The sequence below is a fragment of the Nonomuraea sp. NPDC003707 genome (assembly GCF_053587055.1).
This window is the reverse complement of sequence record NZ_JBSFNK010000052.1, coordinates 1-57,671: the sequence shown is the minus strand read 5'-3', so window position 1 is coordinate 57,671 and position 57,671 is coordinate 1. Positions and strand designations below refer to the sequence as shown.

The following is a 57,671-nucleotide window of genomic DNA, read 5'->3' as shown; positions in this document are numbered from 1 at the left end:
GCCGCGCTGCCGCGGTCTCAGCATGCCTGAACAATGAGGATTCGGCATGCCCTGAATCTGCCACGCCATCCTCTCCCGCCGCTCGGAGCTTCCTGCCCGAAGGGCATATCGTCGCTCCCGAATCCAACTTGTGGTACGAGGCCGTGTGCTACATCGTCAGCGACAGCGGCCGCCGTACAGACTGGCAACGCGGCGCGCTGCGCTTCGCCTGGCAATTACTCACCCGCTCAAGCCGGGACATGGTGACCAGCCCCAAGCGAGGCGCCACGTGGGCGATTCTGGCAGCGGCACTGGACGTGTCCCGGCGCACCATCGCCAACCTGATCGCCTGGTTCATCGCCCGCGGGCTCCTCCACCGGGTTCTACCCGGTACGACCAGACGGTGGCGGAAGGGAACGCTAGCCGGGCTGATCGATGACGGCCGCGGCAACGAGGCCGCGCAATACCAGATGATCGTCCCGGTGCGGACCCTCGACAGCGACGGACTTGACGACGACGTCGAAGCTGCCGATGAGGTGCCCTGGCCGTGTGAGACGGTCCTTGCTGCTCCAACTCGACGATTTCCGTCCTCGCGTGCCGCAGGTCAGCCACCTGTGGATCAATCTTGCACCCCCAGCCCCTCACACGCTCCTGTAGGTGAGTACCCTCCCCACCTCGGGCGCGCGCGGGAACGGCCTGATGCCGCGTCACTCATCCAGTTGTGGCCAGCCACCGTCACGCCGGCCACCAGAGCCGAGCAACTGCGAGCATGTGAGCGGCTACGCCACGAGATACCTGTGCTGGCGCGGATATCGGCCGGGCACCTGCGCTCGCTGCTGCGGCTGGTATTTGCGCTGGGTGCCACGATCAGCGACGTCCGGCATGCGCTGGACGTCAAACCCGATGACACTCCCTGGTCTCATACCGACACGCCCCGGTGGATGCCAGGCTGGATCCGGCACCGCCTGTCAGCATGGATCACGCGCGATGGACGGCTCGTCGCGCCCTGGCCTTCACAGCAGCGGGCGGAAGTTGCCCGGAAGGCGCGAGCTGAACGTGCCGCACTGCCTGCAACGGCCCGCGTGGAAGCCTGCGCACCGCGACGCGAGGCCGCCCGGCACGCGGCCACGTCCGGGGCGAGGTTAGCCCGGCAGCTGTTGGCCACCCGCTTGTCCTCGAACACTCCAGGTGAGGGTAAGCCAACCGCGTTTGGGTACAGCCAACGCCCTGGCCTTGCCACCGGGCCGGGAGTTGGATGCTTACCATGATCTCCTTCTGTAGCCAGAGGGCGACGATGCCAGTGCGGCATCGGCTCGCCCGGCTTTGGCGCCTGGCGCGAGCTGGCCGCGCACACGATGACCACCGAGTGGGTGCTGACCGGCCGGTTCCCCGGCTTCCCGCTGCTGTATCACTGGCGGGTGCTGCCCAACGCCGAGCCCGCCCCGCTGTACGGAGAGCTGGCCGACATCGATCGGGCGGTCACTTTCTGGGAGGGCGCGCCCGGCGTGCGTCGCCGCCTCGAGGCGCTGGCAGGGGCCCCGGCGAGCCTGACGCTCTTCCTGGAGTACTTCCCATACAACCTGCACCAGTGGCTGGACGAGCGGGTGCGTGCGGGCGACGCCGACCGCTCCTGCGCCCTGGTGGACCACGGGCTGCGTGAGGCCGTGTCCTTCATGAACGCGGGCGGCCTCCTGCACTTCGACGCGCATTTCGACAACATCCTCACCGACGGGTACCACTTCTACCTGACCGACTTCGGGCTGGCCGTGTCGACCCGGTTCGACCTGTCAGAGGAGGAACAGGCCTTCTATCGCCGGCACCTCACCTTCGACCGCACCTACACGCTGACGTACCTGGTGAACTGGCTGGCCGGCGCCTTCCACGGCGCCAACTGGCCGGAGCGCCGCGAACTGGTGCGGCAATGGGCGGCGGGACAGCGACCAGCCGGCGTGCCCGGCGGGGTCGCGACCCTGCTGTCGCGGCACAGCCCGCTGGCCACCGTGCTGAACGACTTCTACCACGAGCTGCAGAGTGAGAGCAGGAAGACGCCGTACCCGCTGGAGGAGATCCGCCAGGTTGCCAGACGGCACGCCCTGCCGCTCGAGTAAAGGTCACCCACCGCTTTAGCGAGGCACACACCGATCTGGGAGAAGCTCTGCTCTGGTGAGGCTCACTGGCCCCGAGCCCGCGCGGCCACTGCTTTCTCGGGTTACGGCGGCGTCACCCTCGCTCTAAGACCGTCAGTAGAGCGTCCCGGCTACCTCCCGAGTTCCGGGTCTACTCTGCGGCGGACGGGTCGCCTTAGTGCGCCGGGCTGAGGCGGCTTGGCGTGGATGGCCGGAGGCGGGGGCCTCCGGCCATGATCATGGAATGGGCCTGTCGCTGAGCCTGCAGCTACGAGGCCGATCCGGTCTGTCGTTGGTCCAGCCCGCCTCGGAGGCCCATGCCGTGTAGTATAGGTATGTGCCCTTGGCGAGCCCTTCGGTGCTCTCGGCCGCGATCGCCGCATTTGACGCCAGGACGGTGCCGGTCCTGGGGTCGAGGATGGTGGTGTACCGCTCGGCCACCTCGTCGTCCGCGCCGAACTCGGTGGTAAATCCCTCGCTCTTGATGAAGGTGACCGCAAGGCCTGAACGCCCGAGCGGGTCGGTAATCGTTCCGCCTACCTTGGTGGTCGGCAGGCCAGCCAGGAGACGGAGGGTAGCCGCCCGTACCGCAGGGCTGACCGGCATCTCCAGCAGCGCCGACGAACGAGACAGGAATTCTTCGAAGCTCTGGCTATCCGAATCCGCCTGCCAGTAGCCGCGCAGCTTCTCTCGCAGCCCGTCAACGTCGGCGGGCAGAGCCGCGAGGTCGGCCAACGTAAGGTCGCCCAACCGCCGGTCGCCGAACACGCCGCGCGGTTCGACGGCACGCGTATACACGCACTTGGTGGGCTCGCTGCTCACCCGCTCCTTCCTGCAGTCCGTGGTAGGTCTGCCCGGGCTGCACACTTGCTGGACCACCGGCGGGGAGCCGGCCGCCTTCCAGCTGCGCTCGTCGGCGGAGGTGGCGGGACGCACGTATTCCTCTCGCATCCGCGCCTGGACAGGATTGCGTGGATCACGGGGCTGCCAGAGGTCGACACGAGAGACGGACAGCACGTTGAACGTCTCCTTTCCGGCCTTCACCCGAATCAGCGCGCCGTTGAGCAGCGGTCTGCGCCAGTACGCGCCGCTCTGGGCAGGAAGCCTGGCGACATCGTCCGCGAGCCCGAGCAGGGCGTCGTTGCCGCGGGCAGGCACGATCACCGGTGCGAGAGCCGGCGTCAGGACCGACACCAAGGCGATGACGGCGGTGATGACGGCGACGGTCGCCACAGCGGTCCATCCCCACGAGACGTGGCGGCGCCGGACGCGCCGCACGGGCTCGTGCATGATCGCCAGCAGCCGGGTGTGTGCCCTGTCGACCACCTCCGGCGACGGCGGCGACGTCTTGGGGAGGGACCTGGCCAGCAGGTCGAACTCATCCATGGTTGTCCTCCAGAGGGTTGACGTCGCCGAGCGCCTTGCGAAGTTGTTTACGGGCACGGTTGAGGCGGGACGCGACCGTGCCGGCCGGGATGTTCAGGGCGGTGGCGACCTCGGCGTGGCTGAGGCCGCCCAGCGCATGGAGCAGGACGACGTCGCGGTCCCTGCGGTTGAGCCCGGCCAGTGCGCCTGCCAGCCTGCCGGTCGACTCACTGGCCGCCACCCGCGTCAAGGTGGCGTCCTCATGGCTGTGCTCCGGCCGCTCCGCCGTCCGGCTGAGTGCCTTCCACTTGCGCATCTCACTCCGGTGGTGCCGCGCGATGAGATGGGTGGCGATCCCGTACAGCCAGGGCCGCACCGCGCCGCGCGAGGCGTCGTAGCCTCCCCGGTACGCCGCCAGGAACACCTCTGCGGCCAGATCGTCGGCAATGTCTTCGGTCAGCCGCCCGGCGATGTAGCGATGGATTCCCGCGAAGTGCGTGGTAAAGATTTCCTCCCACCCGGCCCGGAGATCAGGCGGGTCGGTGAGGTCGGGTGGTGTAGCCATGCAGGCAACTCCGCTGAGGTCGGGTGATGCTGTAGGTGCTGAACACCTCTTGTTGCCCGAAGCCTTGCAGTGCTTTCACGCGGCGGCCTTGACCAGGGAACGTCAGTCGTTCTCGCGCGGGCGCTCATCCCGGGTTCCGCAGCTCGTAGTCACACGTGGCGAATGGACAGCGAGAATCTGCAGATAGATGGCCTGTAGTAAGCTTCGAGGTGCCGCGAAGGGCCGAGAGTGTAGTAACACGACTTTGAAAATTTCTGGTACGCGAGCTCATGCTTCGTAATTTTGTGTAGGCATGTACTTGCGGTTCACGCAGCGAGCCAACGCCGACGGCAGCGTCGTCCGATACGTCGCGCTGGCGCACAACCGTCGTGTGGACGGCAAGATCAAGCCCGACGTGCTGATGAACTTGGGCCGTGTGGACCGCCTGGACGTGGGCGGCCTGCTCGGGTTGGCGGCCTCCATCCGTAAGCACTTCGGCGGCGGCCTGGACGACTCCGGCCAGGCCGATGACGCGGCTGATGATGCCGTCGAGGTCGGTCGGCATGCCGGCAGTGCGCCGATCGAGGTGGTCGATTCCCGTCCTATCGGCGCCGTCTGGCTGCTGGAGGGCCTATGGCGGCAACTGGCCGTCGCCTCGGCGATCAAGACGGCGGCCGACGGCCGGCGCTTCACCACCAACATGGAACGGGTGCTGTTCGCGCTGGTCGCCAACCGCGCGATCGCGCCGATGAGCAAGCCGTCGGCCGCCGAATGGGCCAGCCAGGACGTGATCATCCCCAACCTGGCGGCGATGGATGATGATCAGGCCTATCGAGCGATGGACCTGCTGGTGGAGGCCGACACCCAGGGCGAAGTACAGGAGGCGGTGTTCTTCGCCGTCGCCCACCTGCTCAACCTCGAAGTCGACCTGCTGTTCTTCGACACCACCTCCACCTACTTCGAACGCGACGAGGAAGAGACCGGCCAGAGCGCGTTTCGCACCTATGGCAAGTCCAAGGACCATCGCGACGACCTACCGCAGATCGTCATCGGGCTGGCGGTCACCCGCGAGGGCATCCCGGTCCGCGTGTGGTGCTGGCCCGGTCATACCAACGACCAAAGCGTGCTGGCCGAGGTCAAGGACGACATGCGCGCCTGGAAGCTGGGCCGCGTGATCACCGTGGTCGACCGCGGCTTCTCCTCCGCCGACAACCTGGCCTACCTGCGCCGCGCGGGCGGTCACTACATCGCCGGGATGCGCATGCGTGACGGCGGCGCCCTGGTCGAGCAGGCCTTGTCCCGTCAGGGCCGCTACCAACAGGTGCGCGACAACCTGCGGGTCAAGGAAGTCCGCCTCGACGGCGCCGGCGACGTGCGGTTCATCATCTGCCACAACCCCGATCAAGAACAGCGCGACCAGCAGCACCGCGAGCAGGCGATCGTGCGGATCGAGGCCGAGTTGGAGCGGATCAAGGCCCAGCGCGCGCGGGAAGTCGGGCGGGAGATGAGCGCCAAGGCCCGCGAGAAGGCCGAGGCCGGCCACGTCCGGGCCGAGTGCGCGCTGCGCGACCATCCCACGCTCAAGCGGTGGATCCGTCAGCAGAAGAACGGACGCCTGGTCATCGACCGGGCCAGGGTCAAGGCCGAAGAACGGCTGGACGGCAAGTACCTGCTGGCCACCAGCGATCCCGGTATCAGCGCCGAAGACGCCGCACTTGGCTACAAAAACCTCCTCGAAGCCGAGCGAGGCTTCCGGGACATGAAGTCTGAACTGCTCCTGCGCCCGGTCTTCCACCGGCTCGAACATCGCATCCGCGCGCACGTGCTGATCTGCTGGCTCGCCCTGCTGCAGACCCGGGTCGCCGAACGCGGATGCGGGCAAAGATGGCCACGGATCAACCGCGAATTGTCCCGTCTGTCGCAAGTCACCCTCGCCGGGCCGGCTGGAACCGTCGTCCACACGACCCCGCTGCGACCCGCACAACGAGCCGTCTACCAGGCACTTTCCATCACGCCGCCATCCCGAGTTTCCGTCTTCGAACCGGCCTGACCCGACCAGCACCTGGCTGCGGAGGGCGTAGGCACACGACCCTCTACGGCCCTGCACGCGTTCCTCGAGGTCAACCCTCAATTTCAGGCTCACGTGTGACTACCAACTGCGGAACCCGGGAGCAGGTCGATCTCGGTGATGGTCACGGTGCTCTCGTCACCGATCTGAACCCCGTCGCCTGACGCCTCGACAGTCGGACCGGCGAGTTTGCTGAGACGGACCAAGCCTTCGACGCCGTGGGCCACGCGGACGAAGATGCCGAAGGGCACCACTTGGGTGACCGGGCTGTGCAGGATCTGCCCCACGTGAGCATGTCGCGCGAACTGCTGGAACGGGTCGGGCCGGGTGGAGCGCAGCGACAGGCGGGCTTCGACGTTGTGGGTGTCGAAGCTGAGGAATTCGCAGCTGATGTGCTCTCCCACGGAGACGACCTGGGTTGGGTCCTCTCCGTGGCGCCAGGACAGCTCGGGTATGGCGATGAAGCCGACGCCGGGAAAGGCAGGATGGTCGGGTGCGTCGTCCAGATCGACAAAGACACCGAAGAGATCGATGGCCGCAACGGTGCCGGACAGCCGCTGTCTCGGACGCAGCACCTCAAGATAGGCCCATAGCTGGGGGTTCTCAGTCCTTACGAATCCTGCGAGGGATTGATCGTCTTCCGCTGCCCCCATGGCTCCAAGGCTCCCACGAACGCCTGGAGATCCGCGCGCCCCCACTCAGCCACCAAGCACGACTGGGAGCCGCCATCTACAACTGGGGGTCGCAAAGATGCGTTCGACGGGCGCAGAGGCCACGCTCATGCGGCGTCTGCGGTCATCCTTTTGAATGACCGTCGAGGAGAGCGCGAGGGCGGAGCGAAGTCCTCTGGCCAGCCGTGTTCCGCCGGCGACCGACCTGAGTTGGCGGGCAAGGATCGGGTTCACTGCGAGGCGGGAGCTGCTGACCGCCGGGGACAGGGTGCTTGGTCGACGTCCGGCCGGGAATGCTGTCACGCGCGACGGTCCAGCCCGGCTAGCGCTGGCAGCGCCCGTAGTCGACCACGAACGTCCCACCGCCTGCCGCGCCCGCGCCGGCCGGGTTCGCCGCTCCCGCCGCCGCGCCGATGCCCACGTCGCTCAGCGTCGGGCTGAGGACGATCTGGCGGTGGCCGTACGTGCTGACGTACACCCACCAGTGGACGGCGGCCCGCGGTGTGCCCGATCCGCCCCAGCCGGTGTAGGTGGTCTCGGCGTAGGCCCAGGACAGGGGGTTCGGGCAGTAGCCCGCGCCCGTTATCCGGCTGAACGGCGTCGAACCGGTCTGCGGGTTGGTGTGCGAGTCGGCGCCCGGCCGCCACCACTTCAGGGTCGCGGCGGCGCTGGCGTGCGCGGCCGCCGCGGCGTCGAGTTGGCTGTTGCGCGTGAGCGGGGTCAGCCCGGCCTTGGCGCGCTCGGCGTCGATGAGGCAGTGCATCGCCTGTCGCACCATTGTGAGGTTGCCGCTGGTGGGAGCCTGGTCGTAATACGGTGATGCGGCTGCGCAGTTCGGCGCGGCAGTGGCCGGGGCGCTCGCCATGGCGCTTAGTGCCGTGAGGCCGAGGGTGGCGGCACCGAGCAGGCGGACGGCGGGGCGCTGGGGCCGCCGCCAGATGGAGGGCGACAGATCGCTCATGAGAGGACTCCCTTCGTTGGGCCTCCAGTGAAACGGCAGCTCCCGGGCGGGCGCCTGAGTAGGCCCTACTCAGATGTCTGCAGGCCGAAGCCCGCCGGAGCGCGTTGTTGCCGCCGAGGGTGGCCAGATGAGCCCGAAGGACGTGGTACCCGCGCTTTGAGAGGCACGGATTCAGTGGATGCGGCCCGGTGCGCTGGACAGGGGCGCAGACGTAGCCAACGAACGCCGCAGCCGGGCGGGATCAGCGGCCCCACCCGAAGCCGGTGCTATCGCAGATCCTCGGCGGCCAGGGCGGCTGAGTGCTGTCCTCGCCCGATCTTGCAGGCGACCACGACACTCCTTACGGAAAGTCATCGTCATGTGACGACAGGTGACTTGACTGGGCCTGCGGGCCCGCTGGTACTGTTTACAGCGATTCCCCTACCCGCTTCGGTGGGTAGGTGCAGGCCCCGCCTCCGGGCGGGGCCTTTGCGCTGTCACCACTTGACAGGTCGGCGAATCTCTCCCGACCCGTCCTGCAGGACGTCGGGAAACTGCGAGTTTTTGAGCGCGTTCGGCTTGATCTGCTTGAAGAAGCGCGGAGACAACGCCAGCAGGTCACGACTGCGAAACCTGGGGTTATGCGGATTCACCAACCCTACCGGGACGTCGAGCTCTTCGATCAACATCCGGATCGGCTCTCTCAGATCGGAATCGTTACTGACGACAACGGCCATCTCGCAATCTTCCCGGAAGGCATCCAGCAACAGATGGCTCGCGAGATTGACATCGGAGCCCTTCTCCTCGGTCTTGATCACCTTCACCGTACGAGGACCCAAGGGATCAGGCGCCGCGAGCGGCATGCGTGGCTTAGTCTCCTGGAAATTCCCATAATGAACTGAAACGTGCGGAATGGTTCCCAAAGCGCGCAGGTACATGTCCTGACGAGTCGGGCTGTCAGGGTCCCCCGGCCGCGCCGTGATGCGAGCGGTGAAATACTTGATCCGGTTGATGTCATCCCGGGGCAGAAGCTTGATGCACAGCGCAGAAAGGTCCAGCCACTTGTGCGACGTGCCCTTGAGGCAGCCGTAGTAAAGATTGAAGCCGTCTACGTAAACATTCACGCGCATCGCTCCTCCCCTCCAGAGCAACTCGGGCCCGGGGATGGGGCCATGGGAGTTAAACCATGATACGGCGTGGTCATGACACTCTCACGCCGAGTAACATTTCCTGCCAAAAGGAGCAAAGCGCATGAATATTGCATTCCCCTGCATCTCCGCTGATGGCTTGATGGAATTTATCCGGACATGTACTACCCGGGATGTCCGCTTGGCCCTGATTCAACGGGGTCGCCGAGCAGCGCGGCACCGACGGCGGTCAATGTTCGCGCCGCATGACCAACCTGGCGCCACAGCCACCCTTGAGGAAGGCTTCGCGGACCCGTCCGAATCCGCTGTCATGTCCAGGTACGGAATGAGCGAGGTGATTGTCTTCTGCACACCTACCCGCATGCTGGCCAAGGTCAAGATCAAGGACACCATGCACGGCGGATGGGCGCGCCGCCGCCCAGGCATCCGGTGACAGGGTGTCGGTGGTCGGCGGTATGCCCGCCGTCCTCCAGGAATCGCTATTCAGGCGACCGTGGAGGCACCCAAGAGAAATCGGTCACGTAATGATCAGACGGTGACCTGCGGGCGCGTGGCCGGATCGGTGATCGTCTACCGCGGGCGATCATCTGCACGCTCTTACCCGTCGCGCAGCTCAACCCAGGGCACAATCGTCTCGAGCCCATGCAGTTGGTAGATGCTGGGCAGGCGGTGGCGCGCCTGTTCCGGGTGATCTTGTCCCAGGCTTCGGCGCAGGAGCAGCCGGGCGGCCAAAGACCGGATGTCAAAGGGGGGCAAACGCGGGGGCCATCGCCAGCGACCACCCAGCGCTGTGAACGGGCCGCGAGGTCTGTGGGTGTACCGTGACCCGGAACCAGTAAGATCCGCCAGTGTTTCGAGAAAGGCCCGGGCGGGCTGACATATCGGTAGATCACTCGAACGACAGCACACCGGGTGAGGCCCGGTCAGATGTCGTGCTGCGCGGCAGCCCGTCGCGCTGGACCACCCAGTTCGCGGAAGCGCCGCATCCCGCGCACGGCGAGCGGTTTGCAGCGCACACCGTGCGAAGGCTTCGCATACCGCCCTGGAAGGGCCTCCGCCACGAGGCGAGCGCCAGTGTGACCGCCCACCTCACTCCGCCACCTGCCACGCACGCACGACCACGGCAGCTCCGCCGCGCTGGACGGAACTGCCCGCGTGGCTGAGCACAGCAGAGGAAGGCCTGGATGGTTGCATGTCGGGCCTCTGGAACCGCGCGTGATCCGCGCCTGGGATCCGGACACGTTCCCGCCCGCGGAATGCATCCTCACGATCATGACGCTGGCAGCCGTGCCGCGCGGCTTAGCCACCCGCCTGTCCGCTTTCCTCGTCGGTGGCATCACCGTGGGAGCGGGGGCTGTTCCGGATCTGCCCGGCTTCGAAAACCTGCGAAACGTGGACCTACCCCTTCAAACGGGTACCTGGGACAGGTCCCCCGGCGTGTACGATCCGGCGCGCCGTCGTATCGGGGTGGGAAGCGCGCCCTCTCCTTCCATCAGCGTCGCAGCTCATGAAATAGGTCACGCCGTCGACGACCTCGATGGGCATCCCTCGCAGTCGACGTTCTGGATCAGCTTGCACGACCTGCTGGCCTCGGCCTTGATCCCGCCGTTCCAGGAGAGCGTGCGCGAGTGGTTCGCCGAGGCCTTCGCCTGCGTGCTCACCCGCCGAGCCCGCCAGCTGGTCAGGCTGATGGGCGACGATGAATCGGCGGCCCAGCAGGCATATCAATGGTTCGCCCGCAGGTATGGCATCGGATAAGGGGGCATGAAGCGACGTGGAAGCTATGCTGGACCACACGCACCGATCTCGGGACTTGGGAAGGGGGCACACATGAGCGTCGTCTTGTTGCCCAGCGGAGTTATCCGCATACCGACCAACTGCACACTGGACGACGGCACGATCGTGGACGGCACCCGTGAGCTCGCGCCTGAGGATTCGGACTATTGGCAGTGGAGGCCGTACGCGGTCCCCGAGGAAATCATTCGCTTTGGTGACCCGGACGACGCCGAACTGCTGGCGCGGTGGCGCGACGCGGCCAGTGCCTGAAGGTCATACCTCTCAGATCGTCAACCTCTACGGCAGGCGGTCATGCCCCAGGTCGGCCGGGCGCAGGGCGAGCAGCGAGCAGCGGCCCATTGGAGGCCCGCGTGGTTGATCGGTACAGCGCGCAGATCGGACCCTGCTCGGGCGTGGCGGCATCAGCCTCGTCCGGGTCGTCGGCCACGTCCACCTGAACCAGATCGACGTACTCGCGGCGACCGCGCCCAGGTCCAGCGCCCAGGTCCAGCGCGTCCTCCAGCAGGCTGGCGGCCTGTTTGGCGGTCATGTCGGCCGCCGCGGCGAACGCCGCGCTGCCGTCGCGGTTGCGGTGCGCCTGCTGGGTGAGCGGCTGCCAGGCCCGGGAGCCCTGCAGGCCGGTCCGGCGCAGGGTGGCCACCCGAAGACGGCGCACGTCAGCCCGGCGATGGTGGCGGCAGCCAGTGCGGCGCGTCCGGGCTGATCCGCTCCAGGAACGCCTCGCCCCGGGCGGGCAGGCACCTCCTGGGCCTGTGAAGCCCGAACGTCTCTCCCGCCACCTTCCCCACCGTCCGCTATCTGACGGTTAGCAATGGCCCTGAACGAAGCCTGGCCGGATCCCCCATCACCGAATGGGTCGTTGCACACCAGGCTCATGTCGCGAACGCGGGTCAGATTCAGAAGCGTGCCGGCCAGCAGGTCTCAAGGCCGACGCAGCGCATATCGTTCGTTGTCCGGCCAGCGGTCCGGCCGCAGGTCGCGCACCCTCATGCCGGCCGCAGTGAACCATGGCCTCACTCTGCGCGAGATCCGAAGGCCGTCGAACCGGGCTCCACAACCGAGCAGGTGCTCCAGCTCCTTCCCGCACCGCAGCAGCCGATGCTCCCTCGTGGGATCGGCGACATCGGGAGCCTGTGGGGGGTGCTGCCCAAACGGGCGGCAGTTCCGCTGGCGAAACCCGCACGGCTCACGATTATGGACAAGGATCACCATTGCGGACCGCTGACGGAATTCTGGCTCAGGGCGGGGCGGCGATCACAGAGGGGGCGATGTGACTGCAGAGCGGGCAGAAGGCATGGGCGAGGCCGCAGGCACAGCCGGACGCGACGGGAGATTCGCGCGTGCGGTGACCGAGGTGTTCGCCCCGCAGTATATGGGGATCGCCATGCCTGCGGTGGCCGGGCTGTTGGCCGAGGGCTGGGCGGGCCTGGCATGGGGGCTGCTCGCCGCAGCGGTGTGCGCGGGCGTGCCCGCGGCTGTGATCGCGGTGGGCGTACGGCGAGGCCGACTCGACTCGATTCACCTCATCGAGCGGAAGTCGAGGAAAGGGCCGATGCTGATCGGGCTCGCCGCGGTGGTGGTGGGCTTGACCGCGCTGACACTGCTGGACGCGCCCCGCGTGGTGGTGGCGTCGGTGGCCGTGATGCTGGCCTGGGTGTCGGTGATGGGGCCGATCACGCTGGTGTGGAAGATCAGCTTCCACACGGGGGTGTCGGCCGGCACCGCCGTCGTGCTCGCGCATGTGCTTCCTGCGCTGCCGGTCCTGCTGGCGGGCGCGGTGATCGTGGCGGTGATCGGGTGGGCCCGGGTCCAGGTGTCGCACCACACGGCCGCGCAGGCTCTCGCGGGCGCCGTGATGGGGGCGGCAGCGGCCTGGGTGACGCTCGCGATGATGCTTTAGGGCGCTTTCACGCCCGCTGCCGGTGAGCTCGACCAGTGCGTGTCCCACGGAATTCGCCCCGAGGACGCAGACGGACAGGTTCGCACGGACAGAACGTCTCTACGCGGCCGACGACGCCGTCGACCGCGTGCAGGCATCCGTCCAGCGGTGCCTGCAGGGCGAGGGCTCGGCGCCGGTCACCGACCAGAACAAGACGCTGGTGCGACGGTTACCCAGCCTCAAGCGCCAACATTGAGCGCAGTTCGCCCACCGCTGGGCGGGCTTGCTGATCGAGCGGTACCGCCCGGACCACCATGCGCGCCGTCTCCTTGATGTGATTGGTGCGATAGGCCGCAGGCAGTGAGTCGATCAACTCCGCTGCGATCCGGGCTCCCTCATCTACCCCGCCGAGCGCGGCCGTGCTGATGGCTTCATGCAGTCTCGCGTTCACCCGGTACTGGTAGGAGCGCTCAGGGATGATCTTCAGTACGCGTTCGCGTGCCGTGTCGGCCGCCGGTTCATCTCCGGCATAGGCGGCCACCCAGCTTTCGGCGAATGGGATCTGGTCCGGCCGGAAGAAGTCCCACCGGTCGCCGGTGACGCCCCGATCCATGTTGTCGTGCAAATCGTGGAGTCTCGCGGTGGCTTCCGCGGGACGGCCGAGCACGGCCAGCGCCTTGGCTTCTGCGGCGATGAGCCGCAGCCACGGCCGGCGGATGACGTGGCGCGCGTTCTGGATCAGGCGCAGCACAGTCTCCGGTTCACGCTGCCCGTACAGGCCGTGAATGGCTTCCTCTCCCCGGACAAGGAGACGCAATTCGACGTCACGCGAGGAGTCGGCGTGCTTCTTCGCGGTACTCCACCAGCGAATGGCGCTGCCATGCTCGCTCATCCTGGTCAGCGCGTTCGCTTGAATGGCCGCCAGTATCGCCGCCACACGGTGCAGTTCCGCCATCTGATCGTCGGCCGCGCTGTCCATCTGCTGGCGCAGCAAGAACAGGTCGATGGACAGATCTTGCACGACCTGAGCGGGGGGTCGTGTGCGGAGCGCGTGGAGATGGTCGGCGCGAGCGATGTCCCAGTCTTCGGCAGTGCGGTGGGGCGTGGTCGTCAGATCCAGCCCTTGGCGCACTACCTCCTCGAAGCCGAGGACTCCGACGCCGGCGGCCAGTCCGAACAGCTTTCGCCGCTTCGTGGCTTCCTCCCCGTCCTCGTCGCGCACGTCATCCACAGCCAGAGTAGGCACTGAGCCCATCTCGGCGGTAGAGGGATGAAACTTCGCAATTTTCCCTTGAGTCTCATCTCTCTCAAAGGCGGCAATAATTTCGCCGTTCGCTTCCACGGCTTTGTCGAGCGCGGCTGCGATCCTTCTTGTCGTACCTCTCCGGCCCTTTTCCAAGTCCTCCACGGTGGTCTTGCCCACGTCGGCACGCCGGGCGGCCATGCGAAGAGTTAAATCGGCGCCCATCCGCAGGCGGCGCAGAATCTGCCCGAACGTCTCTTCGCTCATCAGTGTCCGCCCATCTGACCTGTGTCCGCACTGTCCGCGGACAAGCAGCGGACTTTTGCGGACGCGCCACCACTAGATCTGACCGCTGGTAGTGACAACGCTACTCGTGGGCCGGAAATCGTCAGGCTGAATCGGCGGCGGCTTCCACCCGAGATCAAAATGCAACATCCCCGATTGGCCATTCCTACCCACCGGAGTCCAGCCGTGCTCCTTACCGAATCGTTTCCGACCCCTCTGCTGCCGAAAGGCGATGTCCTGTTCTCCTGGAGAGCACGCGAGAACCGCGATCGGGGCGCGGGCGGCGTGACCGACGAACCAGAAGTGGCCAGCACGAGACTCACCGACGCGATGACCAGATTCGCGCCCGGGGCGATCGGCTCGATCAGCCAAGTCAGCCTCGACCGGCAAGCTCCCAAACCCAGCTACATCCACGGGGAGGTGCTGCTCGAAGCGCACAACGACCGGCTCGGCATGCCCGTGTTCACGGTGCCATCGAAGCCGGCCCCCCCGGCCCTCTGATCGGCCCGCGCCGGCCAGATAGGACGGCTCTGACGGCTGCGACACGTTGCCAGAGCAGCTTCGGCTGGCCGGCGCTGGGCTGGCCGTGCAGGTCCTGCCTCGACGGCCACCCGCAGAAGACACCATCCCCAACCTGAAAGGACAAGCATGTCAAACCAGCAGAACGGATGCGCCCCCGTCGTGCAACGTGTCAACGACCACGTCGAGATCCGCAACGCCCAGCTCGGCGCGGACTCGCCCGTACTGTCCGTGTCCACAGACGAGTGGGGCGACTTCCTGATCAACATCCAGGACGGGATCGAGCCCGCGGGTGTGCTCCGGACGAGGCAAGTCGACGAGGACGCGATCGTCATGTGGCACATCGAGTCGTCGGACCCGCCTCTGGAGTTCCCGGCCAACGTGTGGAAGGACTTCGTCGAGCGCGCCAGACGCGAGGAGTACGACCTCGGGCGTCTGCCCCGCAGGACGGCCGAAGCGCCCGCCTGACCTTGAGCTTTCCGTCGGCCAACGCAGTTTCCCCCTGCTCCGCCAGGCTTGCCACCCTCAGGTGATCGCAGCACGCGGGGCCCCGGCTGGGCCGAGACCGACCATCGCCAACGGTCTCGGCCCACCGCCATCACACGTCAACTCGGCGCATCAGCCAGACCGCACGCACGAGGAGAGCACCCCATGCGTCCCCAAGCCGTCGTCACGGACTACGGCGACACCCTTACCGACCCCCACGCTGATCCCGACCCTCGCCGCGGGCAACGGCCCGTCGCACCCGACGCGGTTATCGCGTTGCGCGCTCTGCACGACCTCGAGCTGCGACTCGTCTTGGCCAGCAACAACCGGCAGGACCAGCCCCGCCGGCTGGCGCTGAGAGAGGCCGGCGTTGAGGACCTGTTCGCCGCCGTGGTGCTGTCGGACGAGATCGGGATCGGCAAGCCGCACGCGGAGTTCTACCGCAGGGTCATCACCGCATGCGACGTCCCGGCTGGTCAGGCCCTATGGGTCGGCAACAATCTCGACCACGACGTCAGAGGACCGCTGAAAATGGGGTTCGGTCGCGCCGTGCTGATCGGGGCACCACCCCCCGGTACGGTCCTGCCCCCGCACTCGCTGTCCATCGAGCACATCGCTGAACTCCCGGGCCTCATCAGGAGGTGGAAGTGACCGGCACCGCGCCACTCCGCGTGGGCTCATACAACCTGCTCGACGGCGGGATCGACCACGGGGACGACTCCCGGCTCCGGCGCCAGCTCCGAATACTGGCCGAGCAACACCTCCACGTCGTGGGCCTGCAGGAGGCAAAGAACTGGGGGCCTCAGCACTTGGACATGGCGGCCCACGCGCTGCACATGACCCCCTACCTGGCGCCCTCCGCGCACCATGGCTGCCACCTGGTGATCCTGATCGATGACGAGCGCGTCACGGACGTCCAGGAGCGGCACGAGAGCGGCTTTCCATACTGGCACGCGGTCGCCTGCCTGCGCACGAAAATCGACAGTGCCCCCGTCGACCTTCTCAACACCCACCTCGCGCCCTCCTCCCCGGCCATCCGGAGGATGGAGGCGGAGGCGCTGCGCCTGTTCGTCAAGGACCGGCCCATGATCGCGATGGGCGACTGGAACGCGGCCGCGCTGGACGACCCCGCTCTCCAGACGGGAACGCGAGATCCGCTGGGCAGGCGCAAACTCGACACCGATCCGGCCTTGGCCTTGCTGGAAGCAGGGCTCATGGACGCCGGAATGTACATGGGCGATCTGACCGCAACGGTGGGGCACACAGAGGGTCTGGCCTACCGGTGCGATCGCATTCACACGACACATTCGCGATGGATCGCGGCCCACGACGTCATCGCCACCTCTGAGAGTGACCACGCCCTGGTGATCGCCTCATTCAACGTGACCGCAGGGAAGGACACCATCGCCAGTCCTCCCCGTTCGCAGGAGTGACCTGGCACCAGACAACCGGCACATTCGCGTGGGCGCCGTGCGCCTCGTCCGGCCGCATCGTCCCGGGCCCGCCACAGCTTCGTGGTGCGGCCGGTTGCGCGTCCGAGGGTGGTCAGTGCCTGGTGCCGCATCCGGCCGAGAACCAGGGCCACCAGGAGAGCGGCCCCCGATCCCCGTGATCCATGCGCGGTGCGGCTGCCTGGCCGCACACGACGAGCAGCGGCCCGGCGGGCGCGAGTAAAACCTCAGCCGTGTACTACGCCGCCTGCAGCAGCCGGCTGGCGACATGAGCGAGTGCTCGGTGGCCGATGACGTCACTTTTGCCGGACTCATGGCGGCTCCTCTCCGTAGCATGGAGGGGAGCCGAAGGAGGTTGCATGCGCACACCCCCACGTCTCCCTCATGGATTACGCAGGGCTCACAGACCACAGCCACTTTCGAGCGATACCGGTTTGCCGCCTCCCCTGGTAATTGACTACGCGGCTTACATCGATGGCGCGCGAGTAATGTCGCCCGGCATCACTGAGGCCGTTCGGCTTGTGCGTCAGGGGCACCGGAACGCTTTCGTCTGGGTCGCTCTCGCCGATGCTGAGGATCCCGAGGTCGAGTGGCTGAGTGAGGTTTTCGACGTACCAGTACCGCTGGTCCGAGACCGTTGGTGGGCGCTCAAGCGACCTCGGGTCGAGGAGTATGGAGATGCGCTACTGGTAGCGGCAAGGAGCACGCACTATGACACCGCCGAGGACGGCCGCCTCATCGACACCGGTGAACTGAAGCTCCTGGTAGGCCCGGATTACATCCTCTCCCTCGAGCACAGCCCGCACGGCTGCCTCGCGGCTGTGCGCAAGGCCCTGGAACGCCGGCCGCACCAGGTCGCACTCGGCCCGTACAGCGTCGTGCACGCCATCCTTGAACACCTCATTCAGCAGTACCGCGAAGCGATCCATCTGATGTTGGTGGAGCTTGAAAACGTCGAGAGCACGCTGTACTCCAGCTCTGAGAATGACGACACCGATCGGGCCTATTTGCTCAGACGGGAATTCTCCGTACTCCGGCAGGCTGTTGTCCCGTTCGAAGCGCCGTTGCGACTGCTTCCGCAGCGTTTCCTGGTCCCTCCTGAGTTCCGGGAAGGACTGCGCGATCTGGGCGACGACCTCTCCCGGGTGACCGCCGAGATCAACGCAGGCTTCCAGCAGATCCATGTGCTGCTCGGCGAAGTACGAGACCAGCAGTCCTTGGCTCTCAACCGGCAGGTGCGAAAAATGACGGCGGCAGCGGCACTGCTGGGTGTTCCTGGCTTGGTCGCCGCAGTGTACGGAATGAATCTGATGAACGTACACGAGGTGCACTGGGCGCTCGGCGCGCCTCTCGCGCTCGCCGTGACCGTCATACCTTGCCTCTTCCTGCTGCGGTGGTTCCGTCGGAATTGACCTCCTCCCCCGCGTAAACGAGGGAGATTCCAACCGTCGCCGGTTGGCCTTCCTGCTTCACCGCCGGTCGCCCGCCCGAGAGGACTCTCGTTGAGGTCTTACACCAGCTCCACAGGCGTTTCAGCTCTCCGCCAGCCCGGCGGCGAGCACATTGCGTGCGGCATTGACGTCCCGGTCGTGGACCGCGCCGCAGCCGCAGGTCCATTCCCGGATGTTCAGCGGCATCGCCTCTTGCAGGTTCCCGCAGGCTGAGCACAGCTTGGAGGAGGGGAACCAGCGGTCCACCGCCACCAGCGTGCGCCCGTACCAGGCGGCCTTGTACTCCAGCATCATCCGCAGGTCGCGCCAGGCCGCATCCGAGATGGCGCGGGCCAGCGAGCGATTCTTGACCATGGTGCGGACCGTCAAGTCCTCCACGGCGATCACTTGATTCTCGCGAACAAGCCGTGTGGTCACCTTGTGCAGATGGTCCCGGCGCCGGTCGGCGATCCGGGCGTACACCTTTGCCACGCGCAGCCGGGCCTTGGCCCGGTTGTTCGATCCCTTCTGCTTACGGGCCAGCGATCGCTGAGCCCGGGCCAGCTTGCGCCGGTCGGCACGCTCGTGACGCGGGTTGACGATCTTCTCGCCGGTCGAGAGCGTGGCCAGCGCCGTGATGCCCGCATCCACGCCCACCGACGCCTCGACCGGCGGCAGCGGCGAGATCTTCTCCTCGAGGAGGATGGACACGAACCACCGCCCGGCCGCGTCTCTGGACACCGTGACCGTGGACGGCTCGGCCCCCTCGGGCAGCGGACGCGACCACACGATGTCCAGCGGCGCGTCCATCTTCGCCAAGGTGAGCCGGCCCTGGCGCCAGCGGAACGCCGAGCGGGTGTATTCCGCACTCGCGCGTGCCTTCTTCTTGCTCTTGAAGGTCGGGTACTTCGCCCGGCGCGCGAAGAAGTTCGCGAACCCGGCTTGCAGGTGGCGCAGTGCCTGCTGCAACGGCACCGACGACACCTCGCCCAGGAACGCCAGCTCGGGCGCCTTCTTCCAGGCCGTCAGCGCCGCGGAGGACTCCACGTAGGAGACCCGCTTGCCTTCCAGGGCGTAGGCGCGGGTCCGCTCTTCCAAGGCCTTGTTGTAGACCAGGCGCACGCAGCCGAACGTCCGGGCAAGCTCGCCGGCCTGCTCGGGAGTCGGGTAAAAGCGGTACCTGTAGGCCCGCTTCACCAGCTGCACCACGCCTCACATTTTCACAGAAAGATCAGCTAAGTACGGCTCAGTTGTCGTAGACGGCGGTCCGCCTGGCGGCGAATCGCCTGCTCCTGCCCTGCTCCGCAGGAGTCCGATTCCTCCCCCGCCTGAAGGCGGGGTCTCCTCGGAGGTAGCCGATGACCCGGCAGGCTACCCGGTCGAACCGGCGTACGTCACCCGTGGGCCCTTCACGATCAGGACGTGCTGCCGGAACAGCCACGCCGGTCATGCCGGTGCGCTACCCGGACGCCGGCATGACGAGGCGTACTGGTACAGGCGCCGCATCATCCGGCCTGCTGGCCACAGGGTGCCGAACCAAGCCTGCTCGCTGCGGCGCCGGAGTGTCCACCCAGAGGAACACCGCGGCGAGCACTGCCGCCCGGTTCCCGGTAGCTGCTCAGCAGACGCGGGCGTGTTGCGTCTCCAGCCAGCGGCGCGCCGCGGTGCAACCTGGCTGAGTGGCCTGGCACTCAGGGCATCGACAGCGGTCGCGGGTGTACGTCGCGCAGCGGCCGTGCGTGAGGTCTGGGTTGCGCCCGTCCATGAGCGCCTGGCACAGCCGGTCGCGGAATGCGGGGTCGCGGCGGGCCCGCCCGTAGGCGACCTCGTCCGGTAGGTCGTGTTCCTCCATCGCGGTGTCCAGCGGGACGCCGGCGGACACCGCGGCGAGGACATGCTCACGCATGTGGGCGGGGAAGACCGCGTCCATGTTGGCGCGGTACCAGTGGGTGGTGCGGTGCATGAGCATGTCCTCCTGCGATCACGGCTGTCAGCGTGGTGACCCCTCGCAGGGGAATGAGGATAGTTCGCGGCGAAGAAGCCGCTTGCACCGAAGTGGCGACCCCTCGAAGGGGCGATGAGGATGGGCCCGATGTGCGGCCCGGGTCGGCCTGCTGGTTGGTGCGCCCGCGGGCCCGACTAGGCACCAACGTACATTGGCGCCCGCGCGGGCACAACCGCTTCCGCGTGACCTACTGGGGCCGGTGGTCGAGGTGGACCAGTTCGGGAGGCAGCGGCGCGCGCCGAGCCGTCGACCTCGCGCGCATCTCCTCATGCAGCGCGGCCGCATCGCCAACGTGCCCGGCACGCGCGGCCTGGAAGGTGAAGGTTAGGCCCTGGAGCAGCCGCCACATCGTCTCGGCCTACCCATCGGCCGGGCCATGCTGGCCACCATCTACAAGGCCGCGGCCGCCGACTCGACCGGCCGCCTCCACCTGAAGTGCCTTCTTGGAGCCCGCCTTCCGGGAGGCGGACGGGCACGGCCTCGATGGCGGCGAACACGTCGTCCGGTTCGCGCAGCGAGCCGCTCCTGGCGCGTTCGAAGACGTTGCGCACGCACGCCATGCACAAACGGGACCCCCGGCGGCGGCCAGGCGCTCGTAGAACGCACCCCGTTCGGCCGCGTCGTAGCCCCATGTCCTCCCCGTCACCTCGGCCAGTGGCTATCTGCTGCGGCGTCGGCTGCGAGTTCGGCCGATGGCCTACCGTCGATCGCGTACAGCGCGAAGGATCAGCAGCCCACTCGAAAGCCCCGATCGCGACGTGTGCAAGGCGTGGATGCGCGAGCATGGCCTCACCCTCCTCGACGCGCAAGGACACTCCGTTGACCAGGAAGGCTCAGAGTTGATCACCACCACGTCCCCCGCCGCCGGCATCGGCACCGCCACCGTGGACCTCAAGACGTTGACCGTCAACGGCAAGAGGACGACGCTCACCGTCTTCCGGCAGATGCGGGCACCGCGCGGCTGAGTCGAGACAGAGCCAAGCTCGGTTCGTCTGCGCCGCCTGCGGGCTTCGGGCGCACGCGGACGTCAACGCGGCCTGCAACATCCGAGATACGGCCGCAGGGCATGCGGCTGCTGCGCGGGGATGCTCCGGGCTGCCGGGGCGGAAGAACCGCGAACCTCAACCTGTCCTCCACGCTGCGTGAGATGGGTTGGAATCCCCCGGCGGCTCGTGCCCCTCCGACAGCACGTGACCTCTACCTCTCCCCAATGCCGTTTAGTTAGCGATCTTGCTGGTAGCGTCGCTTGGTGATCTTGAGTGGTGTGTTGGGCGGTCCGGGTCGGTTGACGGATCTGGTGGCGGTCGGCGCGTTGACAGCGCTGATCCCCCGCCAGGTCCTGGACGGGGCCATTGCCACACACGAGTGCCGGGAGCGTCGGGTTCGCAAGCTGCCCGCGCACATGGTCGTCTATCTCCTGATCGCATTGTGTCTGTTTCCTGACGATGACTACGAGGAGGTCGCCGAGAAGCTGACCGGGATGCTCGCGTTCGTGCCGGGCTCGCGGTGGGAGCCGCCGACGCGAGGGGCGGTGACTCAGGCCAGGCAGCGCTTGGGCGCCGAGCCGGTCAAGGAGTTGTTCGAGCGTGTGGCCCGCCCAGCCGCCTCCGCGACGACGGCGGGTGCGTGGCTCGGCCGCTGGCGGCTGATGGCGATCGACGGATTCCTGCTCGACCTGCCCGACACTCCGGCGAACCTCGAAGAATTCCCCAAGGACAGCGCGGGCGGGTATGAGACCGCATTTGCGCAGGCCCGGGTCGTGGCCATCAGCGAGTGCGCCAGTCACGCAATCGTCGCGGCAGACGTGTCGGGCTGCTGGGACGGTGAACAGACCTTGGCCTACTCCCTGTACGAGCGACTGGAGGAGGACATGCTGCTACTCGCCGATCGCGGCTTCTACAGCTTCTACGCCTGGGGCCAGGCCCGCCGTAGCGGCGCCCAGCTGCTGTGGCGGGTGCAGGCCGGGCTACGCCCGTACTGGCTGCGCGACCTGGAGGACGGATCCTGGCTCGCGGTCATCACCAACCCCGTGGTCGGCCTGCACAAGTCGCAGAAGGCCCGGCTGCGTGAAGACGCCCGCCAGGGCCGGCCCCTCGACCCCGACCGAGCGGTGATCGTTCGGGTGGTCGACTACACCGTGCCCGACCGTAAAGGCGACCACATCCGGCTGATTACCCGCATCCTCGATCCGGCCGAGGCCACTGCTGAGGATCTGGCCCATTGCTACCATGATCGCTGGGAAGCGGAAACCGGCATCGACCAGCTGAAGACGCACCTGCGCGGGCCAGGCCGGATTCTACGGTCTCGCACTCCCGACCTGGTGCGCCAGGAGATCTGGGCCTACCTCCTCACCCATTGGGCCGTGGCCACCCTGATCTGCGTCGCGGCCACCACCGCAGGGGTCGACCCCGACCGGATCAAGTTCCTGGCCACCCTGCGCATCGTGCGCCGCTCGGTCACCGACCAGGCGGCCTTTCCGCCTGCACCCCACGGCACCCTATGGACGCGCACCGTCCACCAGGCCAGCCAGCCTCGCAATCGCAATCCCACCCGCCGACACCGCAGCTACCCCCGAGCCGTCAAACGCACCCGACGAAGCAGCTACAGGGAACGCCGCCCCTCCGACAAGGGCATCCGGCACGCAGGACCGCCCACCGTCGCGCTCCTACCGCGGCAACCTCGAACCAGAGCATGATCGTTAACTAAACGGCATTGGCTACCTCTCCAGCGCCGCCGCCCGACTCTGACAGCTGACACTGGCCGGAATTGGCCAAGAGAATTGATGCGCCATTGCCGATGTCACACACTGCGGAAGGAGCGACAGAAACGGGGACAGGGCATGGGTATCGGCTCTCCGGAAGCAGCAACCTTCTTTCCGTTGCGATTCTTTCTGCCGGAGCTGATCGACCGCCTGGTCGCGGAGCTCGGTGTCGAGGCGTCGCTCACTGACCTGCTGTATGTGCTGGTCGAGGCGGACTATCCAGCCCCTGCTCAGCCGTCAGGCGCACCCGAGCTGGGGGCGCTCGACGTCATCGGACTCACCGATTTCACCGTACAGCTGGGCGCCGCGGGGCTCGTGATCGACGGAATTCTGGACGTGGTGCCCGGATTCGAACCCCGTTTCCCGATTCCCGGAATGGCCTGCCTTTCCGTTGTGGTCACGCGGCTCGGTGGATTCCGGCTGGAAATCAATGCTGAGGTGGGACGTCTGACGATCCGCGGCCCGTCGATCGCGTTGCGGTTCGACAAGAACGTGCTCTCCCCGGTGAGTCACGACGATCCGACAAGGTTCGCGGAGATCGAGCTGGTGCAGCTCGGGTTCCTGACGGTCGACACCCGAGGGAACGTCGAGTTCGGCGCCGCGCCCGGCGGGCGGTTGCGGTTCGTCACGAACAACGACCCGTGGCGGATCGGGGACTCGAGCCTGCAGCTGACGATCGGCGAGCTCGACATCGTTCTCAGCGACGAAGTGGAGGGCTCACCCGCGGTCGTGCTGACCGACGCGACGCTGCGCTTCGCCGACGACCTCGACGCCAAGGATGGGAGCGGCTTCGCGATCACGCTCACCGGCGCACGGATCGGCCCCTCGGGATTCAGCGGCACGGCGAGCGCACTGTTCGACGACACCGCGGTGGACGACCCCCTGCGGCCCACGCACTTCACCGGATCGGGCGCGGCGAGCTTGTTCGGGTTCGAGTTCGGGGTGACCGCGATCGAGCTGGAGTTCCGCGACAACCTGCCGGTCCGGGGCGCGGTCACAGGTCTGATGATCCTGCCGTACTTCGAGCAGGCGGTAGGGTGCCGGCTCGGCGTCGGCGCGGACGGCAGTTTCGCCTTCGCGCTGACCGACATCGGCGGCAACGGCATCCTCACGCTGACCAAACAGGACCTGCTCGAGGTGCGGGTCACCCGGTTCGCGCTCGACCGCACGGACGGGGCCGTCGCGCTCACGCTGAGCGGAGAGCTCGACCTGCTCGCCAAGCCGGACCAGATCGAGTCAGGCATGCCGTCCTTCCGGGTCGACAGGTTCGTGGTCGACTCCCTCGGCCGGGTCTCGCTCCAAGGCGGCTGGGTGGACCTCGACCCGGCGGCGGCGCTCGACCTTGTCGGCTTCGTGGTCACGATCGACCGGCTCGGCCTCGGATTCGACCAGGACGCCCTCTGGGTCGGGGTCAGCGGGGGTGTAGCCCTCGTGGACGGGCTGCCGCGAGGCACGGTCGAAGAACTGCGGATCACCTTCCCCTTCGCCGGAGGGCCGCCCGCGCTCGCGCTCTCCGGCGGCTCCCTGCAGGCGGACATCGGCGGGCAGATCGCGTTGTTCGGCTCCTTCGCGCTGCTGGACACTCCAGAGGCGCAGGGTTTCGCTGGCGACTTCTCGCTGGCGCTGACCTCGGTGGGGTTCGCGCTGGACGGCTCCATGCTGGCCGGTGTCAACCCCGCCGAGCGCTACCCGTTCCTGTACGTCTACATCGCGGTGGAACTGCCCGCCGGGATACCGATCGGCCCGACCGGCATCTCGTTGTTCGGGTTCGCCGGCCTGTTCGGATACAACGTGCGGCCGGCCCGTGAGCCGGGCCAGAGCTGGTACTACGACTGGTATCAGGGCCCGCCGGGGCCTGGCGTCACGCAGAGCACCAAATGGCGGCCCGCCAGGGACGCTTTCGCGCTCGGCGCGGGCGTCACCATCGGCACGGCCGACGGGTACACGATCGTCGCGCGGACCCTCTTCGTCATCACACTGCCCAGCTTCCTGCTGCTCATCGAGGGCAGGGCGGGATTCCTGACGCAGCGCACCCAGCTCGGCGCGGCGCCCGCGCTACGTGCCCTCATCGTCATCGACTCGTCCGACGGCGTGCTCGTGGCCGTGGAGGCGCAGTACGAGTTCGTGACAAACGTGCTCTTCGCCCACGGTCTGGTCGAGGGCTATTTCCCGTTCCACGGCGGCGGCTGGTATGTGCATCTCGGGCAGCGAGACCCACAGAAGCGCATCGTCGCCGAGGTGCTGAAGAAGCTCTTCCGCGCCGACGCGTACGTGATGGTGGACTCGACGCAGGTGCAGTTCGGCGGCCGGATCGGCTACGCGCTCGACAAGGCCTTCGGGCCCGTACGACTCGCGGTCAGGGCCGAGCTCAGCGGCGACGGCGTGTTGTCCTACCACCCGGTCCAGTTGTCGGCTCAGCTGCAACTGGTCGGCAGCATCGCCCTGTCGGCCTTCGGCATCGGGCTCGGCCTGCATCTCAGTGCGACGATCAAGGTCAGGGTCGCGACGCCCTTCCTGTTGTCGCTGGCCTTCGAGGCCACCCTGGACCTACCCTGGCCGCTGCCCGACCCCTCGCTCTCCTTCGAGGTGCGCTGGGAGGAGAGGGTCGCGCCGCCCTATCCCGAGCGGTTGCTCGCCGAGGCCGCGGCGAGGCCTGCGATCGGCACAGAGACGACGATTCTCAGCACGGACCGGATCACCGAGGGAGTGGCCCTCGACGCGAGCCTGCAGCTCTCCTTCGAGCACGCCCTCTCCAAGAGCGCACCCGGCAGGTTCACCCGGCTGCTGGGTTTCGCCGAGCCGGTCTTTCACCGGATCTCGCCCGAGTACGGCTTCCGCTACGACCTGACCTCCCTGGTGCTCGAACGGCTCGCGCCCGACGGAGCCGTGCTCGAGACGTACGACCTGGAGGACAGGCTCTACGGGCATTGGCAGCTCACGCCAGCGGGACCACCGCCCTCGGGACCCGCCCCGGCAGGCGATGGCCGGGCCCCGGCGGGCACGCTCCTCCTGTTGGCCAGGACGCCCTTTCCCTATCTCGAGTCGAGCTACGTGCAGGGCACGGGGACCAGCCCTCCCGCGGCACTGCCTGAGTACGCCCCGCTGCCCGTCACACCGCCCGCCGAGACCAGGCTCGACCTCTGCTCCGTGCTCGGTGTCGCAGGCGGCCTGCCCAGCGACGGCGAGACCGCGACCGGCCATCCCGACCCGGCCACCGCCACGAGCGTCCTCGCCGCGGGGGCGGGGGTCGTCTGCACCGGATTCCCCGAGGTGGCGGACGGGCGGATCACCGATCCTTCCGGCTCGCCCTTCGGGATCGAGGTGCGCTTCCCCGAGGATGTCGTCGTCACCGAGATCGGCGTCGATCCCGGGCCCGGCGGAACGGTGACGGTCACGCACGGCGGGCTGGGCGCGCAAGCGCCGCCGCCAGTGTCCGCCCCTGAGGATCAACCGCCTCCGGAACCCGGTCCTGGCCCCGGTCGGTGGTGCCTGTGGCTGGCGGTGCTCGTCACCGTGATCGCCCTCGTGCTCGCGATGGTGTACGGCTGGTGGCTACCCCGTCCTGCGGTGCTCACGGCCGCCGTGCTCGCCCTGCTCACCGCGGCCGTCGCCGTCCTCTGGTGGTGGGCGCTGCGCCGCTGCCGGCCCCCGGGCGAGGCGGTACCCGACCTGACCCGCGTCTCCACGCGCTTCACACGGGCCATACGGGCTGCCGGGGCCATCCGGGTGGCCGGGGCCGAGCCCGTCGCGGTAGACGCGGCCGAGCCTGCCGCGGCAGGACTGCTGGCCGACCGGGTGACCATCGTCTCGGCGGGCCTGTCCTGCAAGCCGATCGTCTACGTGGACGCAGCGGCACGGCGCGATCAGGCCGAGGCGATCGAGGTGAACGCGCTCCGAGCGCAGGCCGCTGCCGCCTACGCGGGAGCCGTCTGGCAGACGCTCACCGAGGAGGCCTTCCTGTTCCGGCCGAACAGCCGCTACCGGATCAGCCTGGCCCTTGACAAGATCGGCAGGGACGCGGAGATCGAGCACGAGTCCCATCAGGTGGAGTTCAGGACCAGGCAGGGCCCCCCCGCCGACCTGCGCCCGTACGTTCTCGAGGCCGTGCCCGGCAACGTGGATGTGCCCGTGTTCCGGACCGAGGAGGTCGGGGTGCGGTTCCTCGCCACCCACGTGCGCCAGATGTACGAGCGGGCCGCGGAGATCCCGCTCACGCTGGAGATCCGCGATCCGGCGGGACGGTCACAGAGCCGCGCCACGGCCTGGCGCAAGGCGGAGAATCACATCGACCGGGGCGGCGAGCTGGCCCTGCTCGCCGCGGTCAACCAGCTCTACGGCACGGCCTTCCCCGCGTCCGGGCTGCCGCGCGACGACATGCTGGTAGCGGCCGGAGGAGCGTTGCCCGCGGCCACGACCTTCGACGCCGCGGTCATGGCCGCGGGCGCCGAGAGCCCGCTGTTCACCTTCAGATTCCGCACCGGCCGCTACCTCGATCTCAAGGACTGGGCGGCCGCATGCGATCCCCGGGTGGCGGCGCTGGCCGATCCTGGCGTGTCTCTGGCCGGAGACGGTCCCGTCCCCATCTCGGAGCCGTCCCTGCTGCCCCTGCTCAGGGAACCGCCTCCGGCACGGCCCGTGATGCGCCGCGCCGACCGGCCGGGACGGCAGCCTCTGCTCGTCCTTGACCTGCCGGAACCCCTGGCCTGGCGAAGGGTCGAGGTGCGCCTGCGCAGGACCGACGAGGGACGGCCCGCCGCCAGGGACTACCGCATGCCGTTCGAGGCGGAACCGGTGATCCCGCTGGCCCGCTATGTGGGACCCGCGCAGTCTGGCGAGGCTGTACGCCCGGTCGCCCGGCTCGCGGCGGCCTCGGCCGGCCTCGTGCCCACCGAGCTCGCCAAAGCCGATGGCACGTCCACCTCGCCCGAGGTGCCGGTCCGGGTCCGCTGGCTCGAGGACGGCTCGCGGGCCTTCATCGAGCCCGTCGATCCCGCGGAGCGGCTCGCGGGACGGCGCTGCCTGCTCGAGGTCAGATATGCGCGAGCCCTGCCCGACCCGTCGGGACAACGGGTGGTCGAGACCGTCGTCGTGCCGCTGGAGATGCCATGACTACCCCGGAACCCGACTGGCAAAGGGCCCGCTGGAACCCGCACGTGCTCGGGCTGCTCGCCTATCCGATGGCCGCGCGCCCGGCTGATCCCGCCTGGGGAGTCCCGCCGGTGAATTCGGGCACCCATCTGCGCTGGACGATCGATCCGCGCAGGGGGATGCCGGGCGGCGGTTTCCATGTTTACCGGCGCCCCCACCAGCCGTACGCCTCGGACAGGTCCACACTCGCCAGGAGTCTCGAGCTGACCACCCGGCCCACCACCGCGCCCGCCGCCACGCTCACCGTGGACGCCGGCGAGCCGCGGCCGCTCACCCTGGCCCATCCGGGGACGATCGCCTTCATGAAACCGTGGGGAGTGGGTCTCCCCACAGGAGCGGGCGAGCTGACCATCACGCTTCCGACCACCGCGCGCCAGGTCGCGTTGTATTTTGCCGGTGTGCAGCCCAAGGCCTGGCTGCGTGCTCTGCACGGCCGCAGGCTGGTGGCGCGCCTGCCGATCGAACCGGCCTTCGAAGGCTACTCCGTTGTCCTGATCGTGGATCCGGTGGACCAGATCGTGGTCAGCGCGCCCGCGGCATGGCTGGCCAGGATCACCTGGCTGAGGGTGCCAGGCGACCTCGAAGGATGGCAGCCGCTCGGCCGGATCCCCCCGCTCGGCACAGCCCCACTCGACGTCGCGGGCATCGCCGGGCGGCTGGATCCCGATGAGGTGCCGGGCGACCGGGTCGCGGCCCTGGCCGACCTGATCGCCGCGGTTCGCCGGGGACCCGCGGCCGAGCCCGTCGTGTGGCGGGACGGCGGCAGCGCCCTGCGGATCCCGGCTGGCATGGTCCTGTCCGCGCTCACCGTACGGCCGCGGCCCGCCTGGGCCTTCGGTTTCTATCTGGTCGATCCGGATCCGCCCGACGAGCCCGCCGACTACCTCGTCACCGGTGTCTGGCAGGCTTGGGCCCAGCCGCCGCCACGGAGCCGCGTGCTTCCCGCCGAACCACTCGACCAGGTCCTCGAGCTTCTGCGCGAACCGGCGGGCCTGATGTACTTCGCGCCGGCCTACGCGGTGTCCCCCGACCGTGCGTGGGCACCCGCGGGCGCCGCGCTCGCCGAGTTCGCGGTGGTGGCGGAGGAGGTCAGGCGCAGCCTCGACCCCGAGGGCGTGGCCAGGCTCGAGGCGCCGCTGCGTATCCGCTGGACCGCGCGGACGACGGAGGGCGAACCTGAGGCGAGACAGATCCCGGCCCTGGCGGTGGTAGCCGTGGTCGCGCCGGGCGGCCCCGCGGGCCCGCACGCGGTGGTCCCCGCCGTTAACGGTTCCGGGATCAGGGAGTCCCGTGAGCTGATCTCGGCACCGCTGGACGACCTGCCGGCGACCGCGCAGCTCGCCCTGACGCCGGTGGACCCGTTCGGGCACACCGAGACTCCCGGCCTGGTCGCGTCCACGGCGGTCCCCGCCGAGCTCTACCCGCTGCCGCCACCGCCCGTGGGGATCACCGCGAGGATCGACGCGGCGGACCTCGAGATCGCCTGGCTATGGGGCGGCAGATCGCGGCTGTTCCACCCCGGCTCCGCCGGATTCGACCTCGACTGGGTGCAGGACACCGACCTGCCGCCAGGCATCCCGTCGTCCGCCGCTCTGGCGGATCCCGCACTGGTCTGGCGGGCTCTGCCCCGCGTGCCCGCGACGCCGCCCGCGGCCGCACGAGTCGAAGACCTGGCGCCCGCCTGGTCGGGCATCTGCGACCGCGGGCTCCTGCGAGGATCCCTCGGCGGAGTGCGCACGGCCCTCGCCCTCGCCGAAGGGGCCGTCGGCCGGCTCGACGGCTGGAGGATGGCCATCGGCGGCCAAGAGTGGACAGTCGCGCACCACACCGTCGGCCCGGCCGTCTGGCTCTTCGTCCGCCTGCCGGCAGGAGCCCCGGGCACACCGTTCGAGGGCCTCACCGAGGATACGGAGGCCGATCTCGCCGTGCCATGGTCGCTGACCCCGCCCACAGGCACGCAGCTGCTGCGGATCAGCGCAGCGGCACCCGTGCCCGGCGCTTTGCTCACCCAGGGGCCGCAGGTTTTCGGGCTGCTCGGCAGGCTCGGCGACCGCGTCCTGGTGGAGCATGGCACGGCGGCCCAGGAACCGGGCGCGCCCCTGCCCGCAGCGCCACTGCCCGTGCTGGGGGACACCTGGTCCGACGCCCCGACAGTCCACCGGGTCCCCGGCCCGCTCATCGATCCGCCGACGCCCGCGCATCCAGTCCGTACGGTCTGGGTCAGGGTGCGCACGGTCGATTTCCTGGGGCGGCCCGGCCCGGCCTCCGCACCGGTGGCCGCGACTTGGGCCAAGGACTTCCCGCCCGTTCCCGACGCGGGCCCGTTCCTGGTCAGGGGCTCGGCATCCGACGCGTTCGGACGCTGCAGGCTGCTGATCCGCTTCACAGAAACCCTCGCTGCCCACGAGTACCGGCTCTATCGCGCATCCGACGATCAGCTCCGGCTGGTCTGGCGACGCTGGGTGGGGCGCGGTGCGGCATTCGGCGGGCTGCCGCCAGGGTTCGTCTGGCCGGACGGCCTGGACGGGCCGCAGGACGTCACCGACCCGGTGGCCGACTTGGGCGTGCTGCCCGACTCGTTGCGTGTCTTCGTCAACGAGGTGCGCGCCGACGGCGAACCCGCCTTCGCCGGAGCGTTCGAGGCCAGAGGCACGCTGCATCGCCTGGGCGAGCAGGACGCGCGCACCGCCGAGACCGACGGCGCTCCGCTGGAGCTGGAGGATGTCGCGGACCGGCCGGGCAACGACTACCTCTACCTGGTACGGCCGGTCGACCTGGCGGGCCAGGAGGGGCCGGCGTCCGGGGTGAGCGCACCAGCCAGAGGCCTCGACATCGCCAATCCGCCAGCCCCGCGCACCCTGCCTCCGCTGCGCACGCCCGCCGCGGCGATCATCCGCTGGATGCCGGTGGCCGACCCCCGCGTGACCGGCTACCGGGTGACCGCGGCGGCCCGGTGGGCGGGTGGCCCGCCCCCGCAGGTCACCGCAGGCGATCCCGGGCTGTTCCCGAGCCCGCTCAGAGCCGAGAACGACCGGATTCCGCTGCCAGGTCTCCAAGCGCCGGTTTCGGTCCGGCTCGTGGGCGCGGCGGCGGAAAGGCTGGACGACGGCCACGTCCACGGGGACAGGTTCGCCTTCTGGTTCGCCGCGGGCACGCCCGCGCTGATCGAGGTGGAGGGCGCGGGGGCGGGTGTGCGCGACCGGGTGCCCGCAGAGTACGGCCACGGCCTCGCCAACGGCAGTTCGGTCGACCCCGTGCCGGTGCGGCTGGTCCGCGGCGTCCTGGACGGCGCGGGCCTGGGCGAGGGCCCGTTCACCGGGCTCACGATCGCGGGGACCGACGCGAGCCCGTACGGCTCGTGGCTGGACACGGCATTCCTGAGCTGCCTGGAGCTGGCCGAGGGCGAGCAGGTCGTGCTCGAGCTCAGCGAGCAGGCAGGACAGCTGCGCCGCACGTTCGGCCGCTGCCCCGCCGCGCCCGCTCTGGAGCCGATCAGAGTCGGCGACGGCGTGATCCGGCCCGGCGCAGGCGTCTCCGCCCGGCTGGCGGCGGGCGACCGGGTCACCGGCGTCTTCCGCGCCGCCCAGGTCACCAAGGCGGGTCTCGGCGGATCCCCCGATCCCCGCGCCGCCGACGCCCTCGACCTGCGGCCCTCGACCAGGACGTACAGCCGGGGTTTGGCCAGGCGCCTGCGCGACAGGCAGCCGGTGGTGGTGCGGTTCACGCCGGTCGCGGGCGGCGGTTCCCGTTTCCTCGCCACCGACCGAGCGGGCCGTCCGCTCTGGTTCCTCGACGGGGTCCTCGCGCTCCCGCCCTGGGATCCCGCCCGGGAGACACTGAGCGGGCTGTATGAGGGGCAGGTCACGAGCGGTGCCGGGCTGCTCGCCCACACCGTGGCGAACCCGGCCACCGGGCTGGTCTCGGTGCTGCTTCCCGACGACGTGCCCGTCGTGCCGGCGCTCGGCGGGGCGCCCCGGCCCGCCAGGTTCGTGCCGCTGACCTGGCGCGGCCATGCCGTCGCGGCCAGGGGACTGCTCGGCGACGGCGCGCTCCAGCTCACCGCGGTGTACGGCATGGAGCCCGACGGACAGGGCGGGTGGGTGCCCAACTTCAGCAGGAACCGGGTGGCCGAGGTGACGGTGCACGAGGGCGAGATCAGGCTCACGGACCCGCCGCCGGAGGGCGCCCGCGCCCGGATCGTCTATCCGGGCACGGGACCGATTACCCTCGATCCCGGCCTGCTGGCCTGGGAGCTGCCGCTTGACGTGGACTCCGTCGGCAGGAGCTGGGAGATCAGGGTTGAGGCGATCTGTACGCTCCCCGCGCCGGTGACCGAGCTGCGCTCCAGGCCCGCGGTGGTGCTCCTCGACGTTTCTCCGCCCGACCGGCTGGCGCTGGCGCTCGACGCGGAATGGACGGCCGACTTGCGGCTGAGGGTCGTCTTCGACGGTCCCGCGGGGTTGCACTACCGGATCGAGGCCGTGGCGGGCAGCCGGACGCTCCTCATCGCCGACCGGCCGCCGGGTTTCGTTGTCTCCACCGGCACGGCGGCGGACGGCAGCGCCCTGCCGCTGGACGTCCCGCTGACTGTTCGGGTGCGTGCCCAGTTCCCCAACGCGGCCAAGGAGTACGTGGCACCCGCCGTGCTCCTGGCGCCGCCCTCGATCTAAGGACGGACATGGGACTGCCGATCAAACCCTTCGACCCCGGTGCGCCCTCGGTGGTCGCGGACAACGACGCCCGGTGGTTTCATCCTTTCGACCCGGCTGCGCTGAACTGGCTGCCCGGCGACACGGAGGACGAGAGCGTCCAGTCCCGCAGGGCGATGGGACTTGGCCTCAGGCTGACGGCCGCCGCCGGGCAGAGCCCGACGGTCGTGCCTGTCGCGTTCGGGCTGATGACCTGCCAGCGGGCCCCGGGGATGCCGCTGATCCTCTCCCTGGAGGTGGGCGGACCCGGCCTGACACGGTTGCGTGCAGGCGACCTCGCGGCCGGCCTGCCACCGCTGCTGGTCGACGCGGTGCGTTTCCGCTACGCGTTCGATCCCGCGCTGGAGGGCAGGCTGAGGGCCAGGTTGGTCGCTCACCTCGGCGCGGGGAACCTGGAGCCGATGTTTGCCGAGGGAGCGTACCTGCGCAGGCTCGAGCAGGGTGGGCTGGGCGGGGTGGCGCCGGGCGACAACCAGTTCCAGCTCGGGGAGTGGCTCGCGGGCAACAGCGCGATCCTTTGGCGGTTCACCGGGTTGGTCGTGGAAGAGGACGCGGACCTGGTCCAGCTCGCGGCGGGCGAGTCGGTCACGCTGTTCGCGGAGGTGCGCGGCGCGGAGCCGGGCGGGGACGAGACCGACTGGTATCGCGTCAATCCGGGATTCCTGCTGAACAGGCTCGCCAGAACGGGGGAGGAGAAGGAGGCGTACTTGAGGGTTAGCGGCGGCACGGTCAGGCCGGTCGCGAGCGGGGTCTTTGAGTCCGTCGAGCACGGCCAGGAGCGGGTGGTCGCAGGGGGATCGTACGGCTCCGTCGTCCTGCAGCCGGCGGGGCTTGTGCCGAGCAGCCTCTTCAGCTACGTCACCTTCGACGAGATCACCGTGTTCTCCGGCGCGCAGGACGCCGAGTTGTGGGTCGAACGGCGGTCACCGACTCTGCGCAGGGACCGGCTTGAGGAGTTCTGGCGCAGCAACCGTTACGCGCGGGAGGACTTCGTCGCGGGCGCCCCGCAGGAGTTTGTGGCCACCGACCTTGCGGCCCAGCTCAAACCGCAGAAGAAGAAGGAGGAGAAGAAGTTTCTGGCCCGCGATCAGGCCTGGTACGACATGCTCGCAGGCATCATCGGATACAACCGCGCCCTGACACTGCCCCCGGGGCTCGGCGCGCTGGGGGACCTGTTCACCACGCCTGGCCCGCTGTGGACGTTCGTCCCTCAGGCCAGGATCATCCGGCCCGACCATCCGGGTTGGCTGCCCGTGTCCGACAGCGCGCCCGACCACGCGGTCCAGTTGCGGCGCCTCTATCCGATGCGGCTCTCATTCCTCGCCGGCCCCGATCTCGCCCAGGCCACTGAGTTCACAGTCACCCAGGACGCCACCGACTGCGCCCGCCAGGAATACGCGCTGCACATGAACTGGCGGCGGGTGAACAACCGCTACTACTATCAGAACGCCCTGGCCGCGAGCGGAAAGCTCGTTCCCGCGAACGACGACGTGCCGGGTGCCGACGCCCAGGGTAGAACGGTGCCCGCGATACCGACCACCGCCGGCCAGCGCATCGTCATCCCGCCGCGAACCGACTTCCGGTATCTCCTCCAGGACGCCCCCGAGCGCGACCCGGAGAATGTCGCCCTGGAGAATCTGCCACGTTATCTTCCGATCTTCATGATGCGGCCTGAGCTCATCGCCGACCGACTCACGGAGCTGCGCCAGCTCATGGAACCGCAGCTGACCGAGATGGAGCGGATCATCGCAGGCACGGTCGCCCCAGACGCGTCCGCGCTCTCACCCTGGCTGCGCTCGCTCATGGCAGAACTGATCCTCGCCGTCCTCCCCGCCGCTGCCCAGAAGGTGACCACACCTCGCGGGTTTCTCCACCGGCTCTACGCACCAGGCCAGCCCGCGCCGAGCCTGGACATCGTCGCAACGTTCACCCGCAGGATGGCGGCCATCCGGCAGCAGGGCGTCATCCAGCCAAAACTCATCCTCAAAGCATCCTCGCTCTGGCGCCCGCCCGAGCACAACGAGACCGCCAGTTCGGTGATCACCAGCAACCACCAGCCTGGGTGGGCCCTGGACATCCAGCCGTCCCAGACCAGCGGGGGCGCCCGCAATCCGCTCTTCATCGCGGCGCTGCACGATCTGGCCGTACGTAACTACTCGCCGGCGGGGAACTCGCCTCTCTCCGAGGCCCTGCTGGAGAGCCAGCGCGATAGCTTCCTGTCGGGCAACCCGGACTACCTCCTGAGGGAGGTCGCAATCCTCCGGGCCACGCGCCACGGCAAGATCGTCTACGAGTACGTGCCGGCCTCCGGGGGGCCGGTCAGCCCGGTGAGCCTACCCGACGAGGCATTGCCTGACCTCAAAGGGCCTGGCGTCCCCTCTCAGTTCGCGGCCAATACGTTCAACGAGTACTTCGACAAGATCGTCCAAGCGTCGGGTGCCTGGCCAAATCCAGCGCCCACCGCCATGCAGATCTATCTCTTCGCGCTCTTCGAGGCCTCCCATGTGCACTTCACTTTCAGGGCCGGCCGGCCGCTCGCGTGATCTCAGCGGGCTCACCTACCGAGGACGACGAGCCCGACTTCTGGGCCAGGGTCCCCGGCCCCGACCTGGATCAATGAACTCCACAGCCGCCGCCGTCAACGTGAAGAACCGGATGAGCTCCTCGCGGCTGATCTCCGGGAACGATCGCAAGCGCGCGATCTCTTCGTCAGTGAACACTCGGGTCGCCAACGCGCCTCACCCGCCCTGGTCAGCCCCCGAAGCAACGCAGCCCAATTCGGCTGTAGGCCCACGCTAAGACGTAAGAAACCGTGTGTGATCGGTCTTCATCGGACTGTTATACGTGCGGGTCAGTCATATCAATCGTTATCTTGGGTTCGCAGCCCTTCCCGCAGCTCAACGCGATGTGATCTTGTCGGGCGTGTCAGGCAAGTAGGCCGTTTGCCGACCTGGGGCGTCGGCGCCAAGGTCTCCGTCGGGTCGTCCACAAGACCCTCACGACCGCTGCGGGCAACCCCGCTGACCAGTTCCCGACTCCCTTGAGGAGCACGCCCTGCCACGGTCGCCGACGACGTGCTCGCCGCTGCGCGGGCGCGCCAGTCGGTCACCCGGATGGCCCGAGAGCTTCGACCCAGCCGCCGAGGACCGCCCTGAGCGGGGATGCAGCTCGGCGCCACCGCGCTCGCCATGCAGGTGGCAGGGCCGCCATCGGCGGTGTGGGCCTGCCCGGCAGGCGACTTCCTCGCGGACGCTGACCCCGGACGTCGGCCAGGTCGCCGCGCCGAGCTGACCCGATCGGTCACGATTTCGCATGGTGGTCGTCGTCGCGTCTCGCTCCGGCCATGATTGCGGAGTGAGGCGAGGCCCGACGCGAACACGGATCGCGGTTGCCGCGCTGGCCATCACCGCGCTGGTTCTCACGGTGGTCGTGGTAGCGCGTGCGGTGCACCCGCATGACCAGGTCAACCTGGCCGACGTGGCCGCGGTGGCGATCGCCGCAGCCACAGCCATCGCCGCCGTGGTGGCCTGGTCCCGGCGGCGCCCAGCCCCTGTGGCTCAGGCCGACGCTGCGGTGACCACCGCCGTGCTGGCCGCTCTGGTGGAGCGGCAGTGGCAAGCCGAGGCCCGGCATCGCTCCCTGGACGACCCCGAGCCGATCCCGGTGCGCTGGCAACTGTCGGCCAACCAGGCGGTGATGAGCCCCTCCCACCTGATCAGCAGCCAAGAGGAGTTCACCTTCGCCGGACGCGGCGACGACGTCGCGGCCCTGGCCCGCGACTTCCGCGCGCTGAAACGCCGCCGGCTGGTCATCACCGGCGGCCCCGGTATGGGCAAGACCACGCTGGCGGTGCAGTTGCTGCTGCAACTGCTGGCCACCCGCGCCGCCGACCAGGCCGCCGCCGATGCGGCAGGACACGGCGAGGTGGTGCCGGTACCCATGCTGCTGCCGGTCTCCGGCTGGGACCTGCAGGCCCACCCCGGCCTGCAGGAGTGGCTGACCGACCGCCTGACCGCTGACTACCCGGCCCTTTCCGCCCCCGAACTCGGCCCCGGCGCAGCCGCGGCGCTCGTCAACGGCGGGCGCATCCTGCCCGTCCTGGACGGCCTGGACGAGATGGGCAAGGACGATCAGGGCAAGGTGATCGCCGCGCTGAACGCCTCGCTGCATTCTGGCGATCAAATCATCGTGACCAGCCGCACCACCGAGTTCGCCGCCGCCGTCGCCGGCGCGGGACGGCCGCTGACCGGTGCCGCCGTCATCACCCCCGCCCGGCTCACCCCCGAGACCGCCACCGACTATTTGACCTCCTGCCTGGCCGGCGATCCGTCTCCCGTCTGGCGGCGGGTTCTGGACGCCCTGCGATCGCAAGCCGCCCCCGGCCTCACCGAACTCGCCCAGACCCCGCTGGGCCTGTGGCTGATCCGCGCCGTTTATCTCAACCCCGGCGCCGACCCCACCCCGCTGGCCGGGCCGCTGGCCAGTGACGCCGCGGCGCTGCGCGCCCACCTGCTCGACCGGCTCATCCCCGCCCTCATCCGCGCCCGCCCGCCCAGCAGCGATCCCACCGACCATTTCCGGCCTCGCCACCGGCTCGACCCGCGTACCACCCGCCGCCACCTGACCTACCTTGCCCACGCGTTCGACCCGGCCGCCACCCGCGACATCACCTGGTGGCACATCGCCCGCACTACCTCCCACATCCAGCTCGTGGGAGGGCTTGTGTTCGGGCTCTTGGGAGGGCTCTTGGGCGGGCTCGCGTTCGGGCTCGTGCTCGGGCTTGTGTTCGATCTCTTGAGCGGGCTTGTGTTCGGGCTTGTGTTCGGGCTCGCGTTCGGGCTCGAGGGCTGGCTCGGGGTCGAGCGATGGGGCGATGAAACACCCGGCTACGCCAGCCTCCGCGGACGACGCCGTCTCCTGCACACGATCAGGAGCAAACTCGTGGGCAGACGGCTCAGGGTCGCAGTCATGGGCGCGCTCGGGTTCGGGCTCATGGGTTTGCTTGGGGCGGGGATCGTGTTCGGAATCGTGTCCGGGATCGTGGGCGGGCTCTTGGGCAGGCTCGTGGACGCGCTCATGAACGGATTACTCGAATGGGCAGAACAGCCCACCCTCACATCAGCGAGCACCCCCCGCTCCACTTGGCGAGCCGACAGAACCCTCACGCTCTTCCGCATGCTCGTGGTCGGGCTCGTGGTCGGGCCCGTGTTCGGGATCGTGGGCGGGCTTGCGGTCGGGCTCTTGGGCGTGCTCGACCGCATGCTCGTGGTCGGGCTCATGAGCGGGCTCGTGGGCGGGCTCGTGGGAGGGCTCGTGGTCGGGTTCGTGGGTGGGCCCCTCATGGGCAACCATCATGCCTGGCTGGCGTTCACCATCGCGACCGCATGGTTGGCCCTGAAACGGCGCCTGCCCTGGCGAATCATGAATTTCCTGGACGACGCTCACCGACTCGGACTGCTGCGTGCGGTCGGGCCGGTCTACCAGTTCCGTCACGCCGCGCTGCACGATCATCTGGCTGTCACTGACATCCAACCCGGGGCCGGATGACCGGGTAACGTCCAGCATGCCGACAGCCGGTCATGCGACGGCCTGGGAATATCACCGATGCCGCGCCGAAGCTCTCAGGGACAGCCCGGCCATCATGTGCGCCGCCCTGGAGCCCCCGTCGCTTACAATGCGTTCTTCGCCTGCAAGGCGGCTTGCATGGCCTACAGCTTGGCCAGCCCGGCTAGGCCGGTGTTGACCTCGATTCGGTCCCAATCGGCCGGGTCCCACTCGGTGGCAGACTTATCTTGGGTTTTCGAGCGATCATGCAGGTCAGCGGCCCGGTCAGCGTTGAGGCACGTCAGGCAAGTGGGCCGAGAGCGGTAAGTGTTGAAGTGGCGTGCGTCGAAACGGCTCAACACTTACGGTGTGCTGGTGAGCCGTGGAACGGGGAAGATCCAGCGTGCCGTCTACGAGTTGCTGGCGTCTGCGCGGACAGTCGAGCCGTGGCCGTTGTACATGTCGGCGATCGGGCTTGCGCGTCGGATTCACCGTACCGAGACGCCGAGCGCCGCGCAGCTGGAGACCGTCCGCCGGGCCTGCCGCACGTCTGCTCTGCTGGAGCGAGCTACCACCTGGGCGACCGTTCCGGCAGCGAGCCCGTGGGATGCCGACTACCGGGTGAACCGCCCGCTGCTGATCGCCCGCCTGACGGCCACGGAGGCAGAGGACTGGCTGTGGCGCGCGTACCTCACCAGCCGGAGTAGGAAGTCCTCCTGGCACGTCATCCTGCCGCACGCCGACCAGCCCGGCTACCAACGACCTGAGCCGGACGAACTTGTCACGGCGGTCGAACTGGGCGCGCTGCGCCAAGAGCCGCCCGCCGACGTCCTCCTGGCGGTCAACGCCTACAGCGGCTCCGACCTCGGCCCCGCCGACGTCGCCCGGTGGGCGCAGCAGCGAGCGCGCGACGAAGAAGAGGAACGGGCATGCCGGGAGACCGTGCGACACCCGCCAAGTGAACGAAGCGAACGCCTGCGGTTGGGCCCCTACTTCGTGGACTCGAACACCGTTCCGGAGGAGTGCCCCTGCTGTCGCCAGACCCTCGACCCCGTCACGTGGGACGCCGCCCGATTCCGCGACGCATGACTCACGTCCCGCACACGCCTCACAATCCATTGGATACCTGTAAGGCACGTACGTCGAGCGCGTACATGTCTCACATCCCTTCTCTGAACTAGAAGTGCCGGGTGCTGGTTCTGCTCTCGGGCAAGGCGGACAGCCACTCATGATGTTGAATATCCGCGTGGTGGACTGGACGCAGTTGGAGGACGTCTTCGGGACGGCCAATCAGATACCCGTGCTCCTGGCTCGAGTCGAGCAGGGGTCCGACGATGTCGCCTGGCAGGAACTCGGCGATCGCCTCTGCCATCAGGGTGAGACCGTTGCGCCAGCAAGCGTCGCTGCGCTGCCGGCTCTCGTTGCCCTGGCTCGGACTGATCTGAAGGCCTTGGATCTCGCTGGCGACATCGTGTGCTGCGCCATGGAGCATCAGACCGACGTCTCGCTGCTCCGCGATCACGAGGGCTCAATTGCGGAGCTGGATGGCCTTCTCGACCGCCATCTGCGGACTCGGCCTTCGAACTACCAGACGACTTTCCGGAACCTCCTCGCAGCTCGCGGTCATGTTCGCTGGAGCAAGGTTCTGGGCGACTTCACTGATGACTTCTACTGGGTCTCCTGCCCCGCCTGCTCCTTGGAGGTGACGGTCGCCATCGGAGACTTCGGGCGCTATTCCGCGGTAAGGGACTGGGAGCTCGGCGATGTTGACCGCCGTGCGCTGAGGCCTGCGCGGGCCGCCGATCTGGCGGGCCCGGGTCTTTGGATGCATGACCTTGCGGTTCGCGACGGGCAGACCAAGCTGGCAGAGGGGCTGACCTTCCTCTTCGGGCAGGCCGAGTGTCCTCGTTGCGCGAGCGTGTTCCGTGTCTCCGAAGCACACAGTTCTGAGAACCTTCCGATCGAGCGGTTGACGTAGCCGTCAGTCCTTCCGCGACAGAGTGATTTCGGTGTCGGTTCCTGGCTGCCCGCTGGCTCGGGCTCCGATCTAGTTGAACGGCGGGACTCCGAGGAACACGGGCGATGACCTGCGTTCCTGCCGGGCGTCGAGCTGGACGAGCTTCTCCGAACTTTGGGGCCGTTCCGTCCCAAAGCCTCTGATCTGCAGCTCTCTGAAACCGAATCGGTGATGCCAGAGGATCACAGCGAGATGCTCCGGAGAGCGAGAGCCGCTCCGCCTGCCGCCTCAGTACTGTGACGTCGCATGACCGATACCGAGATCGAGATCACCGCAGACCTGGTCCGCGACCTGCTGCAGGAGCAACATCCAGACCTTGCAGGGCTCTCAGGCTGCAAGTGGCTACTCCTTTGATCCCGGGTGAGGTGCCAGGTCGGCTGCCGCAGGCTACCGATGCCCGCCCGCCCACCCACGAACTCCGCCCTTGCTCGAAAGCGGTCACCCCTGTGTGTGGATCTTCGGGCGGGCCTCAATGACCGACGCTCCGGTAGCGGTCGAGCTGACGCCGCCCGCTGAGGTACGCCAGCGGGATCAGGATCACTCCCAGCAGCGGGGCGGTCGGCGCCCAAGGGGCGTCGAGCTTGCCCAGCACGACGCTCGGGGGCACGTACGCCACGAAGGCGACCGGCAGCACAAAGTGAGCATCATCACCGGGGGCCAGCGGGCACGCTGACCGTGCCAAGCGCCTCGACGCCGCGCCGGTGGCCGCCGCCGCCCGGCCGTAGCAGGCCCGCCCGTACCGGCCTTGAGGAAGTCCTGGGCGACTCCGCGCTCCGGGCCGACGTGGGCGACCCTTCGGCCTTGACCAGGGTCTCGGAGGAGTTACGGGCCCACCCGGGCATCCTGAACGACCCTGCGCGAGGCTGGCCTCCGCAACGTCGCGCACTTCCCTCTGTCGGCCACCGCGGTCGCGCTGAGCAAGCTCAACCACGAGATCGCCTGACACGATCACGGTACGCCCGCGGGCCCCCGGGCGTGCTTACTACGCTGGCCACGACGCACTCGCTCAGACCAGGGGAAGGAACCATGGCAGACGCCCACGACTCGATCGCCCGCCTGCTGGAGAACGGGGTGCGCGAGCGGGTGTTCCCCGGTGCGGTCTGGGCGATCGGCGACGCCGACACCGTACTCGACAGTGGCGTCTGCGGGATGACGGCCCCCGGCCAGGCGGCGATGCGGCTCGACACGGTCTTCGACGTCGCCAGCCTCACCAAGATTCTCGCCGTGTGGGCAGTCATCGGCACCCTGTGGCACGACCAGCAACTCCCGCTGGACGACCCTCTGGCCACGTTCTGGCCTGAGGTCGCGGGTTACCCGCTCGGCCAGGTCACCGCACGCCAGCTCCTCACCCACACCGCCGGCGTCCCATCGCGGGCCAACCTGCGGGCCCTCTACGGCACCGACCATCAGGTCATCCGCGAAGGTGTCCTCCGCGAGGACCTGCATCGCCCGCCCGGCGAGGCCGTCGAATACACGGACCGCGCCGCCCTGATCCTGGGGTTTCTCGCCGAGCACCTCGCCGGCACCTCACTGGATCAGCTCGCTGCCAAGCGGATTTGGCAGCCCCTCGCCATGGCCGGCACGAGGTTCGGCCCGCTACCGGTCCAGGAGCGGGCCCAGTGCGCGCCGACCGAATTCGACCCTGACAGCGGCGTCCACCTCCAAGGCGTCGCCCATGACTACTCCGCTCGCTTGCTGGGCGGCGTGTGCGGCATCGCCGGCGTCTTCTCCGTGCTGGAGGACCTGGCCGCGTTCCTCCGGAACCTCCTGCCTCCGGGCCCTGATCCCGGCCGCGTCGGGTTCGGGATCGCCTGGGTCGCAGAGTCGCTGCGCATCCACACTGGCGACCTCACACCGGCGCGTGGCCTTCTGTGGCTCCCTGCGCCCGGCACCCACCCTCACGACGACGTGCATGTCCACTATGGCTTCACTGGCACGGCCATGTGGCTATCGCCGAAACAGACCCGATGGGCAGTCCTGCTCACCAACAAGCTCTACTTCAGCCGCGACCGCCCGCTGATGGCCATCCGTAACGTCTTCCGCGCGCTGGTCTTCGACTGACAACCCTGCTGGACGCTCCTCACCTCGGTCCGGTTGCTCACCATCGATCATGCCTCAGGGCGGCAGAGCACAGGTGACGCCCCGATCGCGTGGGCCCTGTCACAGCTGCCATCATGACGAACGCATTGAGATGCGCTTGGCAACGTAGTCGTTGACGGCGCTATTCACCTCGTTCAGGAGAGCCGGCCACAGCTCGCTCGGCCAGACGAACTCGGCGACACCAGGCGCGACCATAATCCAACCTTCGTCCGTTTTGTCCAGCACCTGGAAGCCGCATCGCTTCCACGCATTCCTGATCTTGCGAGCAATCTGCCCGCGCTCCTGGCTGGACAGGTCGTGGTCTGCGGGAAGAGGCGGTGCCGCATGCAGGGCTGCGCAGCTGATGTCACGCCCCAATGCGAGGGTCCGCATCGTGGCCAGGGAGATGAGCGGGCCGAGCCCAAGCCCTCGCCAGTTCGGGTCAAGGGCGAAGTGATCCATGAGCAGGACGGAGCCGGCGAACCCTTGGCACATCTCTTCCAGACGGGGTTGCAGTTGGTCCCCTTGGAACAGGTGGCTGGCAAGGTCGAGGCTGTCTTGGTCCCTGTCATCGAGGGCCAGCACCAGGTTCTCGCCGCAGTGGAGCCGGACCAAGGTGCGCTGGCCGTGGCCTAGTTCGAGCGGGAGGCCAGCTGATGTCAGCACCTCGGGGTCCATCTCCACCGCCTCGAGGTTGAGGCGGGCGGTAACCTGCATCTCCTCGTAGGGGGCTTCATCGAGCATGTAGGGGGTGATCCGGGTGGAGATCTCGATGTCGAGTGCGAAGGCGAGGTCAATGTCGAGGTCTGACGCGTCGGGAGCGAACGCGAGCCCTCGCGCGTTCAGGGCGGCGCGCAGCGTTCGGATTGCTGCCGGCCCTACGCCGTGCAGGCGTGCCACGCTGGATTCGGGGACGTGGGCGAGCTTTTCGAGCCGGTTGTAGCCGGCTGCGATGAGGGCGCTCCGGGCGGGAACGGCCAGGTTCGGCAGATCGTCAGTCTCGTTGGTGACCATGCGGATCCTTGGGGCCTCGGCCAGGGGGACACCATCGCGGAAGCGGCCGGTTGTCGGATCATAGACGGCGCCCCGGCAAGGTCAACCAGTTGGGCGAGAACACCTGGACCGTGTTCACCGCCGCGGATATAGATCTCCCCCGGCCAGCTGACAACGAGTCAGAAGGGTTTGCAGCCTGGTGATCTTCCATGTGGGGCGGGAACCGCATACGCAAGAAAGGAATTGTGGTAGCGCGTAACCGAGTTCGCCGAGTTCTACAACTGGGGGATGCAGAACCGCCCGGCGCTGGCCATGATGATCAGCCTCGGCGGGCATCTGGATGCCCGCCTCCAGAGCGTCGGGCCCGAGTTCGTCGACTGGGTCATCAATGTTGGTGACCAGGGGACCGCTCGCATAGGGTGCGAGATCGCCTGGCGGCTGGCTCACGCCGAACGGTATCCCGGGGCTTCCGGCCTCTTCGGCCTGCTCAACCTGGCACTGTCGGAGGTGCCACAGCTGCTGGAGACCTTTCGGTCAGCGCGTGCTTGACATCCTCCACCCGCCGGGCTGTTCACGAGTACATCTGACCTGTGGACCATTGGCGCCGTTGGAGATCGTTCCCACGCGGGTGTTGATCGTTTCCCGCGTATTGGGCCAGAAGGGGCGGCTGAGGCGTCAGGGAATGGGAACCGAAGCACGCGGCGGGGATGCGTAACGGAGTTCAGCCGTGTCTGCGGCGTCGTGGCGGCGCAGGATCTGCGAGATCAGCGACAAGCCGCGTGGCAGGTCGTCGCGGATGAGTACGTCGGCCGAGGCCGAGACATCCATCAGGCTTCCCGATGCCCCCCGGCGAGCCATCTCGCTGCCAGTGATCTCGGCGCGACCGAGCCCCTCCTGTTTCAAGGCATCGTGCAGCTCGGAGATCAGGAGACGGGCACGCTCCGCCGGACGCCGTTCGGTGGCGATTGTCAGACACAGTTCCCATGACTGGGCGCCGGCCATGGGGCTTGGCCCGTACCATCGCCGGACCAAAGAGCCTCGCGGCAGCCCGGCCAGCGTCTCCACGGCCCAGCAGGACTCCTCCCTGCTCACTGGTTCAGTCAGGGCCCGCACGAGAACAGGATGGACCCAGTCCGCGGTCTGCAACGCCGCGGCCAGTGGTTCGAGGTGAGCATGCCCTTCGTCGGTATCGCAGCGGCTGAGGGCGTCACGCATTGCAGGGGTCTGCAGAGATGCGGCGCCCGTGGCACGGACGAGAGCCTGCTCCGCCTGGTCGAGAAGAGCGGCCCAGGCCGCGAAGGGGAAATCCGCGGACCCGGGAGCGCGCAGGGAGTAGAGATCATGTGTGGTCGAATCGAGGTCAGGCTGCTCGACAGCCAGGCAGCCATGGTCCGTAGCCGTCCACCGTAGTCCGCAGCCGCGCAGGTCGCGCAGTTCGAACCAGTCGCGGGTCTCAGGCCGCAGACCGCTCAGCGGACCCGGGCGCACCATCCGCAAGGCCGCGTCCATCAGCGGGGTTATGGCGTCCGGGTCGTCCTGCTCGTCAAGGACAACGAAGCGGGCCAACAGCGCAAGCATCGGTCCGGGATGGCGCAGTTGGGGATCGCGCAGCGCCACGGCCCGAGCGAGCAGGTCCAGTTCGCTCCAGCGCATCGTATGGGGATGAAAGTGAGCCTGGTCGTCCCAGCCGACGGTGACGGGCTCGGGCAACTCGGGGGCCGTAAGGGCGAGGTCGAAGTACCCGGTGGCAACGTCCAACTCAAGGACGAGCCCCAGCCCCTCCGCCACCTGGAACTCCGCGCTGAACGATTCCGCATCTTCTTCGTCGAACTCGGGCTCGGCAGCGTCGTCTTCGAAGAGGTATGCCGCCCAGAAGCCGGAGTCAGCCATGCGGGCCGTCAGCGCGTCGTCCAATGGCATGCGCGCATATTAGCCAGTGCTCCCTGGCGTCAGCGCGCCCTTCGACTCGCGTCGGCCCTTGCGCGGTACGCCTCTCGCACCAGGAAGCTGAACGTGATCACGCACTTACCGTCTGCCGCACACACCGCCGCCAGACCGCATGCGCCGTACGAGTGGAGTAATCCTTCGCAGGCTTTTCATCGGCCGCCCTTCCGCGATTCACCGGGAACCGCATATCTGGCCGAGTGAACGGGGCTGTTCACCAGTAGTACGGCGCTGGACAGCGAGCTCGACGCTGGTGCCATGGCCTGCACCGCGAAATGATCAAACCTCCGCTCAGCACGACGATTCGGCGGATAAAGAACAGCTGATTCGGCGTTCCTGATCCGCAGGATCCGTCACCGTCAGCGTTAACGGCGGTGACCCGTCTGGAGCCGGGGCTGTGGAGGAGTAGACGGACGTATGTGGCCGGCGATGTACTGTCCGACGTGATGGGTGTACAGCAGCATGCGGTGTCGCCGCACGAGAACTTCTATCGCGCCTACTCGGCGACACAGGTGGGTGCCATTGTCGATTCGCTCAACGACCGTGCCGAGTTTCCGTACGAACTGACCTACCTCGGCGACGGGAGCGAGATGTGGCGCGAAAGCGAAGTGCCGTCCAACCCCGAACTCGCACCGATGCTGAGCGACTTCGACACGCTCCTGACTTGCCACGCCGAGCAGCTCCTCGCCCTTGCGCCGTCATCATCGCCGGTGCAGATCGTCGATCTGGGGCCGGGAACGACGCGTCCCGTGCGCGGGCTGATCCGCCACCTGCTGGACAGGTCCCGCCTGACCGGCTATCGCGCGATCGACATCAGCGCAGAGATCCTTGAGCTGGCCAGGGAGAACCTCCGAGCTGGCTTCCCCGCTCATGTGGAGCGCTTCGAGCTGTGCCGCGGCGACTTCACCGGCCCCGATCTCGCCCGCGTCCTCACCGCCAAGCCCATGCTCGGCCACGATGGTGCCGATCCGGTCCGCTTCGTCGTCCTGGCCGGCGGGACGCCGTACAACTTCGCCGAGCCGGCCCAGGTCCTGCGCCACGTATGTCACGCCATGAGCGACCACGACGTGCTGTTGCTGACGCTGCGCATCGACACCGGCGTCGACAGGCCCCCGTTCATGGATCAGGTCAGCGTCGGCGGCCCGTACAAGCCCCAGCAGCTGGTGGGACTGGACCTGCTCGCCATCGACCGCTCCTGGTACGTCACGGAAACAGGGTTCGACCGCGTTCGCAGCGAAGTCTTCGTCCGGGCACGGTTCATCGAGCCGGTCACCGTGACCTTCGACGTCGGAGATGACCAGAGGAGGGTGTCGTTCGAGCCGGGCGACACAGTGCTCGTCTGGCGCTACCTCTACCACGACAGCGCGGCAGTGGCCGACCAGCTCACCCGCTGTGGGCTCCAGGTGCGCCTCTTCGAACACGGTCAGGACAGGCAGGTGGTCCTCGTCGCCGCGACGCCGGCGCAGTGAACGTCGAAGCCCGCGCCCGGATTCCGACGGGAAAGATCTTCTCAGGAAGATCAGACTTGGCTACGCTCAGCGTATGATCGCCGGTGCGCTACCGGCCGACGACAGAAAGGTTGGCGGATGAATCTCAACTTGCCCACCGCAACCCAACTCCGTGGCGAGCTGACCAACTTGCTCCAGATGACGAGCAAGGACACCGTCTGGAGCGTCAAGCTGAAGGACAACGACGACCTCGAGCCCGCCGACGTCCACGGTGCGTGACGGTTCAGATTGAGCCGTCTCACCACTGTTGACCACACCGACAGCGGCATGGCGGACAACCTGTCGGACGGGGACGGAGTGCCCGCACACCCCGTTCCCGCCCTCGACGAGATCCGCAAAGCCTGCGTGTCCGGCACCCACCGCGTCCTGACCCCCACAGACACGCTGCGCCGGATCCAGCCACTCTTCCCGATCGTCGGTATCACCCGGCTCGCCGACGTCACTTGGCTCGACGAGATCGGCATACCGGTCCACCAGGCCGTCCGCCCGAATTCCCGGACGGTGTCGGTGAGCCAGGGCAAAGGCCTCACTCACGACCTCGCCCAGGTCTCGGCTGCCATGGAATCGATCGAATCTTGGCACGCCGAGCGCATAGATCCCGGCGAGACGACCGCGACCGTTGCCGACATGGAACGCGCGTGCGGCTACCGCGTCCACGAACTGCCCCTGGAACCCCGCCACCACCTCCGGCCGGGCCTGGAGCTTGAATGGACCAGGGCAAGCCGCCTGGACGACGGAACGGACACCTTCCTGCCGACCGACCTGCTGCGCCTTGACGGCCGTGTGCGCGACACCTGGGCACCACCCCTGTTCGCCCAGAACAGCAATGGACTCGCCAGCGGTAACACCTTCGCCGAAGCAGCACTCCACGGCATCTACGAGGTCATCGAACGCGACTGTCTGACCCGCGCCAAGAGGAACCCATCACCGGCCCTGGACCTGGCCACCGTGGACGGTCCAGCCCAGGAGCTGCTGGGCCTCATGGACGCGGCCGCGGTCGAGGTCCGGGTCGAAGTACTCCCGTCGCCCACCGGGCTCGCCTGCTTCCTGGCCACCATCTGGAGCGAAGAGTTCCCGGTGCTCTTCGCCGGCGCGGGTGCCCACCTTGACCGTGACGTCGCCTTGTGCCGCGCCCTGACCGAAGCCGCGCAGTCGCGCGCCACCCAGATCGCCGGAGCCCGGGACGACCTCACCACGGGGGCCTACCGGCGCGCCGTCTCGAGCGGGTCCGCGCGTCCCGCACCGCTCTGGAAAGCCGACCGGCTCAGCTACGACGAGATCGCCTCCGTCCGCAACGAAACCCTCGCGGACGACCTGCGCACCACGGTCACCCGCGTCCTCGCCCTGACCGGGCGATCTCCGCTGGTCGCGGACCATACCAGGCCCGACCTCGGCATCCCCGTCGTACGAGTGGTCTGCCCCGGGCTTCTCTGCGAACCGGCGTTCATGTGATGACCCGGTACCTCTTCGTCGGCCCCAGCCTGCCGGAGGCCGCCGACCTGCTCGCGGCGGACGACATCACCGTCCTCCCACCGGTAGCGGCAGGAGACCTGCTGAAACTCGCGCCCCAGCAGGGAGACGTCGTCGGCATCATCGACGGCTACTTCCGCCAGACCCGCGCCGTCCGGCACAAAGAGGTCCTCTCCCTCATCCAGACCGGCGTGACAGTCCTCGGCGCTGCCAGCATGGGCGCTCTACGCGCAGCCGAACTCGACACCTTCGGCATGCACGGCGTGGGACGCATCTACCGCGACTACCTGGAAGGCCGGCTGACGGCCGACGACGAGGTGGCCCTCCTGCACGGTCCAGCGGAGGAACGCTACCGGCCGCTCTCCGAAGCCCTCGTCAACATACGCGCGACCCTGAGCCTGTGCATACAGGAAGGGATCCTCGACGAGCCCACCGCCGCTCACCTCGTCGCCGTGCTGGCCCGGCGGCCGTACCGCCTGCGCTCCTACCCGGAACTCATCCAGCTCGCCCGCGAGGCGGCCATACCAGCCGCAAAGGTCGAAGCGCTACGGCATCTGTGCGCGACCCGGGCCGTCAACCTCAAACGCGACGACGCACTGCAACTGGTCCACAGATTACGCATGCGCCACGAAAGCCGCGCGAACGGCACCACTCACCCCTCGCCCACCTTCACCATGGCACCCACCATCTACGTGCACCGCTGGCAGCTGGGAGCACGCAGCGTCGACACCGAGGACGGCCGGACCGCCGAGATGAGCGTCCTGCGGATGTGTCAGCTCTTCGCCCGGGACTACCCAGACTTCTACCGGGACCTGGTCTTCAACCATCTGGTCCAGGAATGTGCCTCCGACTGCCGGACCCAGCACACGGAGGCGACCCTCGACAGAGCGCTGGAGCACGCACGGCATCGCAACGTCATCCCGGATCCCCGATCTGACAACCTCGAAGAGCTGAGCTTCCTCGACCTGTGGCTGACCCCGTCAGAGCGAACCTCACGCCCGCTGAAGGACCAGCTCGGCACCTTCCTGGTGCGCAGCTTCCAGCTGACGCCTGGGGCTCCTGCGGACGGCCTGGCGCTGGACGCGCTGCGCCGGCGGCCAATCGTCTCGACAGCGGCGAAGCTCGTCAACGCCGCGAAGTCGGTGAACGAGCACGCACAGCAGACTCAGTCCATCTTCGACATCCATACCTTGTCGGCGGACCGCATTCTGACCCATATCAGCGAACGATGGGGCGCCGAACCCGGAGCCCTGGAACTACACGCACTGGACCGGGGGATAGGCTCCCGGGACGTCCTGGTCGCTGCGGCCCGACCGTACTACCTCCTGGCAAGGTACAACCCGGACCTCATGGACCTGCACATCGACCACTCGAACGTGAGCCCTTCACCGCCTGCGGAGACTCTATCGTCAGCGCCCGGCAAGATGTAGATCCTCGTCCCAGCACACCATCATCCTGCACTCCGGGCGACCTCGGCCACCTCGACAAGTTCCGTCCGGATTTGCCTTGCCTCAGCCCCTCCTGGCGAAGGACGTACTCCACTGCCAGGGCGATGATCAACTGAAGATAAACACCGAGGGCATCAACGGCCGCCTCAAGGGCCACCACATCGACCTCGGCGACCCCAAGAATCGCCTCGCCCACGGCCGCGTCGCTCAGACCCTGCTCACCGCGCTCATGGTCGCCGTCACCAACGAGCTCATCCTGCTCGCCTGGCGGCAAGCCCACGACCACCGCGAGCCTCCACCCGAGGACACCTACGCATCTGCTGCACAAGATCCAGATCTGGACCCGCCGGCAGCATCTGGCAGGCCACCACCGGGCGCTTGATTCGCTGGGTTGAAAATCAGACAGCACTACGCCGACCGACCGGTCCCGCAGGCCCGGCCGCCAGCCCTCCACGCGCTTCCAGCGGCTCAACACCACCAGCGCCCCTTGCCTCGAACGCCACACGGGCCGGAACCGACCCGTTCAACGATCCGAAGACCTCGGAAATGATCTGTTGCAGCGAAGGTTGAGCGTTTTCAGCGAACGTTGAGTGAGGGGCACGCTGCAGGTGAGAGGGCTGCGCGGCGCCTTCGAGATGTGGCGGCACGGTCGCGCATGTGCCTGGGGCAGCAGCGTTCCCTCGTCCCGACGTTCGACACAGCGCACTGACCTGCGCGCTTAACCTTCGGTGAGAAACCTGGCGGTCACCAACCTTCGATGACAATGCTCAACCTTCGCTGCAACAGATCAGGAAAACGCGAAATCCCGTCCGATTCAGATGATCGGACGGGATCCCGTCAACCTCAGTCCAGCCGTTTCAAGAACGGCCCAGCCCTGGCGCACCGAGGACTTCAAGATTTCCACCGATCCGCTGCTGATCGACAAGATCCGGGACGTGGTGGGGCTGTACCTGGCCCCGCCGGCCCATGCCGCGGTGTTCGCCGTCGACGAGAAACCGCAGATCCAAGCGTTGCAGCGGAGCGCTCCGGTGCTGCCCATGCTGCCCGGCGTGCCTGAGCGGCGCAGCTTCGACTACGTCCGGCACGGCACCGTCGATCTGTTCGCCGCGCTCAACACCGCCACCGGCAAAGTGATCGGCAAGCTGTCGGCCCGTCACCGCGCCGTCGACTTCCGCGACTTCCTGGACGAGATCGACCGCCAGATCGAACCGGGCCTGGCGGTCCATCTCATCTGCGATAACCTGTCCACCCACAAGGCGCCGGTGGTGCATGCTTGGCTGCTGGCCCACCCGCGCTTCGTGCTGCACTTCACCCCGACCTACTCCTCCTGGATCAACCAGGTCGAACGCTGGTTCGCCGAACTGGAGCGACGCTGTCTGGAGCGCGGCAACTTCTGCTCCCTGGACGCGCTCAAGGCGAGGTTGTCACTTCAGGTGTGGATCAAGGTCTGGAACGAGGACGCCAAGCCGTTCACGTGGACCAAGACCGCCGACCAGATCCTCGACCGCATCTGCCGCTACTGCGACCGAATCTCAAAACCAGCTCACTAGCCGCGGCCGGGGCTGGGGCGTCACAAGGTGTGGGGGTCGATGGCTTGTGCGATGGCGTGGTAGCCGTCGTCGTTGAGGTGGATGCCGTCGCCCAAGTCGTACTCCGGGCGCAGGGAGTCGGGGTCGGCGGGCCGCCGGACGATGGCGTCGAAGTCGACCACGTGGTCGTAGGCGCCGCTGGTGCGGATCCAGTGGTTGACCTGGTCGCGTACGGCTTCGGCCGCGGGGCTGTAGGCCAGGGCGGCGCCCTTGACGGGCATGAGGGTGGCGCCGATGACCTTGATGCCTCTGGCATGGGCGGCCCGGATCAGTTCCTTGTGGCCGTCGATGATCTGGCGGGCGGTCGCCTGGCGAGGTTTGTTCCACTCGGCCAGGTCGTTGATGCCGTCCATGATGATGACGGTACGGACGCCGGGCCGCTCAAGGACGTCACGCCGGAAGCGAGTCAGGCCGGCGGTGCCGTACTCGGGAGAGTCCGTCAGCATGCGGTTGCCCCCGATGCCGGCGTTGACCACGCCCCAGGGCAGACCGTCGACGATCAGGCGCTCGGCGAGCTGGTCGGGGTAGCGGTTGTCAGCGCCGACGGTGGAGCCGACGCCGTCGGTGAGGGAGTCGCCGAAGGCGGCCACGGTGCCCGTGGAGCGCGGGCCGGTGACTTCCACGCCGGTCAGGTAGTACCAGGAGTTGCTGGTGTCGGTGAACGCGCTGCCGGTGGTGTCGGCCAGGTGGTCGCCGCGGGCGCGGTAGGAGGTGGCCTGGGCGAAGTGGTGGAAGGTGGCCGGACCGGTGGGGTTGGTGAAACGCAGGGTCACGGCGAGCTCGTTCAGGGGGCGGGCGGAGAGGGGTACGGGATCGCTGAGGCGTTCCTGGCCGGGCGGGATGACGGCGCGCTGCTGTCCGGCGAAGGTCATCGTGCGCGGACGATGCGTGGCGGCTCCCTGGCCGGCTTGGGCGACGGTGGCTGCGTCGATGGTCAGCGGAGCGGTGCCGTAGGCGTTGGAGAGCCTGACGCGCATGGCGGTCGCGCCGGTGGTGAGGCGGACGATTTGGCGCAGGGTTTCGGGGCCTTGGCGGGCGAAGCCTTCCTGGGACCAGTTGGGGCCGTACCAGGGGGTGCTGGGGGTGGCGGGCTGGGCGGCGTTGCCCCAGGCCGTCGCCCACGGCCGTCGGGTGGCGTGGGCGGGGATGGCGGTCAGGGCCAGGGCGAGGGCGGCGGTCAGGGCGGGGATGGCGAGCTTACGCATGATGCGCTTTTCAGGCGGTCTTGATGGCGGACAGGTCGAGCTCGAGCGTGATCTTGTCGGAGATCATCACTCCGCCGGTCTCCAGTACGGCGTTGTAGGTGATGTCGAAGTCCTTGCGGTTGATCACGATGCTGCCCTCGAAGCCGACCCGGATCAGGCCTTGGGCGTCGATGGCGGAGCCGGTGCAGTCGAGGGGGATGGTGATCTGCCGGGTCACGCCGCGGATCGTCAGGTCGCCGGTGACCTCGAAGCTGTCGCCGCCCTTGTGCTTGACGGACGTAGAGTCGAAGGTGATGTGCGGGTGGGCGGCGACGTCGAGGAAGTCGCCGGTGCGCAGGTGGTCGTCGCGGAGCTGGTTGCCGGTCTGGATGCCGGTCACGTCGAGGACCACGTGGGCGGTGGAGGCGGCGGGGTTGGCGGCGTCCAGGTGGGCGGTGGCCTCGTGGACGGGGATGTTGCCGCGCACCTTGGTCACCATTGCGTGGCGGGCGACGAAGCCGAATCGGCTGTGCGCGGGGTCGATGGTGTAGGCGCCGGTGAGCTCGTTCGGGTGCATGGTGGTGCTCTCTTTCCCATTTAGTTCAGCGCTGGAAGATTCGGCACGACAGTACATAGGTTTATTTCAGTGCGCAACCTTCAAGTACGATCGCTTCCATGACGCGATGGCTCACCGACGACGAACAGCACGCCTGGCGCACCTTCGGGCTGGCCACCCGCCTGCTGACCGACCGCCTGGAACGCGACCTGCTGGCCGCGGCCGACATGCCGCCCACCTACTACGAACTGCTCGTCCTGCTGTCGGAGGCCCCCCGACGCACCATGCGCATGAGCGAGCTGGCGCACTGGACCAACTCCAAACCCAGCCGCATCTCCCACGCGGTCAACAAGCTCGAGCAGAAGGGCTGGGTGCGCCGGGAGCACTACGCCGACGACCGGCGCGGCTGGCTGGCCGTGCTCACCGACGACGGGCTCGCCGCGCTCCGGGCTGCCGCCCCCCGGCACGTGGCCAGCGTCCGCGAGCACCTGATCGACCCGCTCACCCCGCAACAACTGCAGCAACTCGCCGACATCAGCCAGGTCCTGCTCACCCACCTGACCGAGCGGGACCATACAGCTGAGCGGATGTGACGATCCCACGGATGAGGATCCAGCCTGGCCGCGTCGCAGAGCCTGATGGCAGTCCGTAACGACGAAGCCCCTGTTCAGGTGGGATCACTCGATTGTCGGCCCCTGCCAGTGGACCCGTCAGGGGCGTGAGCCCGGCTCCACAGGGCGGGCAGGCCCTGCCACTTACCGGCAGGGCCTGCCCGCTTGCCTGTCCCCTGTACGGAGGCCGCCGTTCCCATCGAGGCTTGCCGCCGCGGCGCCTTCGCCCGCTGCCGGTAGCTTCTCGGCGGCGCGGCTGAGCACCTCGTCGTCGTGGGCAGCCGACAGAGACCACGCCTCGCACGCCGACGGCGGCGGGTGGACGCCCTGGTCGAGCGTGAGAAGAACGCGGTGAAGGTGACGGTGTTCTGGATCTTGGCCGCTGCGACTGTCGGCGTCGTTCGCCGCGCTCGTGTGATCAGCCGGCCGTGTGGGACCTGTCGTGCAGTGCGGTCCTGGCGCCCTCGCGGCTGGGGCGTGGCAGGGCGAGCGTGATCAGGAGGCCGATGATCATCGCGGCCGCGGTGAGCAGGACAACGAGGAACTCGCCATTGGCCGTGGCAGCACGCAGCGCCTGGCCGGTCTTGCCCTCGGTGCCGATGTCGGCGATGACGGTGAAGACGGCCAGGCCGATGGCGTTGCCGATGTTGAGTGCGGTGGAGGCGATGCCGTTGGCCACGCCCTGTTCGTGGGTGGCGGTGCCGGTGGCGGCGGCGATCCACATGGCGGTCCAGACGATGCCCTGGCCGAGGCCGGAGACGATGAGGCCGGGCACCAGCAGTCCGTACCCGGCCTCGGCGTCGAAGCCGAGGGCCAGGACGGCGGTGCCGACCACGCCGATGGCGAAGCCGATCAGCAGGGTGGCGCGGGTGCCGATTCGGGTGGCCAGGCGTTCGCCGAGTTGGGTGCCGGCGGCGATGGCCAGTGAGGGGATGAGGAAGGCCAGCCCTGTCTGCAGGGCGCTGTAGCCATGGATGCTCTGCAGCAGCACGGTGAGGAAGTACGGCAGGACGCCGAAGGTGGCCATGTAGATGAAGGTGACCAGCATGCCGACGGTCAGGCTGCGGTTGCGGAAGAGCCGGAAGGGCATGAGCGGGTCGGCGCTGCGGGCTTCGACCAGCGCGAAGATCCCCAGTAGTACGGCGGCCAGCACGAAGGCGGCGATCACCAGAGGGCTGCTCCAGCCCTGTTCGGGCCCTTCGACCAGGGCGAAGACCAGCAGGGTCGATCCGGCGGTGACGCTCATCGCTCCCGGCATGTCGAACTTGCGCCGCTCCCGTCTGGCAGGGTCGCGCGGGATGACGGCCAGGGCGGCCAGCGCGACCAGCCCGGCCAGGGGGACGTTGACGAAGAAGACGGATGGCCAGCCGAAGTTCTGGGTGAGCAGGCCGCCGAGCAGTGCGCCGATGGTCAGTCCGCTGGCGCCCGCGCCGCCCCAGACCGCCAGGGCGCGGTTACGTTGCGGACCTTCGGCGAACAGGCTGTTGAGCAGCGCCAGCGTGGAGGGCAGCAGCAGCGCGCCGCCGATGCCCTGGACGGCGCGGGCGATGATGATGATGCCGGGGCCGTCGGCAAGCCCGCCCGCCAGCGAGGAGACGGCGTAGAGAGCCAGGGCGAGCACGAATATGCGGCGGCGGCCGAGCAGGTCGGCCGCCCGCCCGCCGAGCAGCAGGAAGCCACCGGCGAAGACCACGTACGCGCTGACCACAAGCTGCTGGGTCTGGCCGGGGAAGCCCAGGTCGGTGCCGATCTGGGGAAGCGCGACGAACACGATGTTGAGGTCGAGCGCGTAGATGAGCTGGGCCAGGGCGAGTAGCGCCAGGGTCCAGCCGAGTCGCGGCTTGGCGTCGCCCGCGGAGGTTGCGGGCAGCGTGGATGGTGTGGACATGGAACGCCCTTCGGAGGGACCGGTGGCGGGAATGCGGAAGCCCGCACACGAAACGATCGTACGCCGATTTACGTACAGTAGTACTATGCCAGACCGAAAGACGACTGTTCGACAATCGCGGTACAGTGCAACCATGGCTTTCCGTCATCCCGACCGCGACCAGATCCGGATCGAAGACGTGCTGTCGGCGCTGGGCAACGGTGTGCGCCTGGCCGTCGTACGCGTACTCGACGCCGGCGGCGAGCACAACTGCACCAGCGTCCTGAACACCTTGGGGATCACCGCGAAGTCGACCATGACCCATCACTGGCGGGTACTGCGGGACAGCGGCGTCATCTGGCAGCAACCCTCAGGACGGGAGAACCTGCTCGTCCTGCGGCGCGAGGATCTGGACACCCGCTATCCCGGGTTGCTCGACGCCATCCTGTCCGGCGCCCGCGCCGACGACGCCCTCCAACGCCGCGACCGCGCCGGCTCGGCCGCCTGACCGACTGGCCGCCCCACTCCTCGACAACGCCAGCGGCGAGTCAGCCGGCCGGAACTTCCCCGCCCGGGCTTCGGCTTCAGCCGCCTGCACGGCTGCTTGGCCGAACAGTGACCAGCGCTCACGAAACTGATCATGAAGCAGTAATCTGCCCTGCGTCGTTTGCCGCTTTCGCCGGGGACGCCATACCCCCCGGACGAGGCGGCGACGCTCCCCATAGATGCTTCATCAACAAAGATGAGGAACGCTCGTGATCAGACGCTCCAGGGCATTATTGCCCGCAGTGGCCCTCCTGTTCGCCTGCGCCGTCGCGCAGCCCGCCGCCGCCGAGGGTGCTACACCTTCCGGGCCTGCCGTCGTACGGCCGGTCTCGGGCATCAGCCCGCTGCCGGCAGACTGCGGACTTCCCCCGGCCGACGGCTACACCCTGAACCCCAACGCCGAAGTCCTGCCCATGCTGGCCAGGGACCCGAACCGGCCGTGGCACCTCGTCACCGTGTTCCAGCAGGACCGCTGGAACCGGTACGGCAGCAACGGCGCGGTCACCGCCGTCTCGGACGACTACGGCAAGACCTGGAAGCGCTCCGAGAACCTGCCGGCCTTCTCCCGCTGCAACGGCGGCACGGCCGCCAACGGCGGAGACTACGACGTCACGACCGACAACTGGGTCACGGTCACGCCGTCGGGCGCGGCGGTGGCCGCGTCGTTCTCGCTGTCCCGCGCCGGCGACGTGACCGCCATCCTGGTGTCCCGCTCCGCCGACGGCGGCAAGAAGTGGGACGCGCCGGTCACCCTGCAGCGGGACGACAACCCGCGCTTCTTCAACGATCGCCCGACGGTGACCGCGGACCCGTACCACCCGGGCGTGGTCTACGCGGTGTGGGACCGCATCGACAGCACGGACGCGGGCTGGGTGCAGCCGATCTACCTGGCGAAGTCGACCGACGACGGGCGCACCTGGACCACGAGCAAGGTCTACGACGTGCCCAACAACAGCGGCGTCATCGGCACCCAGCTGGTGCCGCTCGCGGATGGGACGCTGCTGATCGGCATGCACCACGAGACGGACACCGAGGGCGCGACCCAGGTCATCCGCTCGACCGACGGCGGCAAGACCTGGTCGGCGCCGACGCTGAACGTTCCGGCCCCGCTCGCGGTGGGCCCCCGCATCCCGGACCCGGACAACTCGGGTGACCCCATCCGCAACGCCTCCCTGCCGCTGCTGGCCGCCCAGCCGGGCACCAAGACGGTGAACGCCGTCTGGCAGAGCCAGGAATCCGACGGCACCTTCCACGTGGCCTACTCGCGGTCGACGGACAGCGGGAAAACCTGGTCCAGCCCGGTCCGCGTGGACAAGACGCCCACCGGCTCCGCCGCGGTACCGGTCGTCGCCGCGTCCCGGACGGGCACCGTGGCCATCACCTACTACGACTTCCGCAACAACACCTCCGACCCCGCGACCCTGCCCACCGACGTGTGGGCTGTCACCTGCACCAGCGACTGCACGCAGCCCGGGTCGTGGCGCGAGCAGCACATCGAGGGGCCCTTCGACGGGCGGAAGGTTCCGGCGACGAGCGTGGGACGCCTGATCGGGGACTACACCGGCCTGGTCTCGCTCGGCGCGACGTCCTTCACGAGCGTGTACGGCGTGACCACCGGCGACCCCGCCAACCCCGTGGACATCCACAGCGCGGCTTTCACCGGCTGAGTGCCCGTGTACAAACTGATCCCTGCGCCTGCTGCATGGAGTCGATATCGGGCGAAATCGTGACGTAGGGCGAATCGTCTGCGACATAAAGTGA

At 68.3% G+C, this 57,671-nt stretch carries 45 protein-coding genes and 2 pseudogenes; 30 read left to right on the top strand and 17 right to left on the bottom strand.

From position 1 onward, the window contains the following. Positions 1-1,334: 1,334 nt before the first annotated feature. A complete protein-coding gene (locus ACWDRB_RS60935; protein ID WP_449910887.1) occupies positions 1,335-2,087 on the top strand; it encodes a hypothetical protein in 753 nt (250 codons plus the stop codon). A 255-nt stretch (positions 2,088-2,342) separates the two neighbouring features. Here the strand turns inward: ACWDRB_RS60935 and ACWDRB_RS60930 are convergent, their stop codons facing one another. Both ACWDRB_RS60930 and ACWDRB_RS60925 read right to left on the bottom strand, forming a co-directional pair. Beyond that, positions 2,343-3,491, bottom strand: coding sequence for a CU044_5270 family protein (locus ACWDRB_RS60930; RefSeq protein WP_449910885.1), 1,149 nt, complete (start codon positions 3,489-3,491; stop codon positions 2,343-2,345). Next, the gene (locus ACWDRB_RS60925; RefSeq protein WP_449910883.1) at positions 3,484-4,035 is read right to left on the bottom strand and encodes an RNA polymerase sigma factor; all 552 of its coding nucleotides are present in this window, start codon (positions 4,033-4,035) and stop codon (positions 3,484-3,486) included. Before ACWDRB_RS60925 ends, ACWDRB_RS60930 begins: the two co-directional genes overlap by 8 nt. Before the next feature lie 292 nt (positions 4,036-4,327). Between ACWDRB_RS60925 and ACWDRB_RS60920 the strand changes: the two genes are divergently transcribed. Next, positions 4,328-6,064, top strand: coding sequence for an IS1634 family transposase (locus tag ACWDRB_RS60920; protein ID WP_449910881.1), 1,737 nt, complete (start codon positions 4,328-4,330; stop codon positions 6,062-6,064). An 89-nt stretch (positions 6,065-6,153) separates the two neighbouring features. On the opposite strand, the gene ACWDRB_RS60915 is transcribed toward ACWDRB_RS60920, so the two are convergent. The 3 genes from ACWDRB_RS60915 to ACWDRB_RS60905 all read right to left on the bottom strand — a co-directional run bounded on the left by ACWDRB_RS60915 (position 6,154) and on the right by ACWDRB_RS60905 (position 8,817). Continuing rightward, a complete protein-coding gene (locus tag ACWDRB_RS60915) occupies positions 6,154-6,735 on the bottom strand; it encodes a S1 RNA-binding domain-containing protein (protein ID WP_449910879.1) in 582 nt (193 codons plus the stop codon). A 340-nt stretch (positions 6,736-7,075) separates the two neighbouring features. Continuing rightward, on the bottom strand, positions 7,076-7,714 hold the full coding sequence (locus ACWDRB_RS60910) for a CAP domain-containing protein (RefSeq protein WP_449910877.1): 639 nt from the start codon (positions 7,712-7,714) through the stop codon (positions 7,076-7,078). 476 nt (positions 7,715-8,190) lie between these two features. Beyond that, positions 8,191-8,817, bottom strand: a complete 627-nt coding sequence (locus ACWDRB_RS60905) for an NYN domain-containing protein (RefSeq protein WP_449910875.1) — start codon at positions 8,815-8,817, stop codon at positions 8,191-8,193. Between the two features lie 1,239 nt (positions 8,818-10,056). Here ACWDRB_RS60905 and ACWDRB_RS60900 point away from each other — a divergent pair. Together ACWDRB_RS60900 and ACWDRB_RS60895 are read left to right on the top strand one after the other, a co-directional pair. After that, on the top strand, positions 10,057-10,599 hold the full coding sequence (locus tag ACWDRB_RS60900; RefSeq protein WP_449910874.1) for a hypothetical protein: 543 nt from the start codon (positions 10,057-10,059) through the stop codon (positions 10,597-10,599). Between the two features lie 72 nt (positions 10,600-10,671). Then, the gene (locus ACWDRB_RS60895) at positions 10,672-10,887 is read left to right on the top strand and encodes a hypothetical protein (RefSeq protein WP_431921285.1); all 216 of its coding nucleotides are present in this window, start codon (positions 10,672-10,674) and stop codon (positions 10,885-10,887) included. A gap of 40 nt (positions 10,888-10,927) precedes the next feature. Here the strand turns inward: ACWDRB_RS60895 and ACWDRB_RS60890 are convergent, their stop codons facing one another. Then, on the bottom strand, positions 10,928-11,293 hold the full coding sequence (locus tag ACWDRB_RS60890) for a hypothetical protein (protein WP_449910871.1): 366 nt from the start codon (positions 11,291-11,293) through the stop codon (positions 10,928-10,930). 1 nt (position 11,294) lies between these two features. After that, complete coding sequence (locus tag ACWDRB_RS60885; protein WP_449910869.1) at positions 11,295-11,417, bottom strand: hypothetical protein; 123 nt, start codon at positions 11,415-11,417, stop codon at positions 11,295-11,297. Between the two features lie 491 nt (positions 11,418-11,908). On the opposite strand from ACWDRB_RS60885, the gene ACWDRB_RS60880 reads away from it, so the two are divergent. Then, on the top strand, positions 11,909-12,538 hold the full coding sequence (locus tag ACWDRB_RS60880) for a hypothetical protein (RefSeq protein ID WP_449910867.1): 630 nt from the start codon (positions 11,909-11,911) through the stop codon (positions 12,536-12,538). A gap of 208 nt (positions 12,539-12,746) precedes the next feature. Here the strand turns inward: ACWDRB_RS60880 and ACWDRB_RS60875 are convergent, their stop codons facing one another. Beyond that, positions 12,747-14,027 (bottom strand): helix-turn-helix domain-containing protein, encoded by a 1,281-nt coding sequence (locus tag ACWDRB_RS60875; RefSeq protein ID WP_449910866.1) that lies wholly within the window; start codon positions 14,025-14,027, stop codon positions 12,747-12,749. 204 nt (positions 14,028-14,231) lie between these two features. On the opposite strand from ACWDRB_RS60875, the gene ACWDRB_RS60870 reads away from it, so the two are divergent. The 5 genes from ACWDRB_RS60870 (at position 14,232) to ACWDRB_RS60850 (ending at position 17,913) form a co-directional block, all read left to right on the top strand. After that, positions 14,232-14,546 carry a hypothetical protein gene (locus tag ACWDRB_RS60870; protein WP_449910864.1) on the top strand — a complete coding sequence of 105 codons (315 nt, stop codon included), beginning with the start codon at positions 14,232-14,234 and terminating at the stop codon, positions 14,544-14,546. 147 nt (positions 14,547-14,693) lie between these two features. Then, positions 14,694-15,032 (top strand): hypothetical protein, encoded by a 339-nt coding sequence (locus ACWDRB_RS60865; protein ID WP_449910862.1) that lies wholly within the window; start codon positions 14,694-14,696, stop codon positions 15,030-15,032. A gap of 183 nt (positions 15,033-15,215) precedes the next feature. Next, entirely contained in the window at positions 15,216-15,701 is a 486-nt protein-coding gene (locus tag ACWDRB_RS60860) for an HAD family hydrolase (RefSeq protein WP_449910860.1), read from the top strand. Then, the gene (locus ACWDRB_RS60855; RefSeq protein WP_449910859.1) at positions 15,698-16,483 is read left to right on the top strand and encodes an endonuclease/exonuclease/phosphatase family protein; all 786 of its coding nucleotides are present in this window, start codon (positions 15,698-15,700) and stop codon (positions 16,481-16,483) included. The genes ACWDRB_RS60860 and ACWDRB_RS60855 overlap by 4 nt, the downstream gene beginning before the upstream one ends. Before the next feature lie 506 nt (positions 16,484-16,989). Next, on the top strand, positions 16,990-17,913 hold the full coding sequence (locus ACWDRB_RS60850) for a CorA family divalent cation transporter (RefSeq protein WP_449910857.1): 924 nt from the start codon (positions 16,990-16,992) through the stop codon (positions 17,911-17,913). Here ACWDRB_RS60850 and ACWDRB_RS60845 read toward each other — a convergent pair. Then, a pseudogene (locus tag ACWDRB_RS60845) lies at positions 17,870-19,140 on the bottom strand (RNA-guided endonuclease InsQ/TnpB family protein). The gene ACWDRB_RS60850 and the pseudogene ACWDRB_RS60845 sit on opposite strands and share 44 nt — an antisense overlap. Positions 19,141-19,549: 409 nt before the next feature. Then, positions 19,550-19,894 (bottom strand): hypothetical protein, encoded by a 345-nt coding sequence (locus ACWDRB_RS60840; RefSeq protein ID WP_449910855.1) that lies wholly within the window; start codon positions 19,892-19,894, stop codon positions 19,550-19,552. 881 nt (positions 19,895-20,775) lie between these two features. Here ACWDRB_RS60840 and ACWDRB_RS60835 point away from each other — a divergent pair. From ACWDRB_RS60835 to ACWDRB_RS60810, 6 genes and pseudogenes are all read left to right on the top strand, one after another. Further along, on the top strand, positions 20,776-20,901 hold the full coding sequence (locus ACWDRB_RS60835; RefSeq protein WP_449910853.1) for a hypothetical protein: 126 nt from the start codon (positions 20,776-20,778) through the stop codon (positions 20,899-20,901). A gap of 16 nt (positions 20,902-20,917) precedes the next feature. Continuing rightward, a pseudogene (locus ACWDRB_RS60830) lies at positions 20,918-21,082 on the top strand (RNA-guided endonuclease InsQ/TnpB family protein); the annotation flags it as partial. Between the two features lie 103 nt (positions 21,083-21,185). Continuing rightward, positions 21,186-22,631 carry an IS4 family transposase gene (locus tag ACWDRB_RS60825; protein ID WP_449910851.1) on the top strand — a complete coding sequence of 482 codons (1,446 nt, stop codon included), beginning with the start codon at positions 21,186-21,188 and terminating at the stop codon, positions 22,629-22,631. 183 nt (positions 22,632-22,814) lie between these two features. Continuing rightward, complete coding sequence (locus ACWDRB_RS60820; RefSeq protein WP_449910849.1) at positions 22,815-27,806, top strand: hypothetical protein; 4,992 nt, start codon at positions 22,815-22,817, stop codon at positions 27,804-27,806. Continuing rightward, the gene (locus ACWDRB_RS60815) at positions 27,803-32,515 is read left to right on the top strand and encodes a hypothetical protein (RefSeq protein ID WP_449910847.1); all 4,713 of its coding nucleotides are present in this window, start codon (positions 27,803-27,805) and stop codon (positions 32,513-32,515) included. Before ACWDRB_RS60820 ends, ACWDRB_RS60815 begins: the two co-directional genes overlap by 4 nt. Before the next feature lie 8 nt (positions 32,516-32,523). After that, positions 32,524-35,097 carry a hypothetical protein gene (locus ACWDRB_RS60810; RefSeq protein ID WP_449910845.1) on the top strand — a complete coding sequence of 858 codons (2,574 nt, stop codon included), beginning with the start codon at positions 32,524-32,526 and terminating at the stop codon, positions 35,095-35,097. A gap of 15 nt (positions 35,098-35,112) precedes the next feature. On the opposite strand, the gene ACWDRB_RS60805 is transcribed toward ACWDRB_RS60810, so the two are convergent. Continuing rightward, positions 35,113-35,274 (bottom strand): DUF4158 domain-containing protein, encoded by a 162-nt coding sequence (locus ACWDRB_RS60805; RefSeq protein ID WP_449910843.1) that lies wholly within the window; start codon positions 35,272-35,274, stop codon positions 35,113-35,115. 634 nt (positions 35,275-35,908) lie between these two features. Here ACWDRB_RS60805 and ACWDRB_RS60800 point away from each other — a divergent pair. The 3 genes from ACWDRB_RS60800 (at position 35,909) to ACWDRB_RS60790 (ending at position 40,076) form a co-directional block, all read left to right on the top strand. After that, positions 35,909-38,101 (top strand): NACHT domain-containing protein, encoded by a 2,193-nt coding sequence (locus tag ACWDRB_RS60800; RefSeq protein ID WP_449910841.1) that lies wholly within the window; start codon positions 35,909-35,911, stop codon positions 38,099-38,101. 372 nt (positions 38,102-38,473) lie between these two features. Continuing rightward, positions 38,474-39,187, top strand: a complete 714-nt coding sequence (locus tag ACWDRB_RS60795) for a hypothetical protein (protein WP_449910839.1) — start codon at positions 38,474-38,476, stop codon at positions 39,185-39,187. A gap of 139 nt (positions 39,188-39,326) precedes the next feature. Then, positions 39,327-40,076, top strand: a complete 750-nt coding sequence (locus ACWDRB_RS60790) for a hypothetical protein (RefSeq protein ID WP_449910837.1) — start codon at positions 39,327-39,329, stop codon at positions 40,074-40,076. Between the two features lie 508 nt (positions 40,077-40,584). Here the strand turns inward: ACWDRB_RS60790 and ACWDRB_RS60785 are convergent. Then, positions 40,585-40,749 carry an ABC-2 family transporter protein gene (locus ACWDRB_RS60785; protein ID WP_449910835.1) on the bottom strand — a complete coding sequence of 55 codons (165 nt, stop codon included), beginning with the start codon at positions 40,747-40,749 and terminating at the stop codon, positions 40,585-40,587. 392 nt (positions 40,750-41,141) lie between these two features. On the opposite strand from ACWDRB_RS60785, the gene ACWDRB_RS60780 reads away from it, so the two are divergent. Beyond that, a complete protein-coding gene (locus ACWDRB_RS60780) occupies positions 41,142-42,176 on the top strand; it encodes a serine hydrolase domain-containing protein (protein ID WP_449910833.1) in 1,035 nt (344 codons plus the stop codon). Positions 42,177-42,287: 111 nt separating this feature from the next. On the opposite strand, the gene ACWDRB_RS60775 is transcribed toward ACWDRB_RS60780, so the two are convergent. After that, entirely contained in the window at positions 42,288-43,208 is a 921-nt protein-coding gene (locus tag ACWDRB_RS60775) for a hypothetical protein (protein WP_449910832.1), read from the bottom strand. Between the two features lie 267 nt (positions 43,209-43,475). Between ACWDRB_RS60775 and ACWDRB_RS60770 the strand changes: the two genes are divergently transcribed. Further along, positions 43,476-43,736, top strand: coding sequence for a hypothetical protein (locus ACWDRB_RS60770; RefSeq protein ID WP_449910830.1), 261 nt, complete (start codon positions 43,476-43,478; stop codon positions 43,734-43,736). Between the two features lie 126 nt (positions 43,737-43,862). Here the strand turns inward: ACWDRB_RS60770 and ACWDRB_RS60765 are convergent, their stop codons facing one another. Beyond that, on the bottom strand, positions 43,863-45,107 hold the full coding sequence (locus ACWDRB_RS60765) for a hypothetical protein (RefSeq protein WP_449910828.1): 1,245 nt from the start codon (positions 45,105-45,107) through the stop codon (positions 43,863-43,865). A 443-nt stretch (positions 45,108-45,550) separates the two neighbouring features. On the opposite strand from ACWDRB_RS60765, the gene ACWDRB_RS60760 reads away from it, so the two are divergent. From ACWDRB_RS60760 to ACWDRB_RS60735, 6 genes are all read left to right on the top strand, one after another. Further along, complete coding sequence (locus ACWDRB_RS60760) at positions 45,551-46,600, top strand: L-histidine N(alpha)-methyltransferase (protein WP_363966474.1); 1,050 nt, start codon at positions 45,551-45,553, stop codon at positions 46,598-46,600. Positions 46,601-46,717: 117 nt separating this feature from the next. After that, positions 46,718-46,858 (top strand): hypothetical protein, encoded by a 141-nt coding sequence (locus ACWDRB_RS60755; protein WP_355199200.1) that lies wholly within the window; start codon positions 46,718-46,720, stop codon positions 46,856-46,858. A 9-nt stretch (positions 46,859-46,867) separates the two neighbouring features. Then, positions 46,868-48,091, top strand: a complete 1,224-nt coding sequence (locus ACWDRB_RS60750) for a YcaO-like family protein (protein WP_449910826.1) — start codon at positions 46,868-46,870, stop codon at positions 48,089-48,091. Further along, the gene (locus tag ACWDRB_RS60745) at positions 48,091-49,539 is read left to right on the top strand and encodes a TfuA-like protein (RefSeq protein ID WP_449910825.1); all 1,449 of its coding nucleotides are present in this window, start codon (positions 48,091-48,093) and stop codon (positions 49,537-49,539) included. The genes ACWDRB_RS60750 and ACWDRB_RS60745 overlap by 1 nt, the downstream gene beginning before the upstream one ends. 76 nt (positions 49,540-49,615) lie before the next feature. Beyond that, the gene (locus ACWDRB_RS60740; RefSeq protein WP_449910823.1) at positions 49,616-49,939 is read left to right on the top strand and encodes a hypothetical protein; all 324 of its coding nucleotides are present in this window, start codon (positions 49,616-49,618) and stop codon (positions 49,937-49,939) included. Positions 49,940-50,375: 436 nt separating this feature from the next. Continuing rightward, the gene (locus ACWDRB_RS60735) at positions 50,376-51,107 is read left to right on the top strand and encodes an IS630 family transposase (RefSeq protein ID WP_449910821.1); all 732 of its coding nucleotides are present in this window, start codon (positions 50,376-50,378) and stop codon (positions 51,105-51,107) included. 20 nt (positions 51,108-51,127) lie between these two features. On the opposite strand, the gene ACWDRB_RS60730 is transcribed toward ACWDRB_RS60735, so the two are convergent. Both ACWDRB_RS60730 and ACWDRB_RS60725 read right to left on the bottom strand, forming a co-directional pair. Further along, positions 51,128-52,351 (bottom strand): SGNH/GDSL hydrolase family protein, encoded by a 1,224-nt coding sequence (locus tag ACWDRB_RS60730; RefSeq protein ID WP_449910819.1) that lies wholly within the window; start codon positions 52,349-52,351, stop codon positions 51,128-51,130. A gap of 10 nt (positions 52,352-52,361) precedes the next feature. Continuing rightward, complete coding sequence (locus ACWDRB_RS60725; protein ID WP_449910817.1) at positions 52,362-52,907, bottom strand: YceI family protein; 546 nt, start codon at positions 52,905-52,907, stop codon at positions 52,362-52,364. A gap of 98 nt (positions 52,908-53,005) precedes the next feature. Between ACWDRB_RS60725 and ACWDRB_RS60720 the strand changes: the two genes are divergently transcribed. Next, complete coding sequence (locus ACWDRB_RS60720; RefSeq protein ID WP_449910815.1) at positions 53,006-53,479, top strand: MarR family winged helix-turn-helix transcriptional regulator; 474 nt, start codon at positions 53,006-53,008, stop codon at positions 53,477-53,479. 436 nt (positions 53,480-53,915) lie between these two features. Here ACWDRB_RS60720 and ACWDRB_RS60715 read toward each other — a convergent pair whose 3' ends face one another. Beyond that, the gene (locus ACWDRB_RS60715) at positions 53,916-55,385 is read right to left on the bottom strand and encodes an MFS transporter (protein ID WP_449910813.1); all 1,470 of its coding nucleotides are present in this window, start codon (positions 55,383-55,385) and stop codon (positions 53,916-53,918) included. Between the two features lie 133 nt (positions 55,386-55,518). On the opposite strand from ACWDRB_RS60715, the gene ACWDRB_RS60710 reads away from it, so the two are divergent. Together ACWDRB_RS60710 and ACWDRB_RS60705 are read left to right on the top strand one after the other, a co-directional pair. Next, entirely contained in the window at positions 55,519-55,872 is a 354-nt protein-coding gene (locus tag ACWDRB_RS60710; RefSeq protein ID WP_449910812.1) for an ArsR/SmtB family transcription factor, read from the top strand. Between the two features lie 247 nt (positions 55,873-56,119). Then, positions 56,120-57,577, top strand: coding sequence for a sialidase family protein (locus tag ACWDRB_RS60705; RefSeq protein ID WP_449910810.1), 1,458 nt, complete (start codon positions 56,120-56,122; stop codon positions 57,575-57,577). The last annotated feature ends 94 nt before the right edge of the window (positions 57,578-57,671 follow it).

What these genes read in the sequence shown, in the direction of transcription:
- ACWDRB_RS60725 (WP_449910817.1), bottom strand. Translation starts at nt 52,907, where the DNA reads ATGCACCCGAACGAGCTCACCGGCGCCTACACCATCGACCCCGCGCAC.
- ACWDRB_RS60910 (WP_449910877.1), bottom strand. Translation starts at nt 7,714, where the DNA reads ATGAGCGATCTGTCGCCCTCCATCTGGCGGCGGCCCCAGCGCCCCGCC.
- ACWDRB_RS60775 (WP_449910832.1), bottom strand. Translation starts at nt 43,208, where the DNA reads ATGGTCACCAACGAGACTGACGATCTGCCGAACCTGGCCGTTCCCGCC.
- ACWDRB_RS60935 (WP_449910887.1), top strand. Translation starts at nt 1,335, where the DNA reads ATGACCACCGAGTGGGTGCTGACCGGCCGGTTCCCCGGCTTCCCGCTG.
- ACWDRB_RS60865 (WP_449910862.1), top strand. Translation starts at nt 14,694, where the DNA reads ATGTCAAACCAGCAGAACGGATGCGCCCCCGTCGTGCAACGTGTCAAC.
- ACWDRB_RS60765 (WP_449910828.1), bottom strand. Translation starts at nt 45,107, where the DNA reads ATGCCATTGGACGACGCGCTGACGGCCCGCATGGCTGACTCCGGCTTC.
- ACWDRB_RS60915 (WP_449910879.1), bottom strand. Translation starts at nt 6,735, where the DNA reads ATGGGGGCAGCGGAAGACGATCAATCCCTCGCAGGATTCGTAAGGACT.
- ACWDRB_RS60770 (WP_449910830.1), top strand. Translation starts at nt 43,476, where the DNA reads ATGCAGAACCGCCCGGCGCTGGCCATGATGATCAGCCTCGGCGGGCAT.
- ACWDRB_RS60875 (WP_449910866.1), bottom strand. Translation starts at nt 14,027, where the DNA reads ATGAGCGAAGAGACGTTCGGGCAGATTCTGCGCCGCCTGCGGATGGGC.
- ACWDRB_RS60920 (WP_449910881.1), top strand. Translation starts at nt 4,328, where the DNA reads ATGTACTTGCGGTTCACGCAGCGAGCCAACGCCGACGGCAGCGTCGTC.
- ACWDRB_RS60930 (WP_449910885.1), bottom strand. Translation starts at nt 3,491, where the DNA reads ATGGATGAGTTCGACCTGCTGGCCAGGTCCCTCCCCAAGACGTCGCCG.
- ACWDRB_RS60810 (WP_449910845.1), top strand. Translation starts at nt 32,524, where the DNA reads ATGGGACTGCCGATCAAACCCTTCGACCCCGGTGCGCCCTCGGTGGTC.
- ACWDRB_RS60790 (WP_449910837.1), top strand. Translation starts at nt 39,327, where the DNA reads ATGATGTTGAATATCCGCGTGGTGGACTGGACGCAGTTGGAGGACGTC.
- ACWDRB_RS60755 (WP_355199200.1), top strand. Translation starts at nt 46,718, where the DNA reads ATGAATCTCAACTTGCCCACCGCAACCCAACTCCGTGGCGAGCTGACC.
- ACWDRB_RS60850 (WP_449910857.1), top strand. Translation starts at nt 16,990, where the DNA reads ATGTCGCCCGGCATCACTGAGGCCGTTCGGCTTGTGCGTCAGGGGCAC.
- ACWDRB_RS60815 (WP_449910847.1), top strand. Translation starts at nt 27,803, where the DNA reads ATGACTACCCCGGAACCCGACTGGCAAAGGGCCCGCTGGAACCCGCAC.
- ACWDRB_RS60745 (WP_449910825.1), top strand. Translation starts at nt 48,091, where the DNA reads ATGACCCGGTACCTCTTCGTCGGCCCCAGCCTGCCGGAGGCCGCCGAC.
- ACWDRB_RS60735 (WP_449910821.1), top strand. Translation starts at nt 50,376, where the DNA reads ATGATCGGACGGGATCCCGTCAACCTCAGTCCAGCCGTTTCAAGAACG.
- ACWDRB_RS60780 (WP_449910833.1), top strand. Translation starts at nt 41,142, where the DNA reads ATGGCAGACGCCCACGACTCGATCGCCCGCCTGCTGGAGAACGGGGTG.
- ACWDRB_RS60925 (WP_449910883.1), bottom strand. Translation starts at nt 4,035, where the DNA reads ATGGCTACACCACCCGACCTCACCGACCCGCCTGATCTCCGGGCCGGG.
- ACWDRB_RS60720 (WP_449910815.1), top strand. Translation starts at nt 53,006, where the DNA reads ATGACGCGATGGCTCACCGACGACGAACAGCACGCCTGGCGCACCTTC.
- ACWDRB_RS60710 (WP_449910812.1), top strand. Translation starts at nt 55,519, where the DNA reads ATGGCTTTCCGTCATCCCGACCGCGACCAGATCCGGATCGAAGACGTG.
- ACWDRB_RS60715 (WP_449910813.1), bottom strand. Translation starts at nt 55,385, where the DNA reads ATGTCCACACCATCCACGCTGCCCGCAACCTCCGCGGGCGACGCCAAG.
- ACWDRB_RS60895 (WP_431921285.1), top strand. Translation starts at nt 10,672, where the DNA reads ATGAGCGTCGTCTTGTTGCCCAGCGGAGTTATCCGCATACCGACCAAC.
- ACWDRB_RS60730 (WP_449910819.1), bottom strand. Translation starts at nt 52,351, where the DNA reads ATGCGTAAGCTCGCCATCCCCGCCCTGACCGCCGCCCTCGCCCTGGCC.
- ACWDRB_RS60840 (WP_449910855.1), bottom strand. Translation starts at nt 19,894, where the DNA reads ATGCACCGCACCACCCACTGGTACCGCGCCAACATGGACGCGGTCTTC.
- ACWDRB_RS60860 (WP_449910860.1), top strand. Translation starts at nt 15,216, where the DNA reads ATGCGTCCCCAAGCCGTCGTCACGGACTACGGCGACACCCTTACCGAC.